The following is a 57,671-nucleotide window of genomic DNA, read 5'->3' as shown; positions in this document are numbered from 1 at the left end:
TTAGCGGTCGATAAGCAGATACTGCTGCTGCGCAAAGCTGTTAAAGACCTTGTATTGGCAAATAGCGTCGATAAAAGTTACCTCGGCGAAGTGCTGGACCTTGCCATCGAGAGAAAAAAGACGCAGGATGCCTGGAATGCCCTCACGATAAAGATACCGGAATATTCGCCCTGGGCCCCGCATGCTTTCAGGCGTCTTGTGTACCAACTCGGGGAATCGCAAAAAGTATGCGAGAACAAAGACAAGAACTACAGCCAAAATGAAGTCAATCTGGCTGCTTCTGCTCTCAATGCGGCTATCAACACAATGAGGCCGGGTAATTTACCTGAACCTGAGGATCTTTATCCGCTGTCTACTCTGCTCCGGCAGGCCGACAGGTTACCCTCCAAAGAGATGTCGCCGGACGTGATAGAGGCTATTGAGTATGCCCGGATGGTTGTATCCTATGTAAACGATGGCAGCGGCACCCATGATATGATACAAAACGCGACTGACAAGTTAAAGGAAGCTATTAATTAAATATTGAATGTCAATGGCGCTCAATTACCGTTTGACAGTCGAATGGAAAGTAAACAAATAATTGGTGTTTTTGAATTATGAGAGATAAGACAGCTGTACTTATAACGATTTTACTGCTTTTTTGCGGATACGGATTTGCACAAACAAAGGATAAGGTTGGTTCCGTCCCGGCGGGATTGGGAATCGATCCGTTTTACAAAAAGCATCTCGATGTGGCCGGTATCCCGGTGGTTGCATCGGAAAATGTTTCAGACGAAGCACTTATCCGTGCCCGGCATGTGATTACGGTTATGCTCTCCAAACGGCCGGATGTGAGACAGGTCATGGTGGAGAACGGCTGTAAAGTAATGATCATCGGCCGGAATGAAGAGGTTTGCGATTTGCCCGAGTACGCCCACATCTGCGATACGCCTGAAAATATTGCCCACTGGAATAAACGGGCGCGCGGTTTCGGCGGTGCCCCTGAAGATGCGTTCAGCGCGAGTTGTGGGGAGGAAAATGTGCTTTGTATGAAGGGTGACCGGTATAAAGGCGAAAGCATTCTTGTACATGAATTTGCCCATCTTATCCATACGGTGGGTATTGTCGGGGTAGACCCCGGTTTCAATTCCGAACTGGAAACACTCCGTCAACATGCCATTGAAAAAGGACGGTGGGAGAATACGTACGCGATCAGCAATAAAGAGGAATATTTCGCGGAAGCCGTACAGTCTTTTTTCGACTGTAACCGTTATTCGGAAAAGTCCAATGGAGTGCACAATGACGTTAATACCCGCGAAAAGCTGAAAACATATGATCCGGAAATGTATGACTTGCTTTTGCGCTATTTTCCCGAATCGGAACTGGATCTATGCGATGAGAACTATAAACAAATTCAATGAGACAGATCATTTTAAATTATCATTTTTCAAAATTACCAATATGAAACGAGCAGTAGAAATTATTTGTCTGTTTTTGCTCATTATGAGTTGTCAAACTCGGGAAAATCAAAGATCGGCACCATTGAATGAGACAAATGCCCTGAATCAATTGGTGGATACACCAGAGATAACAACACCACCGGCCGCTTTGAACCTGGACCCGTTTTACAAAAAGTATATGAATGTAAACGGAATACATGTTATTAGCTCGTGGAGGGTTCCTGACTCATGCTATTATGCTGCATACCTTACTATTAAAGCGCTGACGGATATATTGCCCGGAGAGGTGTTGGAATCAATGACAAGCAGGGATACCCGGATCGGGATTATGGCGCGTTACGAAGGAACGACCGATATACCCGAACATGCCTATCTCGCCAATGATACTTCCCTGAATTGGGATGTTCGTGCTCGGGGATTGGGAGGAACACTCGATTTACCGTTAACCACCTGTGCCGAGGAGAATATTCTGGCATATCAGATCGATAAATACCATGCTGAAGATATTCTGATCCATGAATTCGCGCATACGATCCATGATGTAGGAATTTCACCGATAAACCCTGAATTCAATGATAGTCTGGAGGCATTACTGGATGCCGCTATCAAAAACGGACGATGGATCAATACATATGCTGCTACCAATATCTGGGAATATTGGGCGGAAGGTGTACAGAGTTGGTTTAATGTCAATGCTGAAGTAGATAATGACGGAGGTGACGGGAAGCATAATAAAGTGAATACACGGGAAGAACTGAAAGTATATGATCCCGGATTGTACGGGATCTTATCCGAATACTTTCCTGAAACGGATAAAAGGATCAGCCGTCATAAAAAGGTAAATTTGTACAATTGGGAAATCTCAAAGAATAATTAAAAGTTAAAAGTGAAAAATTAATAGTGAATAGCAATAAATCACTTCTAGTTCTTCACTTTTAGTTTTTAGTTTATAAAGTCTTGGTTCTTATATCTTGATTCTTTGCTCTTGCATTTTGTATCTAAAATTATATCTTATGAAACGACTGATAATAACAGCTTGCATTGTTTCTGTTTTAACTCTTCTTCCCGCTTTCGCCCAATCTCCCTGGGAAAGAATTGCACAAAAGCCCTCCACGCTTTTTATGGGGATGGGGGAGAAGACGTTTACAACAAAGTCCTTCTCTCTGACGCTGGTAAATGCCTCTCAAACAGTGAAACATCTGAAACTGCTTTCGGATACATCATTTGATTATACACCGGGCGACAGGATAGACCAAAGGGATAAAGACGGGTTGTACCATTTGGGAGATATCAATATCACGCTGAAAAAATCAGGAGAAGAGGGATGGAAAAAGTATTCTACCGCATATGCACGTGAACCGGTTGCGAAGTTGACAATAAGCGGAAATGTAGTTGCTGCCGCTGATCTTGCCGCTACTTTGCCTGCAGATATACCTGTGAGGATAAAAAGATTCTGGGAGACTGATAAAGGGGATCTGGTGCTGCGGTTTGAGATTACCAATCTCTCTTCGGATAATGTGGAAATAGGGTCTTTGGGTATCCCTCTTATTTTTAATAATATACTGGAGGGGAAAAATCTGGATCAGGCGCATCATGACAATGTGTTCTTTGATCCTTACATAGGAAAAGATGCGGGCTATCTTCAGGTAAATCATTTACATGGCAAAGGCTTTAGTTTATTGGTATTACCTCAGGAAAACGCTGCGTTTGAGGCATACAATCCACTTAACGAAGATTCGACGCCAAAAGGTGTGGTATTTGAGGGATTCCATGAATGGCTTATCCATAGCAAAGCAAATGCGGAAACGGAGTGGAAAGATGTTGAACCCTGGAACGAGCCAACCTCGGCCAAGCTGGCTTCGGGAGAATCGAAGAACTTTTCTCTCAGGTTTGTGCTTGCTCCGTCTGTCAGGGAAATAGAAGATGAATTGATTCGTCGGAAGAGACCCGTTGCAATAGGGCTTCCCGGGTATGTTTTGCCCATGAACGAAATAGGCAGGTTGTTTATAAAATACCCGAAAAAGATAAGTAGCATTTCCGTTCATCCGGAAAATGCACTGACATTGACAAAAAAAGGAGAGACACCCAATAACTGGTCGGAATATGAAGTGAAAGGGAATAGTTGGGGCAGGGTCCGGGTTTCCGTCCGTTACGAAGACAATACGCTGCAGACGATTAATTATAAGGTGATTAAATCGCAGGAAGAAGTGGTGGATGACCTGGGGAACTTTCTTACTACGGCACAATGGTATGAAAACAGGGATGACCCTTTCGGACGTTCACCATCCATCATGAACTATGATTATGACAGGAAACAGATCCTTACACAGGAGAGACGTTCCTGGTTTGTTGGCCTGAGCGACGAAGCAGGAGCCGGAAGTTGGCTGGCTGCTGTGATGAAGCAGCTTGTACGGCCCGACCATCAGGAGATTGAGAAAATAAAAAGATTCATCAATGAAACAATGTGGGGCAGGATCCAGCATAACTCCGATTCAACAAAATACGGGGTAAGAAAGAGCCTGTTCTATTATGAGCCGGAACTGATGCCGAAAGGGACATATAGCGATTCCATCCGGTTCCGTGGATGGGAAGCCTGGTCGAAAGAAAATGCCGAAGACCTTGGCCGTTCATATAATTATCCGCATGTGGCCGCAGCCCATTGGGTGATGTATCATTTGGGTAGAAATCGTGGTTTTACCGGTATCGACTGGAGACAAAGCCTGGAAAATGCTTATCATACAGCCATAGCGATGATGAAATTCGCTCCTTACTATGCGCAGTTCGGGCAGATGGAGGGTTCTGTTTTCCTCTATATCCTTCTGGATCTGCAACGGGAAGGATTTACGGAAATGGCTGTTACCCTGGAAGCGGAAATGAAAAAGCGGGCGGATCACTGGCGTTCGTTGAACTATCCGTTCGGAAGTGAGATGCCGTGGGATTCGACCGGACAGGAGGAAGTGTATATGTGGACATCCTACTTCGGTTATGCCGATAAAGCGGGTGTTACCCTCAACGCAATCCTCGCCTATATGCCAACGCTTCCCCATTGGGGGTATAACGGGAGCGCCCGCAGATACTGGGATTTTGTATATGGCGGGAAACTGGCCAGGATTGAACGCCAGTTACACCATTACGGTTCAGGATTAAATGCAATACCCGTACTCTCTGCCTACAAGGATAATCCGGATGATTTTTACCTGTTGAGGGTGGGGCATGCCGGATCAATGGGGCCATTGGCAAATGTGACTGAAGACGGCTTCGGCCCGGCCGCTTTCCATTCCTATCCTTCTACGCTGGCTATCGACGGTTATGCCGGAGACTACGGCAGCGGATTTTATGGGTATGCGGTCAGTTCAGGTACCTATATCTCTCATCATCCTGAATTCGGATGGGTTGCTTTCAGTGGCAATATTGAAAAAGATGGAGAATGGATCAGGACAGAAATTACAACGGCCGGGAAAAACAGGGTCTTTATTGCACCGGAATCCCTTCACCTGACAACTGTTTCCGGACAGATGCAACAAGTTGATTATAATCCGAAAACGAGAGAAACGATTATCGAATTTAACGGAGATGCGTTGTTAGAGGTCAAGGTGCCTGAGGACAAAGAAATAATGCTTCCAACCGGAATTATAAAAAATACAAGAGGATATTATGAAGTAAAATCCCAAAAAGGAAAGAGAAATATTTTGAGTATCGAAATTAAATAACGTTTTCGTTAAGCTAAATGAACAGAAAACAACTAAGTTTACTCGAATTCACCTATTGCGAAAAAACGACTAATGTAATCAAATAGATAGCTAAACAATAAAATCATAAACAATTAATAAAATGAAGCCTGTATTTACCTACCTTTTTTTATTCCGGATTTTTTTTGTATCATCCGTTGCAGCACAAAACGCAGATAGTTTATACCAATTGGCAGATCGTTATAATGAACGGTTCACCTCAAAATTTTATTACAATGCAACAAATGTTCAGGCTGTAAATGATTCACATTGTTTTGTCTATATGACACAAACCCCCAAGGGGAAAGAATTTTATCTGATCGATCCCGAACAGAAAACGCAAAGAAATGTATTCGATCAGGAACGTCTGGCCACTTCCTTGTCAAAAGTATTGGATAAAAAAACAGATGCATATAATCTTCCTTTCCGGCAGATCCGATTGAGTGACCGGCGGGATTCCATTTTTTTCCGCATTGAAACAACCGATTATTACGCCCTGTTGGCAGATTATAAAGTTGCCAGGAATCCGGTTCAGAGCTTCCGTGAAGAACCCTATTGGGGCAATATATTCAAAGAAGATTCCCGGGAAAGAATCCCCTCTCCGGATGGCAAAAAAGAAGCCTATATCTCGGAAGGGAATCTTTGGGTAAAAGATAAAGAAACAGGAAATATCCGGAAATTAAGTAACGATGGTTCACCTTACGAATATTACTCGTCGAATATCTACTGGTCGCCCGATTCGAGAAAGATCGTGTGTTGCAAATATCGCCCCGGAGGGGATCGCAAATTGTTGTTGATCTCTTCTTCTCCAAAGGATCAATTACAGCCTAAAACAGAGACATATGATTATCTGAAACCGGGAGATGCACTGCCTGTAAGACGTCCGGTTGCTTTTTTGATTGATGAAGAAAAAGTAATTCATTTTGATGTGCCGGATGTTGACTCCCAGTATGATCTGACCAACATAAAATGGAATAAGAAAAGCGATTTCTTTACGTTCGATTTCAATAAAAGAGGACATCAGCAATTCATCGTATATGCTGGAGATATTCTTTCCGGAACACTGCATCCGGTAGTAAAGGAAGAAAGTCCTACGTTTATTCATTACTATAATCTTTATCAATATTGGTTTAAGGAGAGCGATGAACTGTTGTGGATTTCGGAACGTGACGGATGGCGTCATATTTACCTGTATGATATAACATCCGGGAAAGTGAAAAAGCAACTTACCCAAGGTGAATGGGTTGTGAAAACTGTTATGAAGGTGGATGAAAAAAAGAGGCAGATCCTTTTTAAGGCGTGTGGTCTGGATAAGAACGAAGACCCTTATCTGGAAAAATATTATACTTTGGAGATGCATAGTGGAAAAATAACGCCGCTTACTCCTGAGAATGCCCATCACAACGTTACTTTTTCGCAGGATTACCGGTATATGTTCGATGTGTACTCAAGAGTAGATTTACCGCCTGTAGTGGTAATACGTTCCGTTGAGGGTGGAGGGAAAATCATATACAAACCCGCTATGCAGCCCGATATTTCCGGAGTTACCGCATCCGGATGGCGAATGCCGGAAGTCTTTTCTGCGAAAGGACGGGACGGTGAAACCGATATCTGGGGGATGATCATTCGTCCCTCCAATTTCGATCCGACAAAAAAATATCCTGTAATCGAATATATCTATGCCGGACCACACGATTCGCATGTGCCCAAATCATTTGCAGTGGAATACCGGCCCAGTGCCCTGGCCGAAATGGGATTTATCACGGTGATGATCGACGGGATGGGAACAGCAAACCGGTCCAAGGCTTTCCACGACGTATGCTGGAAAAACCTGAAAGATGCCGGTTTCCCTGACAGGATTGCCTGGATAAAGGCGGCTGCAGGGAAATATCCGGAAATGGATATTGAACGGATGGGAATTTACGGTGTGTCAGCCGGTGGACAGAATACCATGGCGGGACTTTTGTTCCATCCCGATTTTTACAAAGTGGGTGTGTCCGCTTGTGGTTGCTACGATAACCGGATGGATAAGATATGGTGGAACGAGCAGTGGATGGGATATCCCATTGGAAAAGAATATGAAGAGAGTTCCAACGTAGTGAATGCACATCTCCTGAATGGAAAGTTAATGTTGATCCTCGGGGAGATGGATAATAATGTAGATCCGTCGAGTACATTGCAACTCGTGGATGAATTGATTAAACATGATAAAGAGTTTGAATTTGTGATGCTTCCCGGTGCCAGACATACTTTAGGAGAAAAATACGGAGAAAGAAAGCGCCGCGATTTTTTCATGAAACATCTTTTAAATGTTGAAACCCCCGAATGGAATACCAAAAAATCGAAGTGAGTTTTACTCCATTTATTTATATATAGAGAGATTAAGTCCAGGGTCATGAACTCTGGCTTTTTTTGTTAAAAACGTCCGTTTGGTCGTTTATCCACTTTATTTTATCATTTGTCCACCTTGTTTCTTTCAGGAAAAAAGATATTTGTACCTTAAATAAGTTATTTAAATTTAAAGTAAAATTATGTTTGGGTGTGTTGTGGAGTCCATATGCCCGGAGTTTTACTGAACTACCTTGTGTTTTTTGACTATTAAATAATATCTGTTATAGTAGAACGGCTTTAGAGAAGCTCGTCTGTATTTTATCGTGAAAGAGAGAATTATCGTGAAAGAGAGAATTGTTGTGTAGGATTATTTTAATTTTTTAATCTTTAGTTGTGATATGCAAACGAAAAAATTAATTGTTTTTTTACTTTCACTGCTTATCTCATTGGTATTCAGTGTGAAGATGATGGCGCAAAATGCTGTTGTCGGTAATGTGGTTGATGGAAATGATACGCCATTAATCGGGGTAAATGTGATTGAAAAAGGAACTACAAATGGAACCGTAACGGATATTGACGGTAATTTTACCCTCAATGCAAATAATGGATCAATTTTAGTTTTTAGTTATATTGGTTATATAACACAAGAAATTACTGTATCCGGCGGAAAGTTGAAAGTAGTTCTTCTTGAAGACACAGAAATGCTTGAAGAAGTTGTGGTGGTAGGCTATGGAACACAATCGAAAAGGAATATTTCAGGTTCTATCAGTAGTGTAAAATCTGAAGATATTATTCGGTCGACATCCACAACTTTAAGTGGTGCCCTTGCCGGTAAGGTACAGGGTATAACTACCCGAGCCGCGGATGCAAGACCGGGTAGGGGAGTGAATCTGCAAATCAGGAATATGGGAAATCCATTGTATGTGATCGATGGCGTTCCCTATGGAGGGATTACCGGCGCCGATGCCTTTGGTATGTCGCAAGGGTCCGGAGAAGATATCTTTAATAATTTGTCGTTAGAGGACATTGAAAGTATTTCAATCCTGAAAGATGCTTCCGCAGCGGTTTATGGACTTAGAGCAGCGAACGGGGTTGTTTTGGTTACGACAAAGAAAGGTAGAAAAGACGATAACATAAACGTGAATATAAATGGTTATTACGGCCTTCAGAATTTTACCCGATATCCCCAGCCCGCAAATGCATATCAATTTGTGAGGGCAAGGGTGGAGTCTGAGCAGAATTACGGTAGGAATCCGGCAGCCCTCTACAGTCCGGAAGAGTTGGCTAAGTGGCAGGCGGGGACTGAACCGGGGTACAAGAGTTATGATTATCTGGACATTGTCACACGTCGCAATGTTCCCCAGTATTATTTAAATGCGAATGTTTCGGGTGGAACAAATAAAGCGACCTATTACCTGTCTGTGGCACACACGGATCAGGATGCGATACTGAGAGATTTCTATTATAAGAGATCTAACGTACAGGCCAATCTGGAAGCCAATCTGACAAGCGGATTGACTGTCGGTACCCAAATGAGTGCTATCCTGGAAACTACACATAATGTGGGTGTACCCGGATTAGATGATTATTTTAATCCCTTATTGAGTGTTTTCACGATGTGGCCCATAGAAAGTCCTTACGCCAATGATAATCCCAACTATATTCACCAGACACATAATGTAAATGTGAATCCGGCAACCTATAAAGATGATGTGACCGGTTGGGTCGATCAGATTAACCGGACCATGAATGTAAACCTCTATGCGCAGTATAAATTTAATTTTGGATTGACATTGAAAGGAATGTATGCCTATAACTACAGGAATGATGATTTTGACGGATTCGAATATACATATGACGCTTATAGATATGATCCCCAGACGGATACCTATTACACGCAGCCCGGATGGGGTAATCAAAACCCCTGGCGTGAAAAGCATAAAAGAAATGTAGTGCAGCGTTTCCAACAGTTTTCAGCTGCATACGACAACGTTTTTGGAGATCACACCGTGTCGGCTGTGTTGGCGTATGAACAGTCGGATTACGATAACACCTACCTGGTTATTCACACGGTTCCTTCTAACAACTACATTGAAAAAATGTATCTGGACGAGCAGGATTATCTTGCCGATGACTGGAGTTATCAGGCGCGTGCAGGCTATATCGGGAGGATAAATTATAATTATAAGGAAAGATACATCCTTGAAGTACTCGGTCGTTATGATGGATCGTATCTCTACTATACGGACAGTCAGTTTGGTTTCTTTCCCGGGGTCTCCGCTGCATGGAGAATTTCCGACGAAAGTTTCTTTGCTCCTCTCAAGAGTGCTGTGAGCGACCTGAAATTCAGGGCTTCTTATGGTGTTACCGGAAGTGAGATCTGGAACACGGCTAACTTCAATGAACAGTTCCCGATGTTCAGTTATCTGGGAGGATTCAATTTTGGAGACGGAAATTCCGTTTTGGATGGGAATTTTGTCAATGGGTTAAGACCAAGAGGATTGCCGGTGCGTAATCTGTCATGGGTAGAGAATAAGACAACCAATGTGGGGATTGACATTTCCCTGTTAAACTATAAGCTGACTGCAAGTTTTGACCTTTTCGAAAGAAGACGTACAGGGTTGCCCGCTGCGCGTTATGATGTTAAATTACCTTCTGAGGTAGGTTATAGCCTGCCGAGGGAAAATCTGGAATCAGACGCCCACCGGGGTATTGAAGGTTTGATCTCTTATACCGACCATGTCGGGGATTTGCAATACAGAGTTGCGGCAAATGCTTCCCTTGCAAGGAGAAGATGGCTGGAGGCCTATAAGCCCAGATTCGGTAATGCATGGGATGAATACCGGAATTCCAGCGAAGACCGTTGGACGGGAATTACGTGGGGACATCAGATTATAGGACGTTTCCAGTCAATGGAGGAGATTGCAAATTATCCGGTAAATATAGATGGTAGAGGCAATACGGACTTACTGCCGGGCGACTTCATCTATAAGGATATAAACAATGATGGTATTATCAATTCTCTCGATGAGAGGCCGATAGGTTATGCGTTGGGTGCCCAGCCATATATCAGTTATGGATTGAATATCGGATTGAATTGGAAGAACTGGTCTCTCACTGCCGATTTTGCCGGTGCGACCATGCAGAGCTACAGGAGAAACTGGGAGCTTAAATTCCCTTTCCAGAACAACGGTAGCGCACCGCACTACATGTTTGAAGACCGCTGGCACAGGGAAGACCCTTACAACCCTGACAGCAATTGGGTCTCGGGAACATATCCGGCTATCAGGCAAAACCTGAGAGGCGATCACCCGATCTATTGGACAAATGACTTTTGGGTAACCAATGTGAATTATTTCCGGTTGAAGAATGTGGAGTTGGGATATGTCCTGCCTAAGAACTGGAGTGAAAAAATAGGTTCTTCCCATGTCCGTTTATATGTCAACGGAACAAACATATTCTCATTGGATAATGTCGGGAGATTTGAAATCGATCCGGAAATAGCTTCGGAAAACGGACTGGTTTATCCGCTTCAGAAAATGCTTTTATTCGGTGTTAATCTAACGTTTTAAAAATTTATCTGTATGAAAAGAAATATTCAATACTATAGCATAATAGCTTTGTTCTCTGTTGTTCTTGTATCGTGTCACGGGGATTGGCTTGACAGGAATCCTAAAACGATTATCACGGAAGAACAGGTTTGGAACGATCCGAAACAAATCGTGGGTCTGCTGGCCAATTTCTATAACCGATTGCCGGTATTTACCGGACTCGAAGGGACCTGGAGAGATATGACAATGTTTGATGACGCTATGTGGTCTGGTTACTCAGGAGAGGAGTGGCGGAATCAGATGTCGTCTTACGGAAACAATCTGGGAGAAATATGGGATTACGGACTTGTACGTGATATTAATCTCTCGCTTGAAGGCATTGACGAATATAGTACAGTCCTTAGTGAAAGTGAAAAAAACCTTTACAAAGCAGAACTGAGATTCATAAGAGCCTATTATTATTTTGAAATGGTAAGGAGAATGGGAGGAATACCGCTGATTACCGAACAGCTGGTATATGACTTTAGCGGCGATCCTTCTTATTTGCAACATCCCCGGGCTACGGAAGCGGCTGTTTATGAATTTATTGCCAAAGAAATGGATGAAATCAAAGATCAACTCGGCAATGAAGGGAGTACGACGAGAGCCAACGAGTTTATTGCACTCGCATTGAAGAGCAGGGCTATGCTGTATGCCGCATCCTTGGCAAAATACAATAACCTTATGGCCGTGCCCGTTACAACTCCCGGTGGGGAGGTCGGGATACCGGCTTCTAAAATTGAGGAATACTACAATGCTTCTTTAGAGGCTTCGTTGGCAATTATTAATTCAGGGAAATATTCATTATACAGAGGCAACCCTCATTTAGGTGAGAACTATTATGAAATCTTCGATAAGAAAACAGGTAATAATGAAGTGATTTGGGTAAAAGATTATAAAGCGCCTGATAAAAGACACTGGTTTTCTTACGATAATATTGCCCGCGGATTAAGAGAGGATAATCTGGCTTCTTCTTGTGTAACCCCATCGTTGAATCTGGTGGAAAGCTATCCTTATCTCGACGGAACAGCCGGTACGCTGAAAAACAGGACCAGTGATAACTCCGATTACATATATTACGATGACCTATCGGATATTTATGCCAATAAAGATTGGCGCTTATATGGAACTGTCCTCTTCTCGGGAGCATCATTCAAAGGTTTGTCGGCAGGCATTCAGGCCGGAGTGAAAGTCTGGAATGGCACATCATACAATACTGTTGAAGGGGAAGACATCGGAACAATGTATACCGATGGTGGAGTATTGGTCGGAAATTCAGGACCTCACCGCTCCATGCAGGAAGTTTCCAATACTGGCTTTTATTTGAGGAAACTCATCCAATCAGGGGCAGGGACAAGTACCCGTGGTATTTTGAGCGATAACTGGTGGATACATTTCCGTCTTGCAGAGATATACCTGAATGCCGCGGAAGCTATGATGGAACTGGGCCTTCCGGATGCGGTCAGGTACGTGAATGAATTGAGGGAAAGAGCAGGACATCCTGCTAACAGTCTTTCGGATTTGAATTTGGATATCCTGATGAATGAGAGACGGATCGAGTTGGCGTTTGAAGATCACCGCTATTTCGACCTGAAGAGATGGAGAAAAGCACATACTGTTTGGAATGGCGATGCAAATAATCCCAATACAATGATTTATGCCCTTTATCCTTATCGGGTAGTAGGTGGTCCTCAAGATGGAAAATATGTATTCGATAAAATGATCGCACCGCGTTTCAGGAATCCGAGATATTTTCAATTGGCTAATTACTATACATTTATTCCTCAACATGCAAGGGATAATAATCCTAAAATTGTTCCAAATCCATTTCAATAAAAAAATGAAACCGATGAAAACGAAAATATTTTTGACAACATATATCAGCGCTATTCTCCTTCTGCTGCTTTTTAGTTGTGAGAAAGATAATTTTAGTGCTCCGGAGTCCATGTTATCCGGGAAAATAACTTATAACGACGAATCAATAGGTGTCAGGTCAAACGCCCTGCAATTAGAGTTGTGGCAACATGGTTATCAGAATTTCACGAAAATTCCCGTACATATTGATCAGGATGGAACTTTCTCCGCCATGTTGTTTGATGGGAATTATAAATTAGTCCGTATGAACGGGGCTCCGTGGGAAAACAATACAGACTCTATAGATGTTGTAGTTAAAGGAAATACTGTAGTGGATGTTCCCGTTGTCCCTTATTTCACGATAAGTAATGCTGCTTATTCCAGAAATGCCAAACAGATAACAGCCACATTTACGGTCAACAGGGTAAGTAATCAGAGAGAGTTGAGGGCGGTTCGTCTTTTCCTGGGAAAGACCATAATTACCGACAATGGGTATAATATTGCGAATGCAGAAAAACCGGCATCCGAAGTTACACTCGGTACAACGGTTACGTTAACCGTTACTATACCGGATTCCCATACTGAAAAGTTCTTATATGCAAGAATAGGAGTGGAGACAGAGGGTATAGGCCAATTATTGTATTCTCCTTCGGAAAAAATTCAATTGGATTGATGATGTAGAGAAGATTATAAATTAAGTACTTAAAGGGCATGAGCAAGGTAAATTCTACCTGTTCATGCCCTAAATTTATTATTACTCTGATATTTACACCTATTATCTGTCATAAATTTTGTACTTTTGTGCAAAAGTTAGGTTATAAGCATTTTATGGTTAAAGCAATATTTTTTGATATTGACGGTACATTGGTCAGTTTCAAAACACATCGGATACCCGATTCCGCCCGGAAATCGATCGAGATGATCAGGAATAAGGGGATTAAAGTATTTATCGCCACCGGCAGGCACTTTTCAGTGATCAATAATCTGGACAATATGGAGTTCGACGGATATATCACGATGAATGGATGTTACTGTCTGCAAGGTAACGATAATGTTATATTTAAAAAAAGTATCGACCAGGCAGATGTCAATAGCTTTATCGATTATTTACAACAGAAAAGGGAACTTCCCTGCCTCTTTGTAGAAGAACTCCGTCTTTCTTTTAATTATATCGATGAAGATGTGAAATTTCTGATGAGCCTGTTGAAACAGGAAATGCCTCAGATAAATGATCTTGATTATTACCGGGACAAGGAATTATTCCAATTAACGGCGTTTTTCAAAGATTCTCAGGAAGAGGAAGTGATGAGTCTGTTGCCGAACTGTTCAGCTATGCGATGGTATCCGACTTTTGCCGATGTCATAGCTAAAGGGGTGGATAAAGGTGTCGGAATAGACCAATTCTGTAATTATTATGGATTCTCCCTGGAAGAGACGATGGCTTTCGGTGATGGAGGAAACGATATTGAAATGCTTCGTCATGCGGGTATAGGCGTGGCAATGGGAAATGCAAAGGAAGAGATCAAACAGGCGGCAGATTATGTGACCGACACTGTCGATGATGATGGTGTACTAAAGGCATTACAACATTTTGGGTTGGTGTAAGATCGAGTATCTATCCTATCGAAATTAATCAAGATACTAAACTATACAAACGACTAGTTGTCTATATTATAAAAAATGCCTCGCAGATAGGTGAGGCTCTAAATTACTTAATAATCATAATTCCTCAAAATAATCATGCGAAAACTTTGCAAAATGTAAAGTTTTCCATATATTTGCATATATGACCAGAAGATCAGTAGAAGATAATGATTATAATTGAGAGTCAAATACTCGATGAATTTGTAGAGAAGCATGCCGATTGTCGGAAAGCAGTCCAAAACTGGATTAATAAAGTGGAAGATGCTGAATGGAAATCGCATACCGACTTAAAGATGGACTTTCCTTCTGCCGATTATGTGAAAAACGGACGATATGTATTCAATATTCGGGGTAATAAATACCGGTTGATCGTGGTTGTTGTTTTCGTAGCAGGTCAATTAATTGTCCGTTTTATAGGTACTCATGCTGAGTATGATAAAATTAATGCAGAATCTGTTTAAAAAAGGAGATGAGTTATGAAAATGAAATATTTAGATCTGAAAGAAATAAAGGATTTATCTCAATTCAAAGAGATAAAAGCATATTATGAAGATATATTGCAGAAAGCTACGGAAACCGGAGCCCTGGAAGTGCAGGATGCTGATAATGAATATATCAAAGAATTAGACCGTATAGGCAAAATAGTATATGCGTATGAAAGGTTACATTTTCCCGCGAAGAATTTGAAGTTTAAATCTCCTTTGATTATCTCAATCGAAAATGAACTCGACAAGAGGCAATTAAAACAACGTCAAGCGGCAGAACTGTTGGATGTCAAAGAATCAACATTCAGCCAAATTATGAAAGGAAAGCGGTCTGTTCCAAAGATAATGGCTAAGAAATTGTACTCGGAATTCAATATTGACCCGGTACTTATTTTGGAAAATTTATAAAATTAGAATAATATTACATTGCCCGGTTATTACGATTTTGTTTTTGCTCTGGGCTCTGGGTATCTACTTAACTAAAAACTCCCTTACGAGAACAGTGTCGTAAGAGAGTTCAAAGTTTGAATGTCTTCTTTATTTTGATGCTTCTGTGAGTGCCCTGAAGAGCGGCAGGAATGTGTCGTCTCCTTTGGATACAAATCCTTCGGGGTGGAATTGTACTCCTACAACGAATTGGTCTCCCTCTTTTTCAATAGCCTCTACCACTCCGTCTTTTGCTCTTGCACTGATCTTAAACCCTTTGGCAATATCTTTTACCGCCTGATGGTGAAAAGAGTTAACTACTACCGACTCTCTGCCGAGTATTTTATAGAGTTTTGAGTTCTTATCAATATCGATAGTATGCGTTCCGTAGCTGCTTGGAGCATTTTGAGAGTGCTTCACAAATGTACCTTCGACCTGGGATGGGATGTCCTGATAAAGTGTCCCGCCAAAGGCAACATTCATAGCTTGTTCTCCACGACAGATTCCCAATACAGGTAATCCCTTTTCTACGGCCATTCTGATAAGAGTTATATCGAACTCGTCTCTTTTCGGGGCAATACCGCCCATGGCACGTACAGGCTCTTCGTTAAACCATTTTAGCGGGTCAATATCTTCTCCTCCGGTCATAACAAGACCATCGATTACTTCCAGAACACGCGTAAGCTCCTCCTTATCGGAGGTCATAGGGATAACAAGAGGAACACCCCCTGCTCTTTTAATCGAGTTGATATAGGTAAGTGGAGCAGATGTGGAGCTTTCGCTTGCGACTGAGGATACACCGATAATAGGCTTTTTCTGGGCATAAGCAGATATAAGCGTAAATATCAGTACAATGGATAATAGAATTCTTCTTTTCATACTCAAGACTTTACAAGTTATCCAGGCTAATAGTATAACTGTATCTGTATTCTTTGTCTGAGAACCTGTACTCGTTCAGCGGTTTAGCTCCCCATGAATTTAGTCCGGCTACGCCGCGCTGGAACAGATCGACACAGAGAACAGTCTCTTTACGGGGAAGTACATCCGACCAGTGTTGTTGTTTCTTGGTCATTCCCGGATCAAGGTCTTCCGGACGGTAGTTGGTCGCACTTACCGACAACGGTTGAGGTCCGTCCACCCTTATGCCTTTACCTGCTTCATTCTGGAGTGTCAGCCAGCGGACATCGGTTTTATTCCCGGTTTCCTGTGGACGGTAATAGGTATAGGCCTGGTCCTTTACAAGACCTTCCCAGATACCCATAAATGTATCTGTATTGCGGTCGACGTAATTCTCCCACGGCCCGCGCCCATACCAGCGGAATTGATTGTATTCTTCCGGCAGGACCATCAGCATACCGAAACGCATCATCTCCGGAAGCTCGTTGCTCTGTGCCTGATAATGGAGGTCAGTGGTAAGGCTTCCGTCGTTATTGACAGTGTAAGTAATATCCACCAAGGCTTCTATCCCTCTGAGTTTGGCCCGGTACATAAATGATACGCCGTTGTTGTTTTCTTTCATATCGCGGTAACTGTAAATCACATTATGACTTGCTGCGTCCCAGAGACGAAGATTGTATTGCTCTCCCGAACCGAAGTCATTGTCGATCGGAGCCCTCCAGAAATTCAGGCGGGGCAGTTCCTTAAAGATATTTTTCCCGTTTACTTTTGCACTGATCAATGACCTGCCATCTCTTACCGAAAAGACGTACTCTTTGTTGCCCGATGTTACGGTTACGTTTTCATCTTTCCGGGATACATTAAGAGCTCCCGTATGTTCACCGGAAACAAAATAGTTATTGGCTTCGAAAGCAAATTCTTCTTTGGCCACTTCAAAACCGGGTTTAATAAATTCATTTCCTTTTTTGTCATAAGCGAACAGTTGGAGGAAATACTCTGTACCCTTTTCAGATTGCAGTGAAGGGAGTTTCAATTGGACATCCTTGCTGGAGTTCGCCGGGACTTCCACGTTGAAATCCCCTTCCGCAACTTTTTCACCGTTTTTCAGTAACACCCACTTATAACCGAACGTATCGTTGGTCAGATTGATAAATTTAAAATCATTGATTACTGTGATAAGGCCTTTGTCCAGGTCTCTTGCCGCAAAAAGAATGTTTTGATAAACCTTCTTCACTATATGAGTATGGGGCATATAATTCTGGTCAGGAGTAACAAGTCCGTCCATACAGAAATTCCCGTCGTTCATTTTGTTGTAGCCTTTCAGATCACCTCCGTATGCCCAGTAAAAGCGTCCCTGTTCATCATGGGTCGGATATCCGTGGTTGTACCACTCCCAGATAAATCCGCCCTGCATATTTTTGCTGCTGCGCATCAGATCCCAATATTCCTGCATATTGCCCATACTGTTACCCATAGCATGTGCATATTCGCACATGATGTACGGTCTTCCGAGATCCTGCGCTGCATCCCGTTTCATACTTTCCCAGGAGGGATACATGGGACAGATGATGTCGGTATTCCTATTACGTCCGGCCTGCTCATACTGCACCGGGCGGCTCGGATCGCGTTGCTTAGCCCAGTCATACATGTCGAAGAAAGCTTTTCCGTTACTGGCTTCGTTCCCTAATGACCATATAATAACCGAAGGATGATTCTTATCTCTTTCCACTAAGCGGGTGACGCGATCCATATGCTGTCCGTGCCATTCCGGAAAGTTGGAAACATTGGCAGGTCCGTAACCTAGTCCGTGCGACTCCAGGTTGGTCTCATCTACCAGATATATGCCGTATTCGTCACAGAGTTTGTACCATAAAGGTTGTTGAGGATAATGGGAAGTGCGGACAGCGTTGATATTCAGCTCTTTCATTAATTGCAGGTTTCGCATCATGATCTCTTTATCCACTACCTGTCCTTTATTGGTATTGAATTCATGCAGGTTGACACCCTTCAGGAATACTTTTTGTCCGTTCACCAGGAGTTGTCCGTCTTTAATTTCCACTCTGCGGAATCCGATTTTGGAAGAGGTTGCTTCAATCAGGTTGCCTCTTTCGTCTTTAAGGGTTAGCAGAAGGGTATAGAGGTTCGGTGTTTCTGCCGTCCATTTGGCCGGATTGGATATCCTTCCTGCGAGGCTGATCTCCTCGGAAAGAGAAGCACCTATGGTTGCATCTTTTGTCTGTCGGAAAACATTTTTTCCGTTTTTATCCAGGATGGAAACTTCCAGTTTGCGATTTTGAGCCTGATCGGTATAGTTTTTCAGCCCTACTTCTATACTGAACTGTCCATGCCTGTAGGAGTCGTCCAGATCGGGATGGGCAAAGAAATCCTGTATGCGGGTGTCAGCCGTACTATACAGGTAAACGCTGCGGTTGATGCCTCCCAGGCGCCACATATCCTGGTCTTCCAGATAAGAACCGTCACTGAATTTATGTACCTGGCACGCCAACAGGTTCTTTCCCGGGCGAATATAGGGAGTAATGTCGAACTCCGCCGGACTTTTGGCATTTTTATTGATACCGACCTGTTGTCCGTTCACAAAAACATACATGAAATTAGTCCCCCCTTCAAAATGAAGGAATACCCTTCTGCCATTCCATGTTTTGGGAATGGTGAATGTCTGCCGGTAAGCGCCCACCGGAGAATCATTCCGGTCGATATGAGGAGGATTGGCCGGAAATCCGAAGCCGATATTCACATACATAGGAATACCGTAGCCATTGAATTCCCAGTTTCCGGGTACGGGCATTTTGCCCCAGGCGCTGTCATCGTAGTTTTCATTGAAAAATCCTGCGGGAACTTCATCAACTTTCGGCACCCAATGAAATTTCCAGATTCCGTCGAGAGACTGATAATAAGGCGAACGTTCATACTCATCGGCGATGGCAGTCTGTTCGTCAGCATAAGGAATAGCAGTAGCCCTTGTTTTTTCGGTATTTACTGCAAAAATTTCCGGATTTTCCCAATCAGGAGCCTTATCCTGTGCCTGAACTCTTCCTGAACCCTGATCCTGCGCATGGATAAATGCAATATGCATCAACATTGTTAAAAAAATAACATAAGAAAATGACTTCATGTGTATATACTTTTATACTTTGGTGAATAAATTTAATATCTGTTTTCTGTTTTTCCTTGCAGTGCAAATTTACATGATTTTCTTTGAAAAAACCATATGACCAAGTTGTGATTTTAAGGAATTGAAATAAAAATCGGTGTAAGCGTTTTTTTATTTTCATAATATTTTTGCATCTTTGCAAAAATATGTTCATTAAAATTAGTCGTTTTCTCGCAATGGCATAATCCAGGCAAACTTTTGTTTCTGCTCTTGCTTATCGAAAACGTTCACTGAAGTTTGGCTTTGCACTCGTTTAACGAAATAGTCCTGTTTTGATATCCTGATAATAATCTATGAGATCTATCCCCTAGGGGAACTCTCTTTTTGCATGTGAGTATTTTTACATGGATAAACAACTTGAAATAGAATGCCTGACAAATCTTTCTGAGGGAGACCATCGGTCGTACGAATTATTATTTCTTGCATATCACCCTAAGATTTATCATTTTTTATGTGGTTTTATAAAAAATGAAGAGGACGCGTATGATATGACGCAGGAGATATTCTATAAAGTGTGGATGAACCGTGAAATGATGAAAGAAGTCAAATCGTTTAAAGCATATTTATTTACCATGGCAAGGCATATGATCTATAATCACTACGAACATAATCTTGTAAAGGAAAAATATACCCTCAGCCAGTTGGATCGGCCCGAGACGTATGAGCCGGAACAGGATATGTTTGCCAAAGACCTTTCTCTATTAATCGATCTGGTGATTTCACAAATGCCGGAACAGCGTCAGCGAGTATTTAAGATGAGCCGAAAAGAAGGCTTTTCAAGTGATGAAATTGCCTCCCGTCTTAATATCAATAAACGAACGGTAGAGAACCATATTTCCAATGGGTTGAGCGATTTGAGAAAAGCGCTTCAACATGTTTCTTTTTTATTTTTTTAAAAAATGTACATTGGCCTGTGCGTACTTCCCGATTTTCCTGTCTACCTTAATATAGAGAATGAATCCGGCATGATTGAAATGATCTTTCAATAGTCGGTATAAAGAATATAATAGTATATACAATGGATAAACACCATATCCGCATATTGATAACCCGTTTTTTTGAGAATGATTTTCCTAAAGAATCTGTTCTTAAATTTCAACAATGGTTTATACGTAAAGACGACAGCGTAGTAAAGAACGAGGTCCTGAATGAATTGTGGGAGCGGGAAGAGGCTGAAACCGATTCTCACACCCTATTGGCTTTAGACGAAATAAATAAAAGGATAGGTAAGAATAAGAAAACGGTAAAATTACCCTTATCCCAAAGGCTGCTTCGCATTGCTTCTATTTTGCTTTTGCCTCTTATAGGCGGGTTGCTTACCTATTGGGTCATGCATGATCAGTCTGGCTCATCCGCCCCAAAAATGGAAATAGCAGAGCATGTTGTACCTGATGGGGAAATGAAGCAAATTCTTTTACCTGATGGTTCTGAGGTGTGGCTGAATGCAGGTTCCATGTTACTGTATTCCGATGACCTTTCGGGATCGATCCGACGTTTATTCCTGAGCGGCGAGGCAACTTTCCGGGTTGAGAAAGATCCCGGGCGGCCTTTTATCGTGAAAACCCAATATATGCAGGTAGAAGCACTGGGAACGACATTCAATGTAAGATCATATGTAGACTCAGGTACTGCGGCAGTCACCCTGGAGGAAGGATCGGTGCGGGTGGATGTCGACGGAAAGGTGAAAGTTTCAGAAGTAATCAGTCCCAACGAGCAGTTCGTTTATGATCATCGTCAGGGAAAAACATCCAGGTTACAGGTCGATGCGGAACTTGTCTCCAGATGGAAAGAAGGATACCTTGTGTTTGAAGAAGCTTCCTTTGAAGAGATTATACGTACTGTGGAACGCCGTTTCAATGTTACGGTTTATTATGATGTAAGAAAATACGGAGGAGGACGTTTTTCTGTAAAATATACACCTTATGAGGATGTCCGGCAGGTGTTAACTATTTTGGAAACATTGAATCCCGGATTGAAATGGACGGCAAATAATAATACTATTTACATAAAATGACATAATTGAATTAAGATAAGAGAAGGAGAGCTTGCCCATGAAAAAAAGAGCCGGGAAGCCTGTGTCGTAAAAAGCTTCCCGGTTTGAAATCGTTACATACTACAACAATTAATATCCATGAAATGAAGACAGGGATAATTGCATAAAGTACTAACTATCAATTTACAAAATTATGAAAATATATCTAATAAAAAACAGATTGAGAATAAATTATTTGAACCGACTTCTCTTTCTGTTCATTACCTTTTTCTTTTTTCAGACACAAATCTCACAGGCACAACAGGTTTCCTTATCCAATTCCCGTCTGACTCTCAGAACGGCTTTTACTGAAATAGAGAGGCAAACCGACATGTCGGTCGACTATAACCGTGAAATTATTGATGTAAATAAAACAGTATCCATATCTCGAAAAGAGGGTTCTTTATCCGAAATTATGACCGCTTTACTGCAAGGTACAGGATGTACGTATGTGGTACGCGAAAATCATATTGTTATTTCTAAAGTACAGGTAACAGCTCAGCAGGCCCGGAAAAATGTGACAGGTATAATTACTGATCAGCTGGGAGAACCTATTATCGGCGCTAATGTTGTAGAAGAAGGTACCACAAATGGTACGGTAACCGATATAAATGGAAATTTCTCACTACAGGTGGGTGATAATGCAACACTCCATATCTCTTACATTGGTTATCTGGCTCAAAGTATTAATACTGCAGATAGAACGTCTATTGATGTGCTTTTACAGGAAGATACTAAAACTTTAGAAGAAGTCGTGGTCGTTGGTTACGGTACAGCTCGCCGGGGTGATCTCACCGGTTCAATATCAAGTATACAAGGAGCCAATTTGACTAACCGTTCGACACAACAGATCTCCACCGCTATGCAGGGGCAGATTGCAGGGGTTCAGGTAACCCGTGACTCAGGAGCACCGGGCGCTTCGGCTACTGTACGTGTCCGTGGTATAACTACGCTCTCAAACAATGATCCTTTGGTAATTGTGGATGGTGTTCCGTCGTCTCTCAATGACGTGGTGGCAGCAGATGTAGAGACCATGACTGTGTTGAAAGATGCTGCTTCGGCTGCTATCTACGGGTCGCGTGCGGCTGCGGGTGTTATTCTTATCACTACCAAGCGTGCCAAGGATCGTCAATTCTCATTCGATTATAATTATGAATACGGAATTGACAGACCCACGACTCGTCCTAAAAACGGTGATGTGATTGACTGGATGAATATACAGAATGAAGTAAAGTGGAATGACGGCGCCTCAGATCCTTATTCTCAGTATTCACAGGAGACTATCTCTACGTGGCTCGATAAAAATGCGACAGATCCATATCACTATCCCAATACGGACTGGGTCAACCTGATGCTGAAAAGTTCGACTTCACATGAACAGCATATGTTGAGTGTTTCGGGGGGTACGGAAAAGCTGCGAACGAAATCAACCTTCAACTATCAAAAAGGTGACGGCTATTATGAAAACAAATCCTATGAGCGTTTTACCGGCCGTGTTAACAACGATTATAATATAACAGATTGGCTTCATGCCAATATCGATGTTGATTTCTCGAAATCAAATTCGATCGCCCCGTCCCAAGTGAATGCCATGTACTGGGCCTATTTGGCATCACCTTATTATAGCCCTTTCTGGGAAGATGGCCGTTATGCAGACTCGAAGGATGGTGCTAACGGGCTTGCCGGTCTTCAACAAGGAGGGACAAATAGGACGGACTACTATAAGTTCGGAGGTAAGGCACAACTCGATATTACTCCGATGAAAGGTCTTACGTTGACAGCTGTAATTGCACCTCGTTTTCAGTTTACCAAAGGCAAGAAATTCTCGCGTGCGGTTCCTGTTTACTACGAAAACGGTTCCATGACCTATATGCAGTCGCACAAAACAACGAATCTTGAAGAGAAGCGAGACGATAATAACAGCCAAACATACCAGTTTTACGGTAACTATCAGAATACCTGGGGTAATCACTCGTTCAACGCCATGGCTGGTTACGAGGGGTATTCTTACAAATGGGAGGAAACGGGAGCTTCACGTACGAATTACCTGCTTGATACATATCCTTATCTCAATATTGGTCCGGAAGATTATCAATATAATTCAGGTAAGGCCGGACACAACGCTTATGAGTCGGCATTTGGGCGCCTGATGTATTCCTATAAGAATAAGTATATGCTTCAGGGTAATGTCCGTACCGATGGTTCGTCACGTTTTGCAAAAGAAAACCGTTGGGGTACATTCTACTCGACTTCTGCCGGGTGGGTGATATCTGAAGAATCATGGTTTAATAATAATCTGGTGGATTACCTGAAAATACGCGGCTCTATCGGTCAACTCGGTAATGAGCGTATCGGTTCGGAATTTCCTTATCAGGCTGCTATTACTTTTGGCAACAGCTATATGTATGATAAATCGTCACAATCAGTAACTGCTTTGCAGAATGCCGCTCAGGTATATTATGCATTTCAGGATATCACTTGGGAAACTACTACAACATATGGGGTAGGTTTAGATTTGACGATGTTAAAGAACCGTCTGCGCTTTACGGGAGATTATTATTACAAGAAAACTTCTGATATGTTGCTTACGCTTGGTTTTCCCTCCTATGCAGGATTTTCGGCTCCTTCACAAAATGCCGGTGATATGTACACCAAAGGCTGGGAACTGGATTTAGGCTGGTCCGATAAGGTGGGTGATTTGTGGTATAGCGTTTCGGCAAACCTGTCGGATTATCGTTCAAAAATGGGTTATTTGGGCGATAAGCGTACTATTGATGGTAACCGAATATATGAAGAGGGTTCATATTACTATGAATGGTATATGTACAAAAGTGATGGCCTTTTCCTGACTGATGCCGATCTCTATGACACGGACGGTAAAAAGTATCCAACGCTTACGGCAAACGACAAAGCAGGTAACATTAAATATGTCGATGTGGATGGAAATGGAGTCATTAACGCCGATGATAAAGTACTTCTAGGTAACTCACAGCCGGAATACCTTTATGGGGGAAATATCTCATTAGGTTGGAAAAATTTTGATTTCAGTTTATCATTTCAAGGGATAGGACACCAACGTGTATTATTTAATTCGGCATGGATACAGCCTTTGAAGGAACAATGGGGCGCCGTTCCTGAACTTCTATTGGGCAACTATTGGAGTCAGCACAATACCGAAGAGCAGAATCGGAATGCCAAGTATCCACGTCTGACCTATACCAATACAGCAAACACTTATGCAGGTTCAGATTATTGGCTTTTCAATGGCGCCTATTTCCGTGCGAAGAATATTACACTTGGTTACACGCTGCCTACAGATCTGGTGAATAGACTAAGAGTCAATGATATGCGCTTATATCTTAGTATAAACGATTTGCCTGCCATCAGCAACTTCCCTAAAGGATGGGATCCTGAGGTCGGCTCATCGTCAGACTTTATATCCACCTCTTTCGTTTTAGGCGTTAATATTAAATTTTAAATACTTAATTATATGAAGAAGATATTATTAATTTTCACTATAATACCACTATTTATCTTTTCAGGGTGTATTGATCTTGATCTTAATCCGTTGTCTGAAGGATCGAGTGGAAGTTGGTACTCATCGCAGCAGGAGATAGAAATGTCGTTGAACGATTTTTACCGTACTGATTTTTTTCCTATCGATACCTGGACATGGAGCGACGATATGATATGGCGTAATTCCACTACAAATGTACAGAATGGAACAATGACCTCAGAAGATGGTACTGTAGCCACTCGCTGGCAGAATTTCTATAAAGGTATTGCCCGTGCATTACGCATACTGAATAATATGGATAATGCGCGTGCTATGGGAGTATCGGAAGCAAATATCACCCAGTATGAGGGTGAAGCCTATTTTTATATAGGATATGCTTATGGTATGTTGGCGTTCCACTGGGGGGATGCTATCCTTGATAAGTCAGGTATGACACTTGATGAAGCCTACACTATATCACGTTCGCCTAAAGCTGAAGTACTGGCGTATAGTTACGAGTGTTTGGATGAAGCTGCCAAGCGTCTACCGACCAGCTACGCAGGAATACAAAGGGCTACAAAAGGTGCGGCTCTTGCATTCAAAGCACGTATTGCCCTCAGAAACGGTGATTACGAAACGGCAGCAACGGCAGCAAAAGCTTGCATGGATCTGAATGTCTATAAACTCCATGATAATTACCGGGATTTATTCACTGCCTCGTGGTCGGATGAATGGATATTTTTCTTCCGTGGTGATGTAACGCTGAAAAAATATTATTGGGCTGCTTCCGACGTACTGAACTGTATTACCCGTCTTGCAGGAGGATGGGGTGGCGTGGCTGCTCCCTCTTTCGAATTGGTATGCGCCTATCCCTGTATCGACGGCAAACCTATTGACGAGTCGCCACTTTACAACCCAAAAGACTTTTTTGAAAATCGGGACCCACGTATGGCTATGACCATTGTACCTTTTGCTACGGCTTACAATAAGAGCGTTCTCGACGGAACTTATGACCCCAGAGATTATGTATGGCTTGGCTATGAATATTCTCCGGATCCGACCCGGACTACTGTGTACCGTGCTTCAGACGGTGCGCAGGTGAGTAACACCGATTCGAAAGCACGTGCTGAACACGCTGCTTACAATGGCTTTTGTTTTAAAAAGTATATTGATGAATCATTCCTTGAAAACGGACGTGCAGGAGCACCAACCACATATCCCATGTTGCGTTACGGTGACGTGTTGCTGATGTATGCCGAAGCTATGATCGAACTTGACAGATGTACTCAGGACGTGCTGGATGCAACAATCAACAAACTGCGTGAAAGAGCTTATGCAGGTACAGGACTTACATACCCGCACGTTACGGTTGGTTCTCAGAGCGCTATGCGTACGATTCTCCGTACTGAACGCTTCATCGAACTTGCCTGGGAAGGGCATCGCTATGCCGATTTGATTCGTTGGAAATTAGCCGAAAAGGTTTACAATACACCCAGTTATTTCCTGCGCCGTGCATGGTCGGGCTCTACTTCATGGGATGGCAACGAGACTTCTGTGTCTGCTGAATACCGTCAGTTGATTCAGAATTGGAAAGACGGGAACTATCCTATCGGAGGCATACCGGAGATTGACGAAAACGGTATTGCTGATCTCAGTTATATGGTGAATGCAGGTTATATCGTTGTGGCGAGTGAACGTAAGTTCAATGCTGAACGAGACTACCTGTGGCCCGTACCTGCTGCTGACCGCCTCATCAACGAAAATCTCGATCAAAATCCTAAATGGTAGTAATGTAAACTAAAGAGTAATATGTAAAATATTAAGATTTTGTAAAAATTAATCAATAAATATAGATCCCTCTATTTATATTCTTAAATTTGAGGGATCTGATATTTTCTAAATTAGAAATTTTATGGGCTTAAAGAAATTGTTTTTTGCAATTGGAACGACATTGATCTTAGCATGTACGACACAAAAAAATAATACAGGATTATCTGGTTCTATTTCAGGTGTTTATCCTCGATTGGCTTATTATAATGACGAAGGCGAATGTGGTACAGGGGCAGTGGTCCCCTGGGCGGGGAGCCTGTGGGTGATTACCTATGGCCCTCATTTGCCTTACGGTTCATCCGACAAATTATACCAGATCACGTCCGGTTTGGAGAAGATAGTCCGCGACGAAAGTATCGGTGGTACTCCTGCCAACCGGATGATACACAAAGAAAGTAACCAGCTTTTTATCGGACCCTATGCCATTAGCGCGGAAGGGAACGTACGTGTTATTCCATATACCGTTATGCCCGGAAGGCATACGGGGAACGCGTGTCATTTGACAGACCCTGCCAATAAGATCTACTACGGCACAATGGAAGAGGGATTTTATGAAGTGGATGTAAATACGCTGGAAGTGAAAGAACTATTCCGAGATGGTAATGTGGATCGCAAGCCCGGAGAAATGGCTCAGGAAGCAGCGTTGTTGCCCGGTGCGCATGGTAAAGGCCTTTATTCGGGGCAGGGAGTACTGGTCTATTCCAATAATGGGGAAGCGACACAGGAAGCGTTGCATAAATTTGATGTGGAGGCCGGATCCCTTTCCGAATGGGATGGAAAAGAGTGGAAATTAGTACGACGGAATCAGTTCGTAGAAGTAACCGGCCCCGGAGGAATATATGGTAATTCGGATCCTGAAACTGACCCGATCTGGGCGACGGGGTGGGACCATAAGTCCCTTCTGCTCGGTGTACGGGATGCGACGGAGGGATGGAGTTTTTACCGTTTACCGAAAGCAAGTCATAGTTACGACGGTGCGCACGGATGGAATACCGAGTGGCCGCGTATCCGCGATATAGGTACGGAAGAAGAACCGGATTATCTGATGACCATGCACGGTATGTTCTGGAATTTTCCAGGTACGTTCACAGCGGTAAACAGCGCCGGTATTCGTCCCCGTTCCGCTTACCTGAAAGTGATCGGTGATTTTACAAGATGGGACAACCAACTGGTCTTTGGCTGTGATGATTCTGCCCAGAGGGAATTTCTTAACAAACGTAAGGCAAAAGGAAATATTGAGGGTCCCGGCCAATCCAATTCCAACCTCTGGTTTACCTCCGTAGCCATACCGGACGAATTGGGGCCTACTACGGCAGGAGGAGCCGTTTGGGCCAGGGAAAAGGTAAATGCGGATGAATATTCAGAACCGTTCCTGTTTACCGGTTGGCCGCATCGCAGCAGTTGGATAAGAAATGAAGGGACAACTCCGGTAACCGTCACCTATGAAGCAGATAAGAATGGAAATAATGAATGGAGCAGGCTGAAAAGTATAGAACTGGCTGCCGGAGAATCAATCCATATTGATTTTTCTTCATCGGAAACAGGTGAATGGGTACGTGCCAAACCGGACAGGCCGGCTACACTTACTCTGACCTTTACCTATAAAGATAACGATACAAGGAGTACTGTTCCGGATAAAATTTTCAAGGGATTGGCTGATGTAGGGTCGGAATCTAATCTGGGCGGATTGTTATATGGCTTAGGTGAAAACCGCCGCGCACTCGGCGTATTGGCGAATACAACTACCGACGGAGAAGTGTGGGAAACCGGATATTATGAAATGGGAGAAGAACTGAAACTGGAAAGAAAAGAGGACATTACGACAGCCGATTTTATCCGTGACCGGTTTGCTATACCCCACCAGGTAGTAGAGATAGAGAAAGGGTCCGTTCTGGTGGTCGATGATAAAAACCGGCGGTGGAGATTACCATTGGGAGAGGATGCTTACAGTTCTTTGACCGATAAAGGACTGTTGCGTATATGCCGTGAAGTCGCCACTGAGCGGGATCTGTTCAGTTGCCATGGAACCTTTTACGAACTGCCGGCAGAGAATGCGGACGGGTATGCCAAGATCCGGCCGGTAGCTACCCATCATTACCGTATCAATGACTATGCTTCCTACCGTGGAATGCTTATCCTGACCGGTATTACTCCGGAGGAAGGAAAGGGGAACCCGCATATTATTGTTTCGCAAGACGGCAAAGCAGCCGTATGGGCAGGCGTCATCGATGACCTTTGGAAATTAGGAAGACCAAGAGGAAAAGGAGGCCCGTGGGTAGACTCAGATGTAAAAGCACAGGTTGCTTCTGATCCTTACCTGATCGGTTTTTATGATCAACGGGAATTAACCTTGTCTCATTCGTCGGAAAAGGCGGTAAAGATCTCAGTCGAGGTAGATCCGACGGGAAATGGTGACTGGATGGAATATGCGGTTTATACCGTAGAACCGGGACAGCAACAACATCATCAGTTCCCCTCCTCCTTCCATGCACGCTGGATACGGTTTATTTCCGATACCGATACAAACGTAACCACATGGTTGGAATATAAATAAAATAGCATTTATTATGAGAAAATATGGTTTAGTTTTATTGTTCGCGATAGTAGCGAATATGGTAATAGCACAATCGGCCTCTCTTCTGGTGGAAGCTGAGAACTTCAGTAAGAAAGGAGGCTGGGTGGTCGACCAACAGTTTATGGACCTGATGGGATCACCTTACCTGATGGCACATGGAATGGGCGTGCCGGTAGCCGATGCGGAAATGTCTGTAGAGTTCCCTGCAACCGGAAAATATGATGTATACGTCCGTACATTTAACTGGACTTCACCATGGTATGAGGGTGAGGGGCCGGGAAAATTCCAACTCAGGTTAAATGGGGAGAAAGTAGGATCGGTACTGGGTTGTACTGGGAATGAATGGTATTGGCAAAAAGCAGGAAAAGTAGATATTAAGAAAAAGGAAAATGTGATTACCCTGCATGATTTGACCGGATTTAACGGTCGGGTGGATGCAATCTACTTTACCCGAGATAACATTCCTCCTCCAAACGAATCGGAAACTTTAGCTCAATTCAGAAAGCAACTGCTCAATATACCCGGAGAACCGCAAAAAGCCGGCGAATTTGATCTGGTGGTAGTGGGAGGAGGAGTGGCCGGAACCACTGCTGCCATATCTGCTGCGAGATTAGGATTGAAAGTGGCCTTAATCCAGGATCGGCCCGTACTTGGAGGAAACAACAGTTCGGAAGTGCGTGTGCATCTTGGCGGAAGAATTAAAGTGGAACCTTATCCGGCATTGGGTGATGTGGTCAAGGAAATCGGCCCCTCCCGTGGGGGGAATGCCCAGCCGGCGGATTATTACGAGGATGAGAAAAAAATGCAGATGGTGCTGGCAGAAGAGAATATTTCGCTCTTTACCAATTATCGGGCATTTGCCGTCAAAACAGAAGGATCATCCATTACCGAAGTGCAGGCACGGCATATTGAAACGTCAGAAGAGCTCTCCTTTACAGCACCATTGTTTGCGGATTGTACCGGCGACGGGACGATCGGGTTTCTTGCCGGCGCCGATTATGCCATGGGACGAGAGTCCAGGGATGAGTTTGGGGAACCGACTGCTCCCGAGACACCGGACAAGATGACCATGGGATCGTCCGTACAATGGTACTCGGCGGAAGAAAAGCAACCTGTCGGTTTCCCGGTATTCCAATACGGTGTGGAATTCAACGACGAAAGTGCAAAACAGGTGACCATGGGTGAATGGACATGGGAAACCGGAATGAATTATGATCAGATCAATGAATTTGAGCGGATACGTGATTATGGTCTTATGGTGGTCTATTCCAACTGGTCGTGGTTGAAGAATTTCAGTACAGAAAAAGAGAAATATGCCAATAAAAGACTGGATTGGGTCGCTTATATCGCGGGTAAAAGGGAATCACGCCGATTACTAGGTGACCACATTTTAAAAGAACAGGATCTGACAGATTTCGTTATTTATCCCGATGCTTCCGCACCTACCACCTGGACAATAGACCTGCACTATCCCGATCCTAAGAATACAGAACATTTCCCGGATAAAGAATTTTTATCCATCGCCGTACATAAACCCATTCATCCTTATCCGATACCTTATCGCTGTCTTTATTCCCGGAATATTGACAACCTTTTCATGGCGGGTAGGAATATCAGTGTAACCCATGTAGCGTTAGGTACTGTAAGGGTAATGCGTACTACAGGGATCATGGGAGAAGTGGTAGGAATGGCCGCATCGATAGCTGCCCGGAACAATACAAATCCGCGCAGTGTTTACAATAGTCATCTCGATGAGTTGAAGAAGCTGATGAAAACGGGCGTAGGTAAATATGAGATTGAGGATATGCAGAATTACAATTTAGGCGGATCATTGGGTCCAAAGGTGGATACGATAGATATACCCCCTTATGATAAAGATTAAATTATTCATTCTTTTTTGTCTTATACTACTGGGCGGATCAAAGGTTCCGTCCGGTAGTTCGGTATTGCAAATTCCCGAAAAAGATTTTTTTAAAATGGAAGGTGTTACTGTTACTCACCTTCTCGAAAATTCAAAAGATAGTTTATCGGATAATAAAGTCATAGAATTACAGGATCAGAATGGATTAACTGTCTGGTTCGGACGTTATTTTTTTAAAGATATATGCACTACAGGTATCTGCAGGATGGTACGGTTGTGGATTTTCTGGGATGGAACCGGCCATTATTTAGGAATACAATTGGATGAAAATGACCCTCTGACCAAATCAGACCATACTCCTTTTGGCCTTCAGGATTATACCAGGCTGGACGAAATTATGGCCGATACCGTCTCCATTTTAAAGGATCTCCGTTATGAAGACCTGACGGTGGAACAGAAAGTCGATAAGGAAGAGAAGGGGATTTTTGAGGTCGACGGATATTCAAGCGCTACTGCTCCTTCGCTGAAAGAATACGTCGTTGACGATGCGGTATTTACCTGCTATACGTTATGGCATACGGTATATGGTGAAACGAAAACTTATATAGACGGCCTGTTACAAGACCGGATCAACCCTACATATATTGCACGGTTGATAAACGGAAATAGCCGCCAGCAATTATTTGCATTGGAGAACATCCGGTATCGGAATGAATATTTTCCTGAATTTGAATCCCGGATTTTAGATTTCATTACTTCAGAAGACAAAAATATTGCCGAGAAGTCCCTTTCATTAATTACTTCTGAATATTTAAGCGACCCGAAAAAACAACCCGGTTTTGTAGGATTGATCAAAAATGCACGCCCTGCAATAAAATATGAAATTATATACAAGATGCAATCAGTGGACGATGTATCTCCGGATGCCATCGTTCTTTTGCTCGACTTGTTTTATACCGGTGACATCAGTCAGGGAGCCCTTAATCATATTTTTAGGATCGTTGAAAAGCAGATGGCTACCGATAAATCGATAAAAGAAAATAAGCCAATAGAGGAACGACTGGAAAAACTTGTTTCGCATCCTGATCCGTACACGTCGAGGCTTACCAAAAATTTTATAGAAAACACAAGCTGGTTACGTTAGTAGCTATACCTTTACAAGCTTTTCACTTTAGTTGCATACACTTTCCAGAGATACGAGGTAAAATTTAATTAATAATCGCTTACTCAACCTACATAGGTTTTGAGAATTGCTTGTCAGTATGCAGCATCAGTTTGTCCAGCGATGCAGCTACATTGCGGACAAAAGGAGTGGCTTCGGGACGTACCCGGATCTCTTCCTCATCCCGGTCGATCAGTCCGTCTTCCTCCAGTTCGTGTATTTTTTTCTCATCATAATGCAGGATGGCTTTCACTTTTTCCGGAGTAGTCTGAAAAGATGCTGCGATCTCTTGCCAACTGACGTAGTTATTACACATGAGCGAAGAAATAACCGCCCGGGTGATTTGCTCTTCCGGGTTCAATGCATATCCTTTCAGAACGGCCAACTCCTTTTTTTCAATCTGTGAGATATAGGTTGGGATGTCTTTTGTGTTCTGGCTGTATGAAGCGGCCAGTTGGCTGATCCCTGTCACCCCGAACGCATACACCTGTCCGGTGGTCCTTCGGGTGCAATATCCCTGGAAATTGCGGTGAAGCGTTTTCTCCCGGAACGCTTTATAAAGTTCATCTTCCGGCAATACGAAGTGATCTAACCCGATCGACCGGTACCCCGCTTCATGCAGTAAGCCGGAAGCCGAATTGAAAAGCTTTTCCTTTTCCGTAACGGTCGGCAATCCGGTTTTTTCAAGTTTCTGTTGCAACGGATTCACCCAGGGTACATGTGCATAGGAGAAAGTAACGATCCGCTCGGGTTGTAAACTGATGGCTTTCTGGATGGTTTCGGCAAACGACGCTTCCGTCTGTAACGGCAAACCGTAGATAAAATCCAGGTTTACCGACACTTTCTGCTTGTGAAGCCCGGCAATTATTTCACCTATTTCCAGCCGGGACGGTTTGCGGTGGGAAGCTTTCAATACCTCCCGGTTGAAATCCTGGACGCCGATACTTATCCGGTTGAATCCGATCTCCGGTAACGTCGCCCAATATTCTTCCGACATATATCCGGGATGGCATTCGATGGCGATTTCGGGATCTTTTATGCAGTCAAATTCACTAAAAACCAGATCATTGATCTCTTTCAGCACGGTGACGGAATACGTTGTCGGAGTACCTCCCCCATAATGGATTTGCGATACTTTCCGGTTTTTGGAAAGCATCGGAAAGATCAATTGCATTTCTTTTTTCACCGCCTCCACGTATTTGGCGGCTGTTGATTTATCTGTCAGCAGGAAAGCATTACAACCGCAATAATAACACATCTGGAAACAAAAAGGCAGATGAATATACACCGAAATATGAGACGGTTCCCTGCTGTTTGATTCAATGACCGCGCGCCGGTGTTGTTCCGCAGTATAGGACGGCGAAAAGAAATTGGCCGGGGGATAACTCGTATACCTGGGGACCGGCACGCTGTATTTATCTAAGATGCTTTGCTTCATTTGATTAAAAATTTAGACACAAGAGCCAAGAACCAAGAACCAAGACATTGTAATCGTGTCGATTACTTCGTAGTTCATGTTCGTTTCATATGGAAAGCAATAATAATATAGATCAGTGAGAGAACCGCAATCCCAATCTCGATCAGAAAAAGATTGGCATATCCGAGACTCCCGGCTAATTTTCCTGAAAGCACCGCGATGAGCATACTGCTCAGGTGAGTGATAACCGTCTGGATCGTGAAGTCGGTTCCTTCATACCCTGTGCGCACACAATCCATCGAGGTGGTATAAACAATGATAGTGGACATCCCGTAACTTGCCCACAACAGTGTAATTCCCAGGTGTAACGTAGCTATATTGACGGGAAGGAAAGTTACCAGGCAATAAAAATAGACCGCAGTAACCAGTGTCAGGCAGGCAAATAAAATACGGGAGGTGTTACGGCCGATCCGGCGTACTATAAATCCTGCGGCAAATGAAGCCGCACATCCCATGGATGTACCGATTATCCCGGACATGATACCGATTTCTCTCATACTATATCCGTAATCTACCAGCATCGGTTTAAGCATTGTCAAAATGCCTATCAGGCCCATATAATACAGGAACAGGAAAGGAATTTGCCTCCGGATACCCTTTTGTTTAAAAAATCCCAGCAAATCATTCGGGTGGATTTTTTCCATTTTCTTTTCAGGAATAGGTGCTTCCATATGTCTCTCCTTAAAGAAAATCAATGGGAAAATTGATATCACAGTAAAAAGAGCCAGGAAGGGGAGAAGCGTTTCCCATCCTAACCGGTTATATATTAGGAGTAACAAGCCTCCGCCGACCATGGCGCCAGCGAAACTGCCCATCGATTGCATGCTGTTGACCAGGCTTTTGTTTTTCCTGCTGAATGAAATAACTGCCAGAGCATCGGTGGCAATATCCTGTGTGGCGGAAGCAATGAACGAACACAAGATCAGTCCGATAATTAAAAGCGGTGTGGTTTGAAAATCAAGGAAAGAGATAACGAGAATAATGGCGGCATAGATCATTTCCGAAGAAAAAATCCAACGCTTGTAATGGCTTAACCGGCTGCTCGAACGATCGATGGCCGGCGACCATAAAAACTTAAGGATCCATGGGAGTTTCAGTAATTGCAACATGCCAATTAACTCCAGGGAAAAATGTTGCTGGCGCATAATCACAGGCAATACCGTCGAGAAAAAACTCATCGGTATCGACTGTGCGATATACAGACAGAAAAAAGTAAACAGCTTGCCTCCTTTTTGAGAATTCATATGATACGGTTAAAAGGTCAATTGTATATCCGTTCCTATTGTGAAAGGTTTACCCTGTTGGGCAAATTCATTCCCCATCGACTCAAAGTAGTACGCGATATATGAATCGTTTGTTATATTCTTTGCCCAGAGGGACAGCGTCATCCTCTTGTGCCGGAAGGATATTTTCCCGTTCAACGTATGGTAATAGGGTTGTTCCGCGACATTATTTTCACTCCAGAAAAGTTTACCGATACCGGTATATTCCATATTAAACCCAATGCTTTCGAGATGCCTTCCCTTTATATTTAACGTGTAATCTCCCGCTGCGCTAAAGGTATTACGGGGAACCAGCGGCAGGAAGTTTCCCCCGTAATCAATGTCTTTGCTTTCGTCATACAGATATTCCCGGAACCTGGCGTGGGTGTAGCCGTAACTTAGCAGGAAGCGTAAATGGTCAACCGGACGGATGTGTGATGTGATCTCGATCCCTTTGCTGACGGATTTTCCGGCATTCCTTAGCTTGAAGCCTTGTTCAGTCGCTTTCTTTTGGGTCACCTGCTGATCACGCCAGTCAATATAGAATAAACCTATCTCTGTGTGTAACCGGTTTTCAAAAGCGCTTCCCTTCCATCCGATCTCGTATGTCCAGCTGTATTCGGGCTTAAATGTCCAGTCTTCTTCGCGGTCGGCCGTGGTGTTAAATCCTCCGGCTTTATAACCCTGACTCACGGAAAAATAAGTCAAATGGTTCTTGTCCGTCAGGTATTGTATTGAGAATTTCGGGGTCAGCCTCGAATAGGTATCCTTCTTATATATGGGATCGAGGATCTGGCCGGCAGAACCGACAGTTTTTGTCCGGTTTTCCATTTTTATTTTTTCCCAGTCATACCGTAAACCGAGTGTGACGGACAGCCCGTCTGTCAGTAGGTCGTTGAAAGTGGATTGATGGTACACGGCAATTCCCGAGGATGGGTTTTTGGTATCTGTGACCATACCGTTTCCCGACTGGCGGTATTCGATATTATTATTCTGGCCGTAATGCTGATAAAAACCAAACAGGCCTGTCTGCCATTGGTAAGGCGTTTCTTTCAATGACCTGGCATTGATCTCCTGCGAAACCATTTGCTGCTGATGCGAGAAAGTGACATAATAGTGGTCGGCCGGCGTAAAATCCTGGTCAATTCCCTGCTTGCCGTCAAAGTATTGGAAGGATGATTGGGAGTCCAACTGATAATCCGCTGTTGTATATTTAAGGTGTAATCCGTTGTTCGACATTTGGCGCCGGTAATAGGATCGTTCGTTATAATTGACTGCTTCCGCTTTATTGCTTTCCGTGTCATACAGTCCGTACGGGTATCCATCCTGGTCGGAATACTCATACGCAGTTGTCAGATAGGCTACCAATCGTTGGTTGATCTGCCATCCCAGACGGACCCTTCCTGCCAGTGCATCCGATCCATCTGCTTTATTTCCGGTATAAAGGTTATTGAAATACCCTCCCCGATGCGTGTAATTGGCTGAGACGATATAACCCAGCGCATGATTTATTTGTCCCACTTGGGATCCTTCCGCCTTGTAATGATTGTAATTCCCGGCTGTTGCACCCACGGTTGTTTCCCTATGCTGAAAAGGAGATTTCGTATATACATTGATTATCCCTCCCATCGTATTCCGGCCGTAAATCGTCCCTTGAGATCCTCTCAGCACTTCGATTTTCTCAATGTCAGTGATATTAAAGTCATAGGAGGAGCGGTCGAAATAAGGTATCCCATCCACATACAGCCCGACGGATGGGGCATTGATCCGTGAACCGATCCCCCGTATATAGATGGGAGAAGTCAATCTGGATCCATAGTCGGGCATGAAAAAATTCGGGACAAAAGCCGAGATCTCTTTTATAGTCATGAAGTTGTGATTTTTCAGCACCTCTTTCGTCAGGGTAGTTGCGGAAACAGGTTGTATGGCCAGATCTTTATTGGCTTTGAATGCAACAATTTCTATTTCCCCGATAGAATAGGTAGGGATTGAATCTTTATCGATGAATGGCTCAGAAGCCCTGATCATAGATGAAACCAGACATAACGAAACAATAAAAAAAACGGATCTGTTCACGAAGAATATTTTATATGATTTTCGCAGGCAAAGATAGGACGGAAAATCTTATTCTACAATCACTATATCTAGTGATATTGACCTGTTTGAAAAAACCGTATCGGTCCTCTGTAAAAAAGATTTTCATTTTACACGCTTGGAAATACGAGATTTTTCATGTTATTTTGTCGCATGGAAACAAACGGAAATCCCACTCATTTATATGACTGTATCGTTATCGGCGGGGGCATAAGCGGTATCTCTTTCGCCCATAAGCTGCAGGAACGCGGTGATGATATACTCCTTCTCGAGAAAGAACAGCGTCTCGGAGGGCAGATACAGACCCATATATCTTCCCATGATCCGTATTTCTGGTCGGAGTTGGGAGCGCATACCTGCTATAATTCCTATACCCGTCTGTTATCGATGGTCATGGATCTGCATATTGAACAATATATCCGGCCTTTGGAAGGATATAAGTATATGCTTTATGCCGACGGGAAAATAAATAATGTGATGAGCAAGGTATCGGTACCTTCCTTAGTTATGCATGGTCCACGTCTCTTTTTTACATCTAAAAGTGGAAAAACAGTACGGGAATATTTCAGGCCGATAGTCGGCTCGAAAAATTATGATCGTTTATTTTCAAACATGTTCAGGGCAGTTATCTGCCAGAAAGCGGATGATTATCCGGCCGAACTTTTCCTGAAGGGGCGGAAAGAGCGATTGAAACAATTCCCACGGAAATTCACCTTTGAGCGGGGACTTTCGTCTTTATTGGCACACATTGTCCAGACGAGTGGTTTCAATCATTTAAAGGATGAAGAAGTCTCCGAAGTGCGATACGATAATAGGACTTATTCCGTTACCACCCGTAAAGGGAATCGCTTCCTGGGTAAACGCATCGCATTTGCTACCTCCCCACACGTCGTCTCGCGCTTGTTACGGGAAATAGAACCGGAGATGGCGAAGCTACTATATACTATTCCCATGGTTGAATCCGGAACATTGAATGTAGTCGTTAGGAAAGATCATTTACCGGTGCAAAGAGTCGCCGGCATTATCCCTGTTACGGATGATTTCTTTTCGGCCGTATCCCGGGATGGTGTCGATCACCCCGCCCTGCGTGGTTTCTCTTTTCATTACGGGCAACATCAACAGGATCCTGAGCGTATGTCCGATCTTGCATGCAAAGTGCTCGGGATTAGTCGGGAGGATATCGTGGAAACAAAGTTCACTTCACATATACTACCTTCACTGAGAATGCAGCATAGGAATATGGCGCGACAGATTGAAAATGTGCGCTCGAATGATTCGGTTTTTATGCTGGGAAATTATTTTTACGGCCTATCCTTGGAAGACTGTGTTCATCGTTCATTTGACGAGTATATCCGTTTATCAGGTCAGGTGCCTGTTTACTTATAATTCTTCAGATAAAGAAAGTTAAATATATTTCGGAGTGTTTTTATGGATGCTAATAATATTTTATTTGTGTTATTTATAGTTGAAATAGTTTCATAACTTATTTCTATATATTTTTATTGTTTAATTTTTTTTTATTTTCTTTGTGAGGTGAGAATTTTCCACTCATACATGAAATAAAAGTTTATAATACCGTAATAATGAAATCTTATTCGATGAGAACAAGTATAATAGATAACCAGTTTACCACCCCTGGTTTGTTAACTTATGTTAACGGGGGGGGGGGGCATTCTCCTTATTTGATCCTTATTTAGCTCTTAATATACTTTTAACCAGATATTTACCTGGAAGACAAAACGTCTATTCCTTATTTTTTTCTTTTCCTTTTGGAGACAAATCTTTTCTTAATATTTGTCGAACTTTTTCTACTCTATACAAAAAATATTTCACTAGTACCTAAAGCTATCCAAATTGCTGTTTGGATAATGCTTGTTTTTTGTATGTAATTTGTTTAAGAGGTTTTTTAAAGTTCTATGATAAAAGATTTGATAATGGGAAACAATAATAAGAAAACACAACTCTCCCTGATGATGTTCTTTCAGTTTTTTATTCAGGGATCATGGTATGTAACCATGGGCACTTACCTGGGACAAACCCTTCATTTCACGGGAGTACAGATCGGATTGGCGTATAGTACGGCAGCCATCGCAGCCATTATATCTCCTGTCATCGTAGGTATGCTGGTTGGGGGGTTCTTTTCCGCCAACAGGGTACTGGCGTTTTTAAACATAACGGGGGCAGTATTATTAGTCTGGTTGACACAAATTAATAATTTTTCGTTATTCTTTCCTGTGTTGTTGTTATATACAATTTGCTTTATGCCGACCATGTCGCTGTGCAACTCCATCTCTTTTGACAACCTGCTGGAGCCGTCGAAGGAATTCTCCCGCATCCGGCTGTTCGGGTCTTTCGGGTGGATTATTTCCGGGATACTTATCAGTTCCATGAATCTGGAACCATTGTCAACGCCTTTCCTTAGTGTGGGTGCATCTTTCCTGGCCGGCTTGTATGCTTTCCTTCTGCCCTACAAGGCGCCTGAAAAGCGTGCGGAAAAGGTGACTGTCGGGCAAATACTCGGGTTCGATGCCTTTAAACTTACCAAAGATAAATCGTTCCTGGTATTGCTGGTGTTCTCGGCTCTGACCTGTATTCCACTTGCTTTCTACGATTCTTTTACCAACCTTTTCATAGTCAATGTAGGGATCAATAACGCTGCCGCAGCCATGAGCATGGGTCAGGTTGCCGAAGTGATCTTCCTTTTTGCGTTTCCTCTTCTATTCCTTAAGTTGCGTTACAAGGGAAGTATAGTGTCCGCTATTGTCGCCTGGGTGCTGATGTACGGGTTCTTTGCGCTGGGAGCTCATACGGGACAGACCGGATTCATCTATGCCGTACTGCCGCTCCACGGGTTCTGTTTCACGTTCTTCTTTGTTTCGGGGCAATTGTTTGTAGATGAAAAGGCTCCATCATCATTACGGAATTCGGCACAGGGACTGATTGCCTTTGCCACTTATGGAGTAGGGAAATACCTGGGAACACTGGTTGCCGGGAACGTAGTACATCAATACACTACAGCCCAGGGTGCATACAACTGGGTTGCTGTCTGGATTGTGCCTTTTGTTATGGCTGTTGTCATCCTGATCGGGTTTGTTGGGCTGTTCAGGGAAAATAAAAAGTATAACTCAGTATGATAAATATTCAAATATAAAAATAAACAACTTTTCAATTTTATAATGTGAGTATTATGCCAATGTCTTTGTAAGATTCTTTAAATCATTAAAATATGAATAAATTAACAACTGTAAGTCAAATGAAAAGTTATTTTTTTCTTTTATCGGGAATCCTCATTCTTATAGGTTTCTTAATTTCTTGTGAAGAAAAAAATCAGACGGAATATCAACCATTTGATCCGTCAAAACCTATAGAAGTGACAGAATTTTATCCTGATTCGGGAGGTATTGCCACGCCGATTATTATTGAAGGGCATAATTTTGGAAGTGATACGACAGGGCTGAAAGTGTATTTTCAAGATTCACTGGGAGTAAAGCATCAGGCAGGATTGGTAGGCTCAAATGGGCAAAAGATTTACGCCATGGTTCCCAAATTGACTTTCTTACGTAAGATGAAAATTATTGTGGAACGCATGCAAAAAGACGGGAAAACAATTTCCGGAGTGGCGGAGGATCTATTTTTGTATAAAACACAAACTACGGTAAGTACTGTTGTAGGGAAACCGGAGACAGACAACGATGGAATGCCTACAGTCGGAGGAGATTTTTCAGCCGCAACGCTTTCAGCCCCCCATGCTATTGTACTGGATGATGAAGATAATATTTTTATTGCTGAGCGAGGGTTTAATTACCAATCGGGAAGCAGTCAGGGAGCAAAAAATGAAAAAGGAGAGGGCGTAAGCAGCAATCTTGTGATTGCCGATACGAAAGGCCAGACAGTTACGGTAATCGCATATGGTACCAGTAGTGTCAATGCCCCTACTTTCTCGGGAGAGGATGGAAATGAGTCTGTTTATATGCCTGAGGATGCTGGATTATATTATTATCAATTACCTAAAAGTTTGAGCTATGCTCCTCGTCGTCGCTCGCTGATCACCGGTTCCGATACCAAAGATGTTATTGAAGGGAATTGGAAATATTCATTTGTGGCAAACGAAGTTGATCACATGATCTATTCCGTGATGTGGAAAGGACAACTCGTGCGTTTTAACCCTTCTACCCGTAACGTTGAATTATTACTGAGGAAAGTCCTCCCCGATATTCCTAATGCAAGAGGGGATATTGGTAGTAATACTTATTGTATTTTCTCTCCTTTGGAGCCCAACATGCTCTATTTCTGTATGGAAGATTACAATATAATCGGACGGGTGGATGTATCGCAACTGGGCGATAAAGATATTGAAACCTATAAGGGTGAGTATTATGCAGGAAAATCTATCGTTGACGGGCCTGTAAATGGCAGGGGATGGGAGGACGGATTGCTCGAAAGTGCTCGCTTTTATGCGCCTAAACAGATTTGTTTTACGGCGGATGGTAAGCTTTATATTGCCGATACCGGTAATCATTGTATCCGTGTGATCGATACTACCGTACCGAAGGATAAAGCCACCGTGAATACGGCTATCGGATTACCACAAAGTCCCGGATTCAGGGATGGGGGACCTGAATTGGCGAAGTTCTATTTTCCGACCGGTGTTGCAGTGAATGCTGACGGTAGTATCGTGTATGTGGCCGACCATAAAAATAAAGTTATCCGTAAACTTTCCATAGAATAATTCTTAGATATAATTGATATGAAGAAGAAATTAATATGTGTCATTCTACTTTTGGTAGCTTTGTTTCCTCTGGTAAGTTATGCCCAGAGTAGTGTAAACAGGAACCTGGAAATCACAGGTGTTGTGAAGGATGCTTCCGGTACCCCGCTTCCCGGGGTGTCCATATACATAAAGAATGTGCCCGGTGTGGGAACAACTTCGGATGTGGATGGTAAATTTCAGTTGAGAGTCGGCCTCAGAGAAACGGTGGTTTTTCAAATGATTGGTATGACAACAGTGGAGGTATTCGTCGATGAGAGTAGGAATGATTTGGAGATTATCATGGAAGACGATGCGCAACAACTGGATGAAGTGGTCATTACCGGATTAACGTCACAAAAAAAGGTATCGGTAGTAGGTGCTATCACCAGTGTTAATGTGGATGAACTGAAAACTCCGGCCGTATCTCTTAATAATATGTTAGGTGGTAGGGTAGCCGGTGTGATGTCGATGACACTCTCGGGTGAGCCCGGGAAGAATATTTCCAACTTCTGGATCCGTGGTATTGGTACTTTCGGAGCAAATTCCGGAGCATTGGTATTAATAGATGGCCTTGAAGGACGACTTCAGGATGTGGATCCCGATGATGTGGAGTCATTTCAGATATTGAAAGATGCTGCCGCTACTGCTGTTTATGGTGTGCGTGGAGCCAATGGTGTAGTTATTGTAACTACCAAACGTGGAGCATCAGGAAAACTGCAAATCACCGGACGAGCCACCCTTCAGGTAAATCAACTCAGACGTTTGCCCGAGTACTTGGGCGCTTATGACTACGCTAAATTGGCAAATGAAGCGAGAGCCATGTCGGGAGACCCCGACCTCTATACCCGTCTCGATCTGGATGTGATCCGTTCGGGGCTTGATCCTGAATTGTACCCCGATGTCAACTGGATCGATGAGATTATGAAAAAAACCTCCATGCAACAGCGTTATTATGTAAGCGCAAGGGGTGGAGGAGACCTGGCCAATTACTTCGTTTCTGTCGGTGCTCAACAGGAATATGCTGCTTATAAACAGGAAGAGTCTAAATTCAAAAAACCCGTTGCATATAATAAACTGACCTATCGCGCCAATATTGATATGAATTTAACCCCGCTTACCAAACTTTATTTTGGGGTGGACGGAAATATAACTGACCATACGTTACCCGGATCGGAAAATACCAACACCTTGTGGAGTGCCGTCCGGCAACTTACTCCGGTAATGTTTCCGGTGAAATATGCAGATGGTACCCTCCCTACGTATGGTACATATGACTTGTCGTCCCCATACACCTCACTCAACTATAGCGGCTATACACGGAATAATAATTCGCGGAATATGATCACACTGAGTCTGACACAACAGGTGAAAGGTTTTTTTGAGGGATTGACCCTGTCGGCACAGGTAATGGCTGACTATGAGAACTTCTTTACGGAGTATCGACGTTTATGGCCTAATATGTATCGTGCTTCCGGTCGCGATGCAAAGGGAAATCTTATTAAATCGCTACGCATAACCGAAACGGCACTTTTTTACGGAAATTTTAGTGACTTGTGGAGAAAATATTATGGTGAGGCAAAAGCTGATTGGTCACGTTCTTTTGGTAGCCACGACCTTGGTGCATTGGTGTATTACTATATGGAAGATGTGTCGGATACACGGTGGAGAGATTTTTCTGACAACTTAGGGATAAGCTCTATTCCCGCTCGCCGACAGAATGTTTCGGGGCGTCTCTCTTACGGATATAATAATACCTATTTTATCGATGGAAACTTCGGTTATACCGGTTCATCACAGTTTGAGGCCGGACGGCGTTTTGGGTTTTTCCCCTCCCTTGCCCTTGGGTGGGTACCTACATCTTATAAATGGGTGCAAGACAATGTTCCGATACTTTCTTTCCTGAAGTTTCGCGGATCGTACGGATTAGCAGGGAATGACCAGATAGCGGGTGCAGCCCGTTTCCCCTATCTCACACTGATAGATAATCGAGCCGGGAGTTACTGGGGGTATCGGGGAGCTGGTATTGTTGAAGTACAGCAAGGTGCTGATAATCTGAAGTGGGAGGTGTCAAAAAAAGCCAATCTCGGTGTTGAGGTCAACTTTCTCAATGATAATCTGAAATTTGTGGTGGATGTATTCCGTGATCAGCGTGACAATATCTTTATGCCCCGTGTTACCCTGCCCAGCTATCTGGGATTGGTAACCACTCCGCAATCTAATGTGGGAAGTATGCATAGTTACGGTTCGGATGGTAATGTGTCCTATTTCCATTCTATCAATAAAGATATGGATTTCAGTGTGCGGGCTAATTATACATTCTCTCAAAATATTATCGACTATTTCGAAGAAAATAAACTGCCGTACGATTATATGAGTGTGACGGGAAAGCCGTACGGAATTATCCGGGGGTATATATCAGAAGGGCTTTTCAAAGATCGGGAAGAGATTGAAACAAGTCCCGACCAGAGTGGATTCGGCAGGGTACGTCCCGGTGATATAAAATACCGTGACGTAAATGGCGACGGGATCATCAATGAAGATGACAAGGTGCCTCTCTCTTACGGTAATCAGGTGCCACGTGTGATGTATGGTGCGGGGGCCGACTTCCGCTATAAGAAGTTCACTTTTGCTTTTTTGTTTAAGGGGGCTGCCAAAGTTGAATATTATCGTGCAGGAATGTATATCGATAATTTTGGGTTAAATGCTCCGGGATGGATACCGTTTTATAACGGTGAATTAGGAAATGTACTCAAGCTGGCAAATAATCCTGCCAACAGATGGACACCGGCATGGTATTCCGGTACCACTGAAACCGAAAATCCAAACGCTGAATTCCCTCGCCTCTCTTACGGTCAAAACGAGAATAACTCACAACTTTCGACTTTCTGGAAGCGGGATGGTTCGTATATCAGACTGCAAGAGGTGAGTATGAGATACAAATTGGATAATTATTCCTGGATCAAAATGCTTGGATTACAATCGCTCGATCTCGAATTTGTGGCTAATAACCTGTTTACTATTGATAAGGTAAAGTATTTCGACCCGGAGCAGGCGACTTATAACGGAGGTGTATACCCCATTCCTACGTCCTATACACTTCAATTATATCTTAACTTTTAATAATTACTATATATGAAGATCTTACTAAAATTAATAATAGTGGTGGTTGGAATTGCAAGCATGATGCTTAGTTCCTGTAATTTTCTGGATGTCGATACCTATTTTGAAGATACTTTCAGGGAAGACTCTATTTTCAACAGTATGAAGAATGCGGATGGATATTTATGGAATACACCGAAAGATTTTCCCGATCCGGGAGCAATTTGGGGAAATTCCTGGAACCTTGGGCAGATGGCATCCGATGAAATCACTACCCGGTGGCGGACAGGTGAATTTCCCGGTGTCCTGTTTACCGTAGGGGAGATCAACGAAAGGAATGTACCCGGTACGATGAATATATGGTACCGAATGTACCGTGTAATCCGTCGCTGCAACACGATGCTGGCCAATGTAGATAAGGTAGGAGATATGTCCACTCGAGAAAAGCAGATTTATAGAGGGTATGTTCATTTCTTACGAGGATATGCTTACTATCACCTGTTGATGAACTGGGGACCCTGCCTGATTGTGGGGGATGAAGTGCTGCCTAATTCGGAATCGGCGGAATATTATGACAGGGAACGTGCAACCTATGATGAGTCGATTGATTACATTTGCAATGAATTCGCTTTAGCGGCACAAGTGTTGCCTACCGCGGCACAGCAATCCATCAGCCTATCCGATCGTCCTACCAAAGGAGCGGCTCTGGCGCTGATTGCACGGTTACGTCTCTATCAGGCTTCCCCTTTGTTTAATGGAGGCGATGCAGCTCGTAGAAGTTTCGGTACCTGGAAACGAAAGAGTGACGGTGTGTTTTATGTGAATCAAGAGTACGATCCCCGCCGTTGGGCTGTTGCCGCTGCCGCAGCAAAGGCGGTGATTGATATGAACTATTATCAGTTGCATACGGTTGATGCTGATCCTCAAAGTCCTTATCCATTGGCATCAAATGTGCCTACTGCTCCTTTTCCGGAAGGTGCCGGCGGGATTGATCCTTTACGTTCTTACCATGATATGTTTAACGGTGAAGGGATTATTCAGACAAACAAAGAATTTATCTGGGCAATGGCTTCCTCCAATGTAAGTAATTATACGCGTCATTCATTTCCTGTTTATTTCGGGGGCTGGGGTGGTATGGCAGTACCCCAACGGGTGGTTGACAGTTACCTGATGATGGACGGACGTACCATTCATGATGCCTCAGATGAGTATCCCTATGATCCGGTATTGACCAATACCATTGGGGGCAGCGGAAAAACATTGGGTTCCTATCTTCTTATGGCTGATGTGCCAAAGATGTATAATAACCGTGAAGCGCGTTTTTATGCTTCTATCGGTTTCCCCGGATCTTATTGGCCTATGAACTCCGCTTCCCAGGATCTATCGTATGCAAGGAGACAATTCTGGTTTTCGTATGACGACGTATCCGGTATTACCGGAACCGGAAATAATATCAATGACTATAATGTGAGCGGTTATACTCCTACCAAATATATCCATCCGGATGATTCATGGGCAAATGGTAAAGGAAATGTGAAATCCGCTTTCGTTACCAATCCTAAACCATTCCCGATTATTCGTTATGCAGAAGTGTTATTAGAATATGTAGAAGCATTGAATAACGTGGAAGGCTCGGAAACGGTGGAATATTTCGATCCGGTAGGGAACGAAACAAAACAGGTTACCATTACGCGTGATGTAGTTGAAATGGCTAAATATTTTAATATGATCCGTTATCGCGCGGGACTTCCTGGCGCTACTGATGCCCAGTTGGCAAGCAGGGAGGAGTTCCAGAAAGTAATTATGAATGAACGTCAGGTGGAACTGTTCAACGAAGGATACCGCTTCTTCGATACACGCCGGTGGGGAATTTACTTAGATGAAGATGCCAACTCCTCCAACTGGCGAGGACTTAACGTGGAGAGAGACAGGACGAACAATAACAATAACGAAGGTTTTTTTGAAATTGTGACCATTAACACGCAAAACATTCGTGATCGTATTGCTCTTCCAAGGATGGTATTATTACCCATACCGCACGATGAGTTGTTAAAGGTTCCTGCAATGGATCAGAACCCCGGCTGGGATAGATAATTATTAGAATCAAAAAATTATTAAACTGATTTTACAATGAAGAATAATATAAAAATTATTTACTGTATATTGCTGGGATTTGCTGTTGTTGCCTGTGACTCTTATGATTTTGAACAGGAGCAATACAGAAATGAGATTAATCTGTTGAGCAACTCTCAAATGATTTATGACAGGCAGGTTGCGGACCTGAGTAAAGACCGTGATACCATTTATCTGGTAGCCGGATTAAGTGGAACGCGAAACTCAGATCAAAATTTCAGGGTAGCACTTATGGAAGCCGATTCACTGATCCAAGCCTATAATAAGTCGAACTTTGATATAGAAATAGATCGTTATGCACGCTTTCTTCCTGAGGAGTGTTATACTATTCCTTCTTTGGAAGCAGTGATTCCGGCAGGAGAAACACAGGTAAAGTTCCCCATTTATTTAAACAACCTGGATAAACTTTCTCCTGATTCGATCTATTTCTTGAATTACAAAATAGACCCCACGAAAACGGATGTGTTCAACCCCAGAAAGGATGAAGTATTATTGCGTATATTCAAAACGAATGAATACTCCACTACCCAGCGGAATGTTTTTTATAACTACACCTCTTCTTTTGTAACGACCCTCGATTTGAATAATCCTTTAATACGGCGTCCTACCAGTTCTAACCAGGTGTTTCCTTTAGGAGAAAATTCGGTCAGGATGTTGGCCGGTGATGAGGAAATGGGAGAATATAAAACCGCTTTGAATCGTATCAACGAAAGAAGTATCAAGGTAGTAATGGGAGAGCAGACATCAAAAAATCCGATGGCGCGTCACGTGACTATTGAACCTTATAAAACGATTGATGTAGTTCAGCTCACGCCGACCGATATTTACGATAATACGTTTTTGATCAATATTATCTCAACACCTGATGGCCGTAGTACCTACTATAAAGAATTTCGCTTGCACTATAAATACAGATTAAGAGAAACAGACCCATATAGAGAAGTGAAAGGTATTTTACGTATGGAATATAGCCCAAGAACTGACTTGTTATAATAATTGTTAAATGAAACAATAAAATAATCGTATGAGAAAAAATATAGTATTATTCGGATTAATCGGAATATTGATCAGTGCTTTGGGAGTCAATTCCTGTGCACCCGATTATCAGACGGATTTCGAAGTGAAAACATTGATTGTTCCCGATAAAAGCCTGGCTCCCGTATTTCTCCCTGTGGAAGGTGGAGAGTCAGTCGCCAATGTGGAGACGAATGTGGCATTAGCTGACTGGTCCACCTCTTCCAATGCGGCCTGGTTATCGGTTGATAAGAAAGAGGGCCGGGTGACTATGACCGCCGAAAATAATGATACCTTTGCACCTCGTCTTGCCCGGGTGACCATTGAATACGGACACCAAGCCTATTATATTAATGTTACCCAGGCTGGTAACTCTCCCTACTTGTTGGTAGATGGTGAACGGACGGGTGTCGTGAAATCTTTTACCGCAGCGGAAGCGACTACTTCTGTCGTGGTGAAATCGAATATGGCACTGGATCATATCCTGATCCCGGATACTGCCGACTTTATCAGTGTCGATGCTATCACAGACATTCCGGGAAGTACGGATGAGAAGATGGTATCTTTTAAAATTAGCCAGAATTTTGGACGGAATGTACGTTACGGCGGTATAACCTTCCAATCGTCTGATAATTATGACCATACTGCTTCATTCCTCATTATACAGCAGGGAATGGTATTGGCGGAATTGCCATTGAGGGTTGATATGCTTTCTACCAATGCGCAGGAACCTAATGAAGGACCCATTGCCAATCTGTTGGACGGTAATCCCGGATCATTCTTCCATTCCGCCTGGTCTTATAGCATTAGTGAGGCGCATTATCTTCAGGTAACATTGGATGACCCGATTGCCGGATGCGTTTTCTGGTATCAAAACAGGAATAACTCGAACGGTAAACCAACCGATGTATCCATTATGGTAAGTACCGATGGGGAGACTTGGAGTGAAATGGTTCACCTCACTTCGGGATTACCGACGGGAGCAGGCTCGACCTATGAATCTGCTTTTCTTATGTTGGAAGAGCCGTTTAAGTATTTCCGGTTTATTGTCAATGGAACAAATGGAGGTACAGCTCCCACATACTTCAATATGGCGGAATTTAGAATGTATGCTCCGGAGTGAGTCTGGCCAATATATTTACAGTCAATTTTTAAACGGGAGGGAATGGAGATCAATCTCCTTCCTCCCTTTCGTTTTAGTTAAACAGATGATGAGATGAGAAAATTATTATATAGCCTTCTTTTATTAATATCATGTCTCTTCTATCTTGCGGGATGTAGTTCAGGAACAAAGATAGACATCACTCCTCATCAGATAGATCCCGAAGCAGATGCTTTTTATCGGCAAGCACTTGAACTTGCTCCTGATTACGATGTGGATAGCACCCTTAAATGCATTCAGTTGCTGGATAATGCCTTATCTATTGATAGTATGAATCCCGATTATTACGGTCTTAAATCGAAGCTGTTATGTGAGTTGGGTTATTTAGATTCAGCCTTAGTCGTACAGAGTGAAGCTGATCGGCTTGGGGCAATTACAGGTGAATACCTTTTTCAATTGGCTCTTTTTCAGGCAGCCAAAGAAAGTTTGGATGAGGCTAAGGAGAATTTCAGGCGGAGTAATGAATTCCAGAAAGCCATATTGAAGCAATATCCTGACAGCTTGGGGGCTTTTATTATTCAACAGGCGACAAACGCCTGTTATCACGGACAAGACTCTTTATATATGACAGATATTAAGTCTGTACGGGAGCGCTTTCCTGATCGTTTAATGGAAATAGAAAAAGCAAGACGGCTAAAACCCCAGAATCTTATAAAACAAATAAAGTCATTGGAAATAAAGACACCCGATGGTCACTGAACGTTTTGTTATCATTAAAACGCTTTTACAATCGGAGGCAAAGGGTATCTATAGGTGTTCTTTATACACTAAATATTTTTATAATTTGTTTTTATATATGTTTGTTGTTTAATTTTTTTTATTTCTCTTTGTAAGGCTATAGAAAAAGCAAAACTACTTACTCCAAAATAAGAATATTAATGCCATAATGATAAAATTGTAGTCAATGAGAACAAACACAGGCAAGAATAAATTCAACCCCTCTTTTGTGTTAATTAAAGTTAACGGGAGGGGGCAATCCTTCATATATAGCTTAGAACCCTTATCTCCAATCATTCTTTTCTTCTTTCTCTATAACAGATATTTTAATAATATTTCTCGGGTTCCCTTTATTCCATATAAAAAAACATTCCCAGACAGCATTAGCTACGACTGTCTGGGAATGTTTTTTTATGAATGATCCGGTTATAGGAGACTTTGCAATATTAAATAATTAATGATATAAAATTTAATAATGGGAAACAAAAATAAAAAAACACAACTCTCCCTGATGATGTTCTTTCAGTTTTTTATTCAGGGATCATGGTATGTAACCATGGGCACTTACCTGGGACAGACCCTTCATTTCACGGGAGTACAGATCGGATTGGCGTATAGTACGGCAGCCATCGCAGCCATTATATCTCCTGTCATCGTTGGTATGCTGGTTGGGGGGTTCTTTTCCGCCAACAGGGTACTGGCGTTTTTAAACATAACGGGGGCAGTATTATTAGTCTGGTTGACACAAATCAATAATTTTTCGTTATTCTTTCCTGTCTTGCTGTTGTATGCAATTTGCTTTATGCCGACCATGTCGCTGTGCAACTCCATCTCTTTTGACAACCTGTCTGATCCGTCGAAGGAATTCTCCCGTATCCGGCTGTTCGGGTCGTTCGGGTGGATTATTTCCGGGATACTTATCAGTTCCATGAATCTGGAACCATTGTCAACGCCTTTCCTTATCGCTGCCGGCATTTCTTTCCTGGCAGGGTTGTATGCTTTTTTGCTACCCTACAAGGCACCTGAAAAGCGTGCGGAAAAGGTGACTGTCGGGCAAATACTCGGGTTCGATGCCTTTAAACTTACCAAAGATAAATCGTTCCTGGTACTGCTGGTATTCTCTGCATTGACCTGTATTCCCCTTGCTTTCTATGATTCTTTTACCAACCTTTTCATAGTCAATGTAGGGATCAATAACGCTGCCGCAGCCATGAGCATGGGTCAGGTTGCCGAAGTGATCTTCCTTTTTGCGTTTCCTCTTCTATTCCTTAAGTTACGTTACAAGGGAAGTATAGTGTCCGCTATTGTGGGTTGGGTGCTGATGTACGGGTTCTTTGCGCTGGGAGCTCATACGGGACAGACCGGATTCATCTATGCCGTACTGCCGCTCCACGGGTTCTGTTTCACCTTCTTCTTTGTTTCGGGACAATTGTTTGTGGATGAAAAGGCTCCATCGTCACTACGGAATTCGGCCCAGGGCCTGATTGCCTTTGCCACTTATGGGGTAGGGAAATACCTGGGAACACTGGTTGCCGGGAACGTAGTACATCAATACACTGCCGCCCAGGGTGCATACAACTGGGTTGCTGTCTGGATCGTACCCTTTGCTATGGCTGTTGTCATCCTGATCGGGTTTGTTGCCCTGTTCAGAGAAAACGGTAAGACTAAATCTGTATAATACCTTATTAATTTTTTTGCCTATGGATAGATAGATCAGATACCTTTTCAACCGGAAAAGAATATAATAATTGTCATTGAAAAATTATTCTTAAAATTATCTAAATCGTTGAAGCATGAATGAAACATTAACTGTAAATGAAATGAAAACAAAATTGAAACAACATTTATCAAAATTTTTGATGTTCCTGTTTTTTGTGTTGTTGACGGCTTCCGTATCAGCGCAAAAGACCGTAAGGGGAACCGTGAGCGATGTGAACGGGGAACCCTTGATAGGAGTGAATGTAGTAGTGAAAAATGCTGCTACTACTATTGGAACCGTAACGGATGTTGACGGTCAATATTCATTGGAAGTGCCGGGAGAGAATTCTATTCTCGTTTTTTCGTATATCGGGTATAATACCGTGGAAGTGACTGTCGGTACGCAGACCATTATAGATCAAACACTAACGGAAGAGACTCATTTGATTGATGAACTAATTGTAGTCGGATACGGGGTTTCAAAGAAGGAAACGGTAACCGGATCGGTATCTTCTATAAAAGGGGAAGAGCTGATTAAATCGCCTGTTACCAATTTATCAAATGCTCTAGCCGGTCGCTTACCGGGTGTGATCACTTTCCAGAGATCGGGGGAACCCGGATATGACGGATCTACTATTCGGATTCGTGGATCAAATACACTTGGAAATAATGATCCTCTCGTTGTTATCGATGGTGTGGCCGCAAGGGCAGGAGGATTGGACCGGTTAGATCCTAATGAAATAGAAAGTATTTCCGTATTGAAAGATGCTTCCGCAGCTATTTACGGAGCACGTGCGGCAAATGGTGTAATTCTTATTACCACAAAAAAAGGTAAAACAAGTCAGAAACCGCAGTTAACCTATTCTTTTAACCAGGGATGGGCTCAGCCGACACAGTTGCCGAAAATGGCCGACGCCGCGGAATATGCGGAACTCAGGAATGAGTTGATCGTAAATAATGGATTGCAGAATCCTAAAACAGGTATACCGGATGTAGTGGGTGAACCATGGAAAACAGCGGAAGAGATACAGAAATACCGTGACGGATCTGATCCATGGAGATATCCTAATACAGACTGGTTTAAAGAGACGTTTAAAACATGGTCTCCCACATCTGTCCATAATGCGACATTGGAGGGTGGTACAGAGAAATTAAGCTATTTCTCTACATTCGGATATAAATTCCAGGATGGTTTATATCATAACTCTGCAAACAATTATGAACAATTTAATTTGCGTATTAATCTGGATGCGCAATTGAATGATTGGGTAAATATGTCTGTAAATATGTTAGGACGTCAGGAAAATAGGAATTTTCCCAGTCAAGGCGCCGGCGATCTGTTGTGGTTTACTTCCCGTGGCCGTCCTACAGATCCTGCCTATTGGCCTAACGGTTTGCCTGGGCCTGCACAGGAATACGGACGCAACCCGGTTGTTGCAGTAACCGATGAAACCGGTTATACGCGTGACAAAAGATATTATGTGCAGACAAATGCAAGAGTGGAGGTGACGCAGCCATGGATCGAAGGACTGAAATTGACGGCTTCCGTATCTTATGATAAAGCATTCGGGCAGACAAAAAGTTGGTTTAAACCATGGTATTTATATACCTGGGATAATCAGAGCTATGAAGCTGACGGCGTAACACCAAAATTGGAAAAAGCATTGAGTTACCCTTCTCATCCTGATCCATCGTTGAGAATGAATAACTTTGATCAGACAAATATGTTATTGGGAACATTTATCAGCTATGATAAAACATTGGGAGATCATACCCTGAATGCACTTTTGGGTGCTGAGAGTGAAATCGGAGACAAATCCTTTTTTGAAGGATACAGAAGGTATTTCTTATCTTCAGCTCTTGATATTTTCAATGCAGGAGGTGATAAAGAAAAAAATGCAACCAGCGGGGGATGGAATGATAACTGGGAACGTGCCCGTATGAATTATTTCGGACGTTTTTCCTATAATTATAAAGAAAAATACCTTACTGAATTTGTATGGAGGTATGACGGATCATATATGTTCCCAAAAGAAAACCGGTTTGGATTTTTCCCGGGAGTCTTGTTAGGTTATCGTATTTCTGAGGAGGATTTTTGGCGCAATAATCTTTCCTTTATAAATTATTTCAAGCTAAGGGCTTCATGGGGACAACTTGGGAATGATCAGGTATGGTATGATGATCAGTTGCGTGAATATCAATATCTTCCTACTTATTATTACGAGTGGGGATATATCATAGATAATGAAGATGTAAAAGGGCTCAGGATCAGTAGGTTCCCTAACGAAAAAATTACATGGGAAAGAGCAAATAATTTCAATATCGGTTTTGACGGACAAACTTTGAAAAACCGTTTGTATTTTGAATTTGACTATTTCTACAACAAACGTTCGAATATCCTGTGGAGAAGAAATGCCTCTATTCCTGAAACGGCCGGTTTAACGCTGCCTGCTGAAAATATTGGTAAAGTGGACAATACCGGTTTTGATTTTAATATTTCATGGTCAGATAATATAGAGGATTTCAAATATAATATCGGTATTTCGGGTGGTTATGCCAAGAATACCATTAAATTCTGGGATGAATCAGCCGGCGCACCCGAATGGCAAAAATCAACAGGACATCCGATGAATACCGGATTATATTATGAGTTTGATGGTGTTTTTAAGGATTGGGCCGAAATTAATGATATTGCCAATCGTCCGAATTATGACGGTATTACCGATGATGCCAGCCTGCAACCCGGAGATATGAAATTCAAAGATATAGATGGGGATGGGAAAATTACTCCGGACGATAGAAGACGTTTTGATAAAACCAACGAACCCAAGTGGACTTATGGATTGAATGCTTTTATGCAATACAAAAACTTTGATCTGACGATTTTGTTTCAGGGTGCTGCTGACGCATGGACAAAAGTTTATTTTGATTCCGGTGATATCGGAAACTACTCGAAAAGAGTTTATGATAATCATTGGTCGGTCGATAATCCAACCAGTGAACATCCCCGCGTACATGAACGTCAGAAATATTACTGGGATAGTGGGACAGGAGCCAACAATACCTACTGGATGGTGAATACGGATTATTTGAGATTAAAAAATATTGAATTGGGATATACATTGCCACGCCATATTGTAGATAAAACTCTGTTCTTTAGTCATATGCGTTTATATGTAAATGGTGTGAATCTTTTTACCATCTCTCCGTCTAAAGAGATCGATCCGGAAAGTACCAGTGCGAATGCGACCAATTATCCGCAATCGAGAGTTATAAATCTTGGTTTTTCATTAACATTCTAAATTTTACAAAAGATGAAAAAGAATATTATATTTTTGTTTTCTTTTTTCCTTTTTGTATTGGTAGCATGTGATCATGACTTCATGGATACCAAACCCAAAACGGAAATAACAGCAGATGATATCTGGAAAGAAAGCAGTTTGGCTGAGGCCTATATGTTCGATATTTATTTTACTTTCCAGGATGCGGGTTTTACTGAAGAGCTACAAGCATCGGCTACCGATGAAGCATTATTTACCCATGGCCGTGAATTTCGTGAAACCAATGCAGGTGCAATAACGGATGTGAATCTTGGTTGGTTTGGTAAGACCCAGAGCGGACACCAATGGGCAAGGCTCTATAGGAATATCCGATCCTGTAATGATTTTATAGAAAATATTGATAATGCAGAGTTTGATGAAAGATATAAGGTTCAATTGAAAGGGGAAGCCTATTTCTTACGTGCTTATTTCTTTCACCGTCTGACCAGGGCTTTTGGTGGCATTCCATTGCAGTTAAGAGTCACCCAGCTGACAGATGATCCTGAAAGTTTTCTGATTCCCAGATCTTCATACACAGATTGTATAGATCATATTTTAAGTGATCTCGATGAAGCTGCTGATTTATTGAAAGACAGAACATTTGCCAATACCCAAAAAGGACGTGCAACACTGGCTGCCGTGAAAGCTCTGAGGGTACGTGTGCTGACTGATGCGGCAAGCGATTTGCATGATGAAGCTACGGCAACAGCCAAAGTGCCCATCTTTAATTCTTATCCCAATAAGGAGTTGTTGTTTTATACCAAAGGGTCAAGGGCCGAGAGATGGAATGCTGTGAAAACTGCTGCAAAAGACTTAATGGATAATCCGTTGGGGCATGCTGTCCCCGATTTCGGAGGACCTGGTTTGTCTGTAGAGGAAAAAGCCGATGCAATCTGGTCTTTTTTCCTGAAAGATAGTCCTGATCATATTTTCTCACGTTACTTCATTGATACCAAAGATGAAAGCGGAACGAAAATGCCACTTTTCAATGGCCCTTCCGGATATCATGCATGGGGCGGTAATACTCCGATACAGGATTTTGTAGATGCTTTTGCTATGGAAGACGGTAGCAAATTCGACTGGAATAATCCTGAGCATAAAGCAGCTCCGTACAAAAACAGGGAGCCCCGTTTTTATGCTACGGTAATGTACGATGGTATGCAATGGATACAACGTCCCTCCGATTATGCCGTGGCTGATCCTACCGGTACCATCCAAACAGGATATTATCAGTTAGATCCTGCTTCAAACGATTTATACCCAGGTATGGATACAAGGACAGGTGGTGGTGAAAACTGGAATGCTACCTATACCGGATATTATCTGAAAAAATTTATCAATCCTGCTGCTGGGGATCACCGTAATAAGATTAATGCTGTCTTTCCGTTTATCCGTCTTTCGGAGGTATATATGAACTATATTGAAGCATGTATTGAATTGGGAGAATTGGACGAAGCCAAAGAATACCTGAATCAGATGCGTGAAAGCGTAGGGATGCCGGATGTTACGACATCCGATCAGACTGAGTTACGTAGGATTTATCAAAATGAGCGGAGACTGAATTTTTATTTCGAAGAGCATCGTTACTGGGATGTCCGTCGTTGGATGATCGCTCCGTCAGCTCCCGGATTGAACAGCCTGACGGGAATCCGTGTAACGGCTATGTTAAAATCCGGCGTAGGAAAACAAGAGCGGTATGCACATGATGAATCGCGTTGGAATTATACGTATGATGTTGTACCTGTTACCCAGGAAGGGAGGAAATGGGAAAATAAATGTTACTTTTTACCTATCCATCGTGATGAGATAAACAGAAATAAGAATCTTATCCAAAATCCGGGATACGGGGAATGATAACTGATTCAGACTGTCCGGAAATATAATAGGATTCAAAACAATTCTTAACGCTGTTACTAATAATTTTGTATCTTTGTTTTCGGACAGTCTAATAAATAATAATATCGGATATTATGAAGCATAAAAAACTTAAAATGGGCATGGTCGGCGGTGGGAGCGATGCCTTTATCGGAGCTATACACCGTCGTGCGGCGTTCATGGATAACCTGATCGAACTGGTCTGTGGTTGTTTCAGTGCCAATCCGGAAATATCAAGAAGTTCGGGAAGGGAATATTTTCTTCCGGATCATCGGATTTATGACAACTACCAAGAAATGTTTGAACGTGAAATGGAGCTGCCTGAAGAAGAACGGATGGATTTTGTGACCATCGTAACCCCCAACAAATGGCATTTTGAACCGGCCATGATGGCACTGGAGAGAGGCATTCACGTGGTACTTGACAAACCGATCACCTTCTCCCTCGAAGAGGCGGTGAAGCTAAGGGAAAAGGTAGAGGAGACCGGTCTGGTACTGGCACTCACACACGTCTACTCGGGATATCCTGCTGTCAAAGAGGCGAAAGCC

The 57,671-nt window shown here is 42.8% G+C and carries 35 protein-coding genes (2 of these 35 only partly in view); 30 read left to right on the top strand and 5 right to left on the bottom strand.

Annotated features, from left to right (window positions below; genetic code table 11):
• The 11 genes from F597_RS0111480 to F597_RS0111430 all read left to right on the top strand — a co-directional run.
• Positions 1 to 519, top strand: partial view of a beta-L-arabinofuranosidase domain-containing protein gene (locus F597_RS0111480; protein WP_019539890.1) — the 3' end only. 2,802 nt of this gene lie to the left of the window's left edge; the window shows 519 of its 3,321 coding nt (coding positions 2,803–3,321); its start codon lies beyond the left edge, outside the window; the stop codon is at positions 517 to 519.
• A 77-nt stretch (positions 520 to 596) separates the two neighbouring features.
• A complete protein-coding gene (locus F597_RS0111475; protein ID WP_019539889.1) occupies positions 597 to 1,400 on the top strand; it encodes a M90 metallopeptidase family protein in 804 nt (267 codons plus the stop codon).
• Positions 1,401 to 1,440: 40 nt separating this feature from the next.
• Positions 1,441 to 2,316, top strand: coding sequence for a hypothetical protein (locus tag F597_RS0111470; RefSeq protein WP_087880401.1), 876 nt, complete (start codon positions 1,441 to 1,443; stop codon positions 2,314 to 2,316).
• 136 nt (positions 2,317 to 2,452) lie between these two features.
• The gene (locus F597_RS0111465; protein WP_044060238.1) at positions 2,453 to 5,149 is read left to right on the top strand and encodes a DUF5695 domain-containing protein; all 2,697 of its coding nucleotides are present in this window, start codon (positions 2,453 to 2,455) and stop codon (positions 5,147 to 5,149) included.
• A gap of 121 nt (positions 5,150 to 5,270) precedes the next feature.
• Entirely contained in the window at positions 5,271 to 7,517 is a 2,247-nt protein-coding gene (locus F597_RS0111460) for a S9 family peptidase (protein WP_019539886.1), read from the top strand.
• 379 nt (positions 7,518 to 7,896) lie between these two features.
• A complete protein-coding gene (locus tag F597_RS0111455; RefSeq protein ID WP_052319816.1) occupies positions 7,897 to 11,070 on the top strand; it encodes a SusC/RagA family TonB-linked outer membrane protein in 3,174 nt (1,057 codons plus the stop codon).
• Positions 11,071 to 11,082: 12 nt separating this feature from the next.
• Positions 11,083 to 12,924, top strand: coding sequence for a RagB/SusD family nutrient uptake outer membrane protein (locus F597_RS0111450; protein ID WP_019539884.1), 1,842 nt, complete (start codon positions 11,083 to 11,085; stop codon positions 12,922 to 12,924).
• Between the two features lie 13 nt (positions 12,925 to 12,937).
• Positions 12,938 to 13,615 (top strand): DUF3823 domain-containing protein, encoded by a 678-nt coding sequence (locus F597_RS0111445; RefSeq protein ID WP_044060265.1) that lies wholly within the window; start codon positions 12,938 to 12,940, stop codon positions 13,613 to 13,615.
• 155 nt (positions 13,616 to 13,770) lie between these two features.
• Entirely contained in the window at positions 13,771 to 14,547 is a 777-nt protein-coding gene (locus F597_RS0111440) for a Cof-type HAD-IIB family hydrolase (protein WP_019539882.1), read from the top strand.
• A gap of 206 nt (positions 14,548 to 14,753) precedes the next feature.
• Positions 14,754 to 15,047 (top strand): type II toxin-antitoxin system HigB family toxin, encoded by a 294-nt coding sequence (locus F597_RS0111435; protein WP_019539881.1) that lies wholly within the window; start codon positions 14,754 to 14,756, stop codon positions 15,045 to 15,047.
• Positions 15,048 to 15,062: 15 nt separating this feature from the next.
• Positions 15,063 to 15,479, top strand: coding sequence for an XRE family transcriptional regulator (locus F597_RS0111430; RefSeq protein WP_019539880.1), 417 nt, complete (start codon positions 15,063 to 15,065; stop codon positions 15,477 to 15,479).
• A 129-nt stretch (positions 15,480 to 15,608) separates the two neighbouring features.
• Here the strand turns inward: F597_RS0111430 and F597_RS0111425 are convergent, their stop codons facing one another.
• A complete protein-coding gene (locus F597_RS0111425; protein ID WP_019539879.1) occupies positions 15,609 to 16,376 on the bottom strand; it encodes a gamma-glutamyl-gamma-aminobutyrate hydrolase family protein in 768 nt (255 codons plus the stop codon).
• Between the two features lie 10 nt (positions 16,377 to 16,386).
• Positions 16,387 to 19,527 carry a beta-galactosidase, LacZ type gene (gene lacZ, locus F597_RS0111420; protein ID WP_019539878.1) on the bottom strand — a complete coding sequence of 1,047 codons (3,141 nt, stop codon included), beginning with the start codon at positions 19,525 to 19,527 and terminating at the stop codon, positions 16,387 to 16,389.
• 383 nt (positions 19,528 to 19,910) lie between these two features.
• On the opposite strand from lacZ, the gene F597_RS0111410 reads away from it, so the two are divergent.
• The 7 genes from F597_RS0111410 to F597_RS0111375 all read left to right on the top strand — a co-directional run bounded on the left by F597_RS0111410 (position 19,911) and on the right by F597_RS0111375 (position 32,504).
• Positions 19,911 to 20,462: an RNA polymerase sigma-70 factor gene (locus F597_RS0111410; RefSeq protein ID WP_026327374.1), complete on the top strand. Its 552-nt coding sequence runs from the start codon at positions 19,911 to 19,913 to the stop codon at positions 20,460 to 20,462.
• 122 nt (positions 20,463 to 20,584) lie between these two features.
• On the top strand, positions 20,585 to 21,580 hold the full coding sequence (locus F597_RS0111400) for a FecR family protein (protein WP_019539874.1): 996 nt from the start codon (positions 20,585 to 20,587) through the stop codon (positions 21,578 to 21,580).
• A 172-nt stretch (positions 21,581 to 21,752) separates the two neighbouring features.
• The gene (locus F597_RS0111395; RefSeq protein ID WP_081624368.1) at positions 21,753 to 25,076 is read left to right on the top strand and encodes a TonB-dependent receptor; all 3,324 of its coding nucleotides are present in this window, start codon (positions 21,753 to 21,755) and stop codon (positions 25,074 to 25,076) included.
• 12 nt (positions 25,077 to 25,088) lie between these two features.
• Entirely contained in the window at positions 25,089 to 26,882 is a 1,794-nt protein-coding gene (locus tag F597_RS0111390) for a RagB/SusD family nutrient uptake outer membrane protein (RefSeq protein WP_019539872.1), read from the top strand.
• Positions 26,883 to 27,006: 124 nt separating this feature from the next.
• A complete protein-coding gene (locus F597_RS0111385; RefSeq protein ID WP_019539871.1) occupies positions 27,007 to 29,478 on the top strand; it encodes a hypothetical protein in 2,472 nt (823 codons plus the stop codon).
• A 13-nt stretch (positions 29,479 to 29,491) separates the two neighbouring features.
• Positions 29,492 to 31,381 carry an FAD-dependent oxidoreductase gene (locus F597_RS0111380; protein ID WP_026327373.1) on the top strand — a complete coding sequence of 630 codons (1,890 nt, stop codon included), beginning with the start codon at positions 29,492 to 29,494 and terminating at the stop codon, positions 31,379 to 31,381.
• Entirely contained in the window at positions 31,368 to 32,504 is a 1,137-nt protein-coding gene (locus tag F597_RS0111375; RefSeq protein ID WP_019539869.1) for a hypothetical protein, read from the top strand. Before F597_RS0111380 ends, F597_RS0111375 begins: the two co-directional genes overlap by 14 nt.
• Positions 32,505 to 32,592: 88 nt before the next feature.
• Here the strand turns inward: F597_RS0111375 and hemN are convergent, their stop codons facing one another.
• The 3 genes from hemN to F597_RS0111360 all read right to left on the bottom strand — a co-directional run bounded on the left by hemN (position 32,593) and on the right by F597_RS0111360 (position 37,337).
• The gene (gene hemN, locus F597_RS0111370) at positions 32,593 to 33,960 is read right to left on the bottom strand and encodes an oxygen-independent coproporphyrinogen III oxidase (RefSeq protein WP_019539868.1); all 1,368 of its coding nucleotides are present in this window, start codon (positions 33,958 to 33,960) and stop codon (positions 32,593 to 32,595) included.
• Positions 33,961 to 34,034: 74 nt separating this feature from the next.
• Positions 34,035 to 35,243 (bottom strand): MFS transporter, encoded by a 1,209-nt coding sequence (locus F597_RS0111365; protein WP_019539867.1) that lies wholly within the window; start codon positions 35,241 to 35,243, stop codon positions 34,035 to 34,037.
• Between the two features lie 9 nt (positions 35,244 to 35,252).
• The gene (locus tag F597_RS0111360; RefSeq protein ID WP_019539866.1) at positions 35,253 to 37,337 is read right to left on the bottom strand and encodes a TonB-dependent receptor; all 2,085 of its coding nucleotides are present in this window, start codon (positions 37,335 to 37,337) and stop codon (positions 35,253 to 35,255) included.
• 171 nt (positions 37,338 to 37,508) lie between these two features.
• On the opposite strand from F597_RS0111360, the gene F597_RS0111355 reads away from it, so the two are divergent.
• From F597_RS0111355 to F597_RS0111295, 12 genes are all read left to right on the top strand, one after another.
• Positions 37,509 to 38,741 carry an FAD-dependent oxidoreductase gene (locus F597_RS0111355; RefSeq protein ID WP_019539865.1) on the top strand — a complete coding sequence of 411 codons (1,233 nt, stop codon included), beginning with the start codon at positions 37,509 to 37,511 and terminating at the stop codon, positions 38,739 to 38,741.
• A 548-nt stretch (positions 38,742 to 39,289) separates the two neighbouring features.
• Positions 39,290 to 40,489 carry an MFS transporter gene (locus tag F597_RS0111350; protein ID WP_019539864.1) on the top strand — a complete coding sequence of 400 codons (1,200 nt, stop codon included), beginning with the start codon at positions 39,290 to 39,292 and terminating at the stop codon, positions 40,487 to 40,489.
• A gap of 92 nt (positions 40,490 to 40,581) precedes the next feature.
• Positions 40,582 to 42,084 carry a hypothetical protein gene (locus tag F597_RS0111345; protein ID WP_245542029.1) on the top strand — a complete coding sequence of 501 codons (1,503 nt, stop codon included), beginning with the start codon at positions 40,582 to 40,584 and terminating at the stop codon, positions 42,082 to 42,084.
• A gap of 18 nt (positions 42,085 to 42,102) precedes the next feature.
• Positions 42,103 to 45,225 (top strand): SusC/RagA family TonB-linked outer membrane protein, encoded by a 3,123-nt coding sequence (locus F597_RS0111340; RefSeq protein WP_019539862.1) that lies wholly within the window; start codon positions 42,103 to 42,105, stop codon positions 45,223 to 45,225.
• A 12-nt stretch (positions 45,226 to 45,237) separates the two neighbouring features.
• Positions 45,238 to 47,298: a RagB/SusD family nutrient uptake outer membrane protein gene (locus tag F597_RS0111335; RefSeq protein WP_026327371.1), complete on the top strand. Its 2,061-nt coding sequence runs from the start codon at positions 45,238 to 45,240 to the stop codon at positions 47,296 to 47,298.
• A 36-nt stretch (positions 47,299 to 47,334) separates the two neighbouring features.
• Positions 47,335 to 48,330, top strand: a complete 996-nt coding sequence (locus F597_RS0111330) for a BT_3044 domain-containing protein (protein WP_019539860.1) — start codon at positions 47,335 to 47,337, stop codon at positions 48,328 to 48,330.
• A 31-nt stretch (positions 48,331 to 48,361) separates the two neighbouring features.
• Positions 48,362 to 49,474 (top strand): discoidin domain-containing protein, encoded by a 1,113-nt coding sequence (locus tag F597_RS21645; protein ID WP_019539859.1) that lies wholly within the window; start codon positions 48,362 to 48,364, stop codon positions 49,472 to 49,474.
• Between the two features lie 93 nt (positions 49,475 to 49,567).
• The gene (locus F597_RS0111320) at positions 49,568 to 50,212 is read left to right on the top strand and encodes a hypothetical protein (protein WP_019539858.1); all 645 of its coding nucleotides are present in this window, start codon (positions 49,568 to 49,570) and stop codon (positions 50,210 to 50,212) included.
• A 493-nt stretch (positions 50,213 to 50,705) separates the two neighbouring features.
• On the top strand, positions 50,706 to 51,908 hold the full coding sequence (locus tag F597_RS0111310; RefSeq protein ID WP_019539856.1) for an MFS transporter: 1,203 nt from the start codon (positions 50,706 to 50,708) through the stop codon (positions 51,906 to 51,908).
• A 115-nt stretch (positions 51,909 to 52,023) separates the two neighbouring features.
• Positions 52,024 to 55,230: a SusC/RagA family TonB-linked outer membrane protein gene (locus F597_RS0111305; protein ID WP_019539855.1), complete on the top strand. Its 3,207-nt coding sequence runs from the start codon at positions 52,024 to 52,026 to the stop codon at positions 55,228 to 55,230.
• A 12-nt stretch (positions 55,231 to 55,242) separates the two neighbouring features.
• Entirely contained in the window at positions 55,243 to 57,102 is a 1,860-nt protein-coding gene (locus F597_RS0111300) for a RagB/SusD family nutrient uptake outer membrane protein (protein WP_019539854.1), read from the top strand.
• Positions 57,103 to 57,218: 116 nt separating this feature from the next.
• On the top strand, positions 57,219 to 57,671 hold the 5' end (the start) of the coding sequence (locus tag F597_RS0111295) for a Gfo/Idh/MocA family protein (protein WP_026327370.1). The gene runs 714 nt beyond the window's last position; only the first 453 of its 1,167 coding nucleotides appear in the window; it begins with the start codon at positions 57,219 to 57,221; its stop codon lies off the right edge, out of view.

Origin of the sequence: Proteiniphilum acetatigenes DSM 18083 (assembly GCF_000380985.1) — a bacterium.
Lineage (GTDB): Bacteria > Bacteroidota > Bacteroidia > Bacteroidales > Dysgonomonadaceae > Proteiniphilum > Proteiniphilum acetatigenes.
Note: the sequence above shows the minus strand (reverse complement) of the source record. Positions and strands in the feature narration are given on the sequence as shown.

What these genes read in the sequence shown, in the direction of transcription:
- F597_RS0111475 (WP_019539889.1), top strand. Translation starts at nt 597, where the DNA reads ATGAGAGATAAGACAGCTGTACTTATAACGATTTTACTGCTTTTTTGC.
- F597_RS0111470 (WP_087880401.1), top strand. Translation starts at nt 1,441, where the DNA reads ATGAAACGAGCAGTAGAAATTATTTGTCTGTTTTTGCTCATTATGAGT.
- F597_RS0111465 (WP_044060238.1), top strand. Translation starts at nt 2,453, where the DNA reads ATGAAACGACTGATAATAACAGCTTGCATTGTTTCTGTTTTAACTCTT.
- F597_RS0111460 (WP_019539886.1), top strand. Translation starts at nt 5,271, where the DNA reads ATGAAGCCTGTATTTACCTACCTTTTTTTATTCCGGATTTTTTTTGTA.
- F597_RS0111455 (WP_052319816.1), top strand. Translation starts at nt 7,897, where the DNA reads ATGCAAACGAAAAAATTAATTGTTTTTTTACTTTCACTGCTTATCTCA.
- F597_RS0111450 (WP_019539884.1), top strand. Translation starts at nt 11,083, where the DNA reads ATGAAAAGAAATATTCAATACTATAGCATAATAGCTTTGTTCTCTGTT.
- F597_RS0111445 (WP_044060265.1), top strand. Translation starts at nt 12,938, where the DNA reads ATGAAAACGAAAATATTTTTGACAACATATATCAGCGCTATTCTCCTT.
- F597_RS0111440 (WP_019539882.1), top strand. Translation starts at nt 13,771, where the DNA reads ATGGTTAAAGCAATATTTTTTGATATTGACGGTACATTGGTCAGTTTC.
- F597_RS0111435 (WP_019539881.1), top strand. Translation starts at nt 14,754, where the DNA reads ATGATTATAATTGAGAGTCAAATACTCGATGAATTTGTAGAGAAGCAT.
- F597_RS0111430 (WP_019539880.1), top strand. Translation starts at nt 15,063, where the DNA reads ATGAAAATGAAATATTTAGATCTGAAAGAAATAAAGGATTTATCTCAA.
- F597_RS0111425 (WP_019539879.1), bottom strand. Translation starts at nt 16,376, where the DNA reads ATGAAAAGAAGAATTCTATTATCCATTGTACTGATATTTACGCTTATA.
- lacZ (WP_019539878.1), bottom strand. Translation starts at nt 19,527, where the DNA reads ATGAAGTCATTTTCTTATGTTATTTTTTTAACAATGTTGATGCATATT.
- F597_RS0111410 (WP_026327374.1), top strand. Translation starts at nt 19,911, where the DNA reads ATGGATAAACAACTTGAAATAGAATGCCTGACAAATCTTTCTGAGGGA.
- F597_RS0111400 (WP_019539874.1), top strand. Translation starts at nt 20,585, where the DNA reads ATGGATAAACACCATATCCGCATATTGATAACCCGTTTTTTTGAGAAT.
- F597_RS0111395 (WP_081624368.1), top strand. Translation starts at nt 21,753, where the DNA reads ATGAAAATATATCTAATAAAAAACAGATTGAGAATAAATTATTTGAAC.
- F597_RS0111390 (WP_019539872.1), top strand. Translation starts at nt 25,089, where the DNA reads ATGAAGAAGATATTATTAATTTTCACTATAATACCACTATTTATCTTT.
- F597_RS0111385 (WP_019539871.1), top strand. Translation starts at nt 27,007, where the DNA reads ATGGGCTTAAAGAAATTGTTTTTTGCAATTGGAACGACATTGATCTTA.
- F597_RS0111380 (WP_026327373.1), top strand. Translation starts at nt 29,492, where the DNA reads ATGAGAAAATATGGTTTAGTTTTATTGTTCGCGATAGTAGCGAATATG.
- F597_RS0111375 (WP_019539869.1), top strand. Translation starts at nt 31,368, where the DNA reads ATGATAAAGATTAAATTATTCATTCTTTTTTGTCTTATACTACTGGGC.
- hemN (WP_019539868.1), bottom strand. Translation starts at nt 33,960, where the DNA reads ATGAAGCAAAGCATCTTAGATAAATACAGCGTGCCGGTCCCCAGGTAT.
- F597_RS0111365 (WP_019539867.1), bottom strand. Translation starts at nt 35,243, where the DNA reads ATGAATTCTCAAAAAGGAGGCAAGCTGTTTACTTTTTTCTGTCTGTAT.
- F597_RS0111355 (WP_019539865.1), top strand. Translation starts at nt 37,509, where the DNA reads ATGGAAACAAACGGAAATCCCACTCATTTATATGACTGTATCGTTATC.
- F597_RS0111350 (WP_019539864.1), top strand. Translation starts at nt 39,290, where the DNA reads ATGGGAAACAATAATAAGAAAACACAACTCTCCCTGATGATGTTCTTT.
- F597_RS0111345 (WP_245542029.1), top strand. Translation starts at nt 40,582, where the DNA reads ATGAATAAATTAACAACTGTAAGTCAAATGAAAAGTTATTTTTTTCTT.
- F597_RS0111340 (WP_019539862.1), top strand. Translation starts at nt 42,103, where the DNA reads ATGAAGAAGAAATTAATATGTGTCATTCTACTTTTGGTAGCTTTGTTT.
- F597_RS0111335 (WP_026327371.1), top strand. Translation starts at nt 45,238, where the DNA reads ATGAAGATCTTACTAAAATTAATAATAGTGGTGGTTGGAATTGCAAGC.
- F597_RS0111330 (WP_019539860.1), top strand. Translation starts at nt 47,335, where the DNA reads ATGAAGAATAATATAAAAATTATTTACTGTATATTGCTGGGATTTGCT.
- F597_RS21645 (WP_019539859.1), top strand. Translation starts at nt 48,362, where the DNA reads ATGAGAAAAAATATAGTATTATTCGGATTAATCGGAATATTGATCAGT.
- F597_RS0111320 (WP_019539858.1), top strand. Translation starts at nt 49,568, where the DNA reads ATGAGAAAATTATTATATAGCCTTCTTTTATTAATATCATGTCTCTTC.
- F597_RS0111310 (WP_019539856.1), top strand. Translation starts at nt 50,706, where the DNA reads ATGGGAAACAAAAATAAAAAAACACAACTCTCCCTGATGATGTTCTTT.
- F597_RS0111305 (WP_019539855.1), top strand. Translation starts at nt 52,024, where the DNA reads ATGAATGAAACATTAACTGTAAATGAAATGAAAACAAAATTGAAACAA.
- F597_RS0111300 (WP_019539854.1), top strand. Translation starts at nt 55,243, where the DNA reads ATGAAAAAGAATATTATATTTTTGTTTTCTTTTTTCCTTTTTGTATTG.